A 57,671-nucleotide genomic window follows, 5' to 3' on the forward strand; every position below is an offset into this window, starting at 1 on the left:
GGTGCTAAATTCCAAACGATGCTTCGCGCAATGGGGATTAATACAGAGCAGTTTAAAGATATTTAATTGAACGAATCAACTAAAAACATATAAAAGGAGTGATTCGATGGCTATTCCAGCTATCTCTTCATACGAAATGCCAAAAGAAAGTAATCTTCCGAAAAATAAAGTACTATGGGAAGCGGATTCGAACAGATCTGTTCTATTAATTCATGACATGCAGCAATACTTTATTGATTACTACAAGCAAGATGAATCATTAATCCCTCAATTAGTCGCCAACATACAGGCAATCCGAAAAAAATGTGATGAGCTTGGCATCCCTGTTGTATATACAGCGCAATCGGGTAATCAAAAAGCTGAGGACCGGGCGTTGCTGACTGATTTCTGGGGACCAGGACTTAAAGATGATCCGAACATTACAAAAGTAATTGATGAATTGGCACCAGGATCAGACGATATCGTGTTGAAAAAGTGGCGCTACAGTGCATTTAAGAAAACAAATTTATTGGAAATCATGCACGAACAAGGACGTGATCAGTTAATCATCTGTGGCGTTTATGCTCATATTGGTTGCCTCATGACAGCTGGAGAGGCTTTCATGACGGACATACAGCCATTTTTCATTGCAGATGCGGTCGCTGATTTCACAATAGAGGAGCATGAAATGGCAATTAAATACGTAGCACAACGCTGTGGCGCGGTCTTTTCTACAAAGCAGATTATTGACCAGCTAAACAGTGAACCGTCTTCCGTAGAGGAGCTAGTACAAGTAACAAGCAACCCTGCTTGGTAAGCCGAAACGAAGTGAAAAGTTTAATTTAAATAGCCAGGTAGTGAAAAACAATTTGTTTTTTGCTGCCTGGTTTTTGATTTTTATTGGCGGTATTAATCAGAGGTAAGTTTTTTAAAAGAATAAACAGGGAATTGGTTACCAACAATGTTATTTATATAAAAAGGAGTGAATAATATGTCAAATTCAGTACCAAAGGAAGAAGGACTTGACCACAGCTTAAATCTTCTGAGGGAAGGCTATTTGTATATATTGAATAGACGTCAAAGTTTCCATTCAGACGTTTTTGAAACGAGGTTACTTGGAAAAAAAGCGATCTGTATGGGCGGAAAAGAAGCCGCAGATATTTTTTATGACAACAGCAAATTCAAAAGGCAAGGTGTTGCACCAAACCGTGTTGCGGAAACATTGTTTGGCAAAAATGGTGTGCAGTCACTAGACGGAGATGCCCATAAACATCGTAAAGAAATGTTTATGTCGATTATGACACCGAAACGACTTGAAAAATTGAATGAAATTGTAGCTAAAGAGTGGGAAATGGCTTTATATAAGTGGCAGCGGATGGACGAAATCGAACTTTATGAAGAAACTCTGGAAATCATGTGCCGTACCGCCTGTGAGTGGGCCGGTGTGCCAGTAGAAGAAAAGGACATGAAAAAACTGGCGCACGATTTAAGGGCAATGTTCGAATCAGCAACAGCTATTGGACCAGCGCATTGGGCAGGGAGACATGCACGAAATCAAGTAGAAAAGTGGATGGGTAATATTATCGATGAAGTGCGTGGTGGCAAACTGAATCCAGAAGAAGGTACGGCATTGTATACATTTGCGTGGCACCATGATTTGGAAGGCAACCTTCTCGATACGAAAATCGCTTCTGTTGAAGTAATCAATATATTAAGACCAATTGTAGCGATTTCAGTCTATATTAACTTTTCTACATTAGCCGTCCACCATTACCCGGAAGAGCGCGAAAAACTTAAATCCGGCGATAGAAAGATTGCGCAGATGTTTGTTCAGGAAGTGCGACGTTTTTATCCATTCTTCCCATTTGCCGCTGCAGAAGTAAAAGAAGATTTTACTTGGAAAGATTATACGTTTGAAAAAGGTACTTTAACCTTGCTTGATCTGTATGGTACGAATCATGATATTAATATTTGGGGAAATCCTGAAGTGTTTCAACCGAGCCGTTTTGAGAACTGGGATGGCAGTCCTTTCAGCTTTATTCCACAAGGTGGCGGTGATTACTATCTAGGCCATCGCTGTGCAGGTGAGTGGGTAACGATAGAAATTATGAAAGTGAGTCTCGACTTTTTGGTCAACAAAATGACATACGATATTCCGGAGCAGGATTTAAGCTACAGCAAAGTAAGCATTCCAAGTCTCCCTAAAAGTAACTTCATTATGAAAAATGTCCAGCGACTGTAAAATGAATAGGAAAAGCCTGCAACCGGTTCTAAATGGTTACAGGCTTCTTTAATGAAAATCTAGACACTATTAAAAAATGCTCCAATTTGTTCCCACTCATACCGGGTAACTGCTTCTAAGGAATCCTCGATACATACCGTAGCACTGTACTTAGGAGCAATAACAAAAGAAACAGCAAGGGCCTTTTCGATTCTATCAGGAAGGTGGATTGTCCCATCTTGATGAATGGTTACTTCTGTCAAACAACTTTGCAGACCAAAGCCTTTGTACTTCCCGTAACTTTCCTTTGCAGTCCACAGCGAATAGAATGCTTCCTGTTCATGAAGCGGATAAAGCTGCTTTTCCTCATCACTCCATAAAGATTGAAAGAGCGAGAAATCTCTTTTTACGTGTTGTTCAATATCTATGCCGACCGGAAATTTACTAATGGCACAGGCTACATAATTCCCGGAATGGGTAATATTGAATTGAAGGTTTTGTTCTATTTGGTACTTATCGTTTGAATCTTTGGAAAAGCAAACATCCGACAATTCCTTTTTGAAAGTCGTCACCAATACCATTTTCGTCAGCAAATGGGCACAAACTGTTCTCAACTGATCTTCCACTTTCCTCATTCGCTCAACACGCTGAACCACTTCCGCTTCTAAAAAAGGTAGATAATGTTGCCATTCTGCAGGCATATCTCCGATTTTACAATAGGCAACTGTAGTCATGCTTTCTCACCTTTTAGAATGGTTTCCTGTTCTTTGGCAAATAAAGAACAGCCTAGACCTGCCAAAAGCAGTCCAACCGTAGCAATAAGTGCATATTGATAAGAAAGCATTTCTGAAAAGTAACGACCAGTCACTGTTAATGTAGTCGCGACAAGCGCAATTCCTGCAGCCGCGCCAACTCGATTGAGCATATTGTACAGTGTTGTTGCTTTACTCATTTGGCTTTTCGCTACATGATGAAAGGCAGAGATTTGAGAGCCGATTACGCTATGACCTAAACATATACCCATTGCGAACATCAAGCCGCGCAATAGCCAAGGGTTTGCAGAAGGACCAATGATGGCGATGCAGCAAAAAATAATAACAGTCCCGATCAGACCAAGACGTACTGTGAAAAGCATGCCAAAACGTTTAGCCGTTCCAGGCAGTAATTTTGATGCCACCATCAATCCGAGTGCTTCGGTAAACGTAATTAGGGAGCTTTCTAACGGTGAAGCCGAGTAAGTATATTGATACATAAGAGGGAACAGGTAAAGCATTCCCATTAAGGCACCCATAGAACACATCGCAACAAGACTTGAAGAACGAAACTGTGGCTCTTCATAAAGACGTACATCTAGAAGAGGTTCCTTTATTTGTTGTTCATATACATAAAAGCGTCTTAATAAAAATACACCGATGACCGCGCTTATTACGACAGCTAAAGAAATACCTTGAGAAGCAATGAGACTAAGTGTCAGCATTAACATTGGCAAACCGATTGCAATGAGCACATAGCCCTTCGTATCAAATGGTGCTTTAAATAGCTCGAACTCGTTGACGGCATAAAGCCCGATCAGTACGATTATGAGGCCAAACGGAATATTAATGAAAAACGCCCAGTTCCATGATAAATATTCGGAAAACAGTCCTCCCACAAGGGGGCCAATCGCCGGTGCAAAAGCGATTGGCAATACTAATGAACGGGACAGGTTTTGTCTTTCAGGTGGAGAAAATGTCCGAAATAGCAAGGTCATGCTCACAGGTGTAATAATACCCCCTGCCAGTCCTTGCAGAACCCGTGCCAGAATAAGTGCCTCCAAGCTGTCCGCCAACCCGCATAGTAGAGAAGCAAATGTAAACATACTGACAGAAAGCAGGTACATTTTTTTTACGCCGAAACGATTGCTTAAATAGCCGGCAGCAGGCAACGCAACAGCAATGCTGACAAGGTAACCGATATTAATGGCGTTTGTCGCACCTGGAGCTACACCAAATTCATTGGCAATTGTGGGAAGTAGCACGTTGACGATTGTTCCATCAATGGAAACCATGAACATCGCCACTACATAGAGAACGATAATAATTGCGCGTTGGGCTTTCATCCTAAAAGACTCCGCAGACTTTTAGGTCTCATATCCACCCATGTTTCTTCTATATATAGTTGACACGATGCTTTTATAGCTGGTCCGAAAGCAATCTCCCATCCAGCAGGGGCAGGAATCGCTGCTGGCCATAAGGAATATTGTTCTTCCGCATTTCGCAAAACATAGTATTCACGATCAGCTTGTTCAAAAGGGTTAGACATACATTTTTTTCTCCTTTACTAAGTGGTTGATTAAAGTTTGACCGATTTCATTTAATGGGATGGATTGACACATATCTTTATGGCGACAGGCAATATCAATCTGTGTTAGCTCTCCCTTGATATATGGTTTCCATGACGCTACATCAACATCAGGTATCCAATCTGGTACGAGTGTAGATTTATAAAATAAAAGGTCTCCATTATAAATTTGAGGCTTATGTTTTTTCAATAAGTTAATCGAGTTTTTATAAACTTCTTTTAAGCGTAAAATCGTCGTTTCATCCAATGTAGCAATTGCACTTCCTTCAGCTTTCAATGCGTCTATCACATATTCCTGAGTAACCTCATCTTCCATGTCAGGTTCAAAGCCGGCTAGGGCAAGCAGCGCAACAAGAGCCTCCTGTTCCTCGGTCAATTCAACTGGAGGAACGAATGTAAACGGATAAGCATCCAAAATGCAAAGAAGCGATACAGATTCTCCTTGTCGTTCCAGTTGTACAGCCATTTCCTGAACGACATTTCCGCCAAGTGACCAGCCGAGCAAACGATAAGGTCCTGTTGGTTGAATTTCCTTAATTGCCTCAATATAGCTCATTGCCATTTCAGTCAACGAGTGAGGGAATTCGCAGTCTTCCGCAATACCTTGCGCTTGAATGCCGTAAAGGGCAAATTCAGCAGGCAGATTTTTTAATAGTCCGGCATAGCACCAACTCAATCCGCCGGCAGGATGAATGGCAAAGATCGGCTGTTCCCCAGCACGCAGCGGCAGAACAACGTTTAAAGCTTGAGAATCCTTTCCATTTTGCAGAGCATGGGCCAGTCCGGATACGGTAGGTGCTTCAAATAGATGTCCGATTGCGAGCTCTTTACCGAAAGCCTCGCGAATGCGTCCAATAAGCTGAACGGCTAATAACGAGTGGCCGCCAAGTTCAAAGAAGCTGTCGTCTGTTCCAACCTGTGGAAGATTCAGTACTTCACAGAATAGTTCACAGAGCAAAGTTTCCTGTGGTGTTTTTGGTAAAACAAGCTCCTGCAATGTGATGACTGGTGCAGGAAGCTGCTTCGTATCGAGCTTTCCGTTCGCTGTTAGTGGCATCTGCTCCAAGCAAGTGTAGCTAGTCGGGACCATATAGGCTGGTAACGACAAGGAAGCGAAATCCTTTAGCATTTGTTCGGTTACAGCACTGCCTTGCTCCGGAATATAGTAGGCAGCCAAGCGTACATCTTCTTTTCGATCTTCTCTAGCGATGACAGCTACTTGTGCAATTTGCGAATGTTTCAGAAGAACTTGTTCGATTTCACCAAGTTCGATACGGAATCCACGTATTTTCACTTGATGATCGATACGTCCGATATAATCCAACTCGCCGTTTTTCGTCCATCGAGCTAAATCACCAGTACGGTACATACGACTTCCCGGAGTGCCATAAGGGTTGGCGATAAAACGTTCAGCAGTAAGGGATGCCTGATTTAAATAACCTTGTGCCAAACCTTCTCCTGTGACATACATTTCACCAACAACACCAGGCGGAACAGGCTTTAACTGCTCATCAAGAACATAAATATTCAAATCGGGAATCGCCGTACCAATCAAGCTATTCGCCTGTGACTGGCTAAGCTCTTCGTTTAAACTCAAGTAGCTGACATGTACGGTTGTCTCCGTGATGCCATACATATTCACAAGGGTAGGGGCATCTTCCGGATGTCGGTCATACCATTCCTGTAAACGAGTGAGATTAAGTGTCTCACCACCAAAAACAATGTAACGAAGCGCCAGTTTTTCGGATAATTCGGGCTGTTCTTTATCCACCGTCATTAGCTGATAGAAAGCGGATGGTGTTTGGTTCAGCACCGTAATTTTCTTCTCGGCAAGCAATTCCAAAAAGTCGATTGGCGAGCGGCTTACGTTGTATGGAATGACGACAAGCTCGCCACCGTATAACAGGGCGCCCCAAATTTCCCATACCGAAAAGTCAAATGCATAGGAATGGAAGAGTGACCAGCGATCTTCTTCATTGAAGTGGAACCATTCATTTGTTGCATCAAGTAAGCGGATGACATTTTGGTTAAGAATCACCACACCCTTTGGTCGGCCTGTTGATCCGGATGTATAAATAACATAGGCTGGATTCATTGGGTGAAGGATGCCTAGTCGGTCGTGATGTTTAATGTTTTCAGAAGGATATGATGCAAGAGGAAGCTCCTCCATTACGATGACTTCCAGTGCATTCATTGCTTCTGCTTCCTGCTTCAGGTCGATGGAAGTGATTAAGCAGCTAGGTGCTGAATCCTTTAATATATAGTCAATACGTTCCTGCGGATAAACAGGATCAATCGGTACATAGGCAGCTCCTGTTTTAAGCACAGCTAAAATACTGACAATCATTTCGACGGAGCGCGGCATTAAAAGTGCTACAAATGTTTCAGTTGTAACTCCCTTTTCGAGTAAAATATGCGCCAGTTGATTCGCTTTACGATTTAGGGCCAGATAAGTAAGCTCCTCATTGTCGTCACTTACGGCAATGCGTTGTGGATGCATTTCTGCAATCGCTTCGAATTGTTCGGCTATCGTTTTTTGTTCGCTTATATGACCTTTCGGGTTCCAGTCAAGCAGCACTTTTTTCTGTTCACCTTCCAACATCACATTCAGCTCAGACAGGATTGGGTTATTCATCACCTGTTCAAGTACGGAAACATAGCGTTGCATGAGAGCGGACACCGTTGCTGTTTCATATAAATCAGTTCGGTATTCTACCAATACCTCGATGCCGTTTGGTTTGTCGCCAACGAATTCCTCACGCATTTCAATGTTTAGATCGAATTTCGGTTGACCCACTGTATGCAACTGAATGTCAGCTTTTTGATTCTCTAATACGAGTGACGGCTGAGGTGTGTTTTGCAAGGCAAACATAATCTGGAATATCGGATGCTGTGAAGGGACACGTGTCGGCTTCAAGCGTTCTACAATATGGTCAAAAGGAACATACTGGTGCTCCATTGCTTCAATGCATGTTTGTTTCACTCGCTCCAGTAATGTTACAAAGTCAGGGTCTCCGGAAGTATCCGTCCGCATGGCTACTGTATTTATGAACATACCGACATTTGCCAGCAATTCTTCCTGATCACGGCCGGCCATTGGACTACCGAGAATCAGATCCTCGCCTGCACCGAGTTTCGTCATTAAAGCTAAAAATCCACTTTGAAGCACCATGTACAGAGTAGCCTGTTTATTTTTAGCGAGCTGCTGTAATCGTCTATGAAGCGCAGCATTGATTGTAAAAGTCAATGTCTCGCTGTCTGGTTTAGACTGGAATTGACGCTTTCCATCGCGGACAAGCTCAATTTCATCCGGTGCATTCTTTAATTTTTCCGTCCAGTAAGATAAGTTGTCGTTTGTGTAAACACCGTGCGTTTGTTGCCAAACCGCAAAGTCATGATATTGAATCGTTAACGGCTCGAGCTCATGAAGGTCATAGGCAAGCTGCAGATCTTCGGTAAATGTCGCAAGTGACCAGCCATCCGCACTAATATGATGAAACACGACTACCAGAGTTTTCATATTAATAAGCGTCACACGGAATCCAGGCTCATGTTTTAAATCGAAAGCATAGCGTGTGCAAGCTTTAATTTTGGACTGCACTTCGTCTAGGGCAACTTCCTCAATGAGAACTTTAGGCGCTTCATCAACTATTTGCTGATAGGGCACACCATCCACTGCTGGATAAATTGTCCGTAATATCGCATGTTTTTCTACAACTTTACCAATAACTTTAATCAGTTTTAAAACATCAATTGGCTGTTCGAATGTATAAACAAGTGGAATATTATAAGATGCACTTGATTCGTCCAGTTGCTGAATAAACCAAAGACTACGCTGTGCATGCGATAAAGGAATTCTTTCCACCTGTTGTCTGTCAATGACAGCAAGCGATTTTTTCTTCGCTTGTTCTACAACTTGAGCCAACTCTTTTACAGTAGGTTGATTGAAAATGACGGAAATGGATAAATCGATTGCGAACGTTTTCCGTAATTGCAATAGCAGCTCTGTTGCTAATAGGGAATGTCCTCCTAGCTGAAAGAAGTTTTCGTCGATTCCCACTGAATTGAGCTTTAAAATTCCTTTAAAAAAGTCGCATATCGTTTCTTCAGTACGTGTTGTTGGTTCCATTTTTTCTATATGTGAAATAATAGGCTGAGGCAGTTTCATCCGGTCAACCTTACCATTATTCGTTAGTGGGAATGTCTCCATGAAAACAAAGTGAGCAGGTACCATATAATCGGGCAATCTTGCAATCAGCTGCTGTCTGTATTGTTCCTCTGTTTCATGACCCATCACATAGGCAACAATCCGTTTATCGCCGGGTTGATCTTCACGTATCATGACAACAGCCTGTTCAATCGCTGCAATTTCTTCAAGCGCATTTTCGATTTCTCCCAATTCAATACGGAAGCCTCGGATTTTCACTTGATGGTCGGCGCGGCTAATATAATGAAGGTTGCCATCTGCCTGCCATACAACTAAATCACCAGTCCGGTACATTCGTTTCCCGTCAGCAAAAGGGTTTGCAACAAAACGCTCAGCTGTTAAAGAACGGCGATTATAATAACAACGAGCCAATCCGTCACCAGCGATATATAATTCACCAACGACTCCAATTGGAACTGGCTGTAGCATGGCATCCAGTACATAAACCTCGGTCCGGTCAATGGCAGATCCTAGTGAAGGAGCGTCTTGCCTATTAATTTCAGTACAAGTTGACCAGATCGTTGTTTCGGTAGGACCATACATATTGTGGACAGTTGCGCCGGCTTCCAATAATGACTGAGCAAGACTTCTTGAGAGTGCTTCACCACCAACAAGTACAGTGAGTCCGTTAAGCGCATCTTTGGCGTACTGCACCATCATCTGCCAAACGGTCGGCGTTGCCTGCATGATGGAAATATTTTGCTGCTCGATTAGCGTCTGCATCAGAATTGGATCTTGAACTTGTTCTTTAGTTGCCAGATGAATGGATGCCCCATACAGCAACGGTAAATAAAGCTCCAATGCCGAAATATCGAAAGAAATCGTTGTAATCGCCAGTAAATTGTCCTTTTCAGATAGTGAAAATTGGCACTGCATCGCCTGTAAGAAGTTCACTAAGCTTGGCATTTCTACAACGACGCCTTTTGGATTACCTGTTGAACCGGATGTATAAATCATATAAGCAGTCTGTCCGATGCAAGAAGTAATCGGTTCGTATATTTGCTTGGAAGGTTGCAATGGCACAATTGGTGTTCCTTTTGCAATAAAGGAAACCTCTCCGTTAACTAGAACAATTTTAGGGCAAGCATCCTCGATCATATAAAGCAGCCGTTCTGCCGGATAAGTAGGATCCATTGGAATATAGGCAGCACCCAGCTTGAAGCAGGCAAGCATCGTAGCAACCATTTCAATCGACCGTTCCATGCAAATTCCTACAAAGTCTTCGAGTCCAATGTCATGCGCTTTCAATTGATGGGCAATTCGCCCGACAAGCAGGTCGAGTTCGGCGTACGTGATATGTGTATCATTTATTTTGATAGCGGTAGCACCAGGCATGTTCTGCATCTGCTTTTTAAACAATTCATAAACTGTGATGTTATTCAGTTCACTGACAGGACCTTGTTTATCCTGGAACATTACGACCTCTTCATTTAATAGGATTGGCAATTGAAAAATTGGTGCATCTACTCTGTCCAACAGCAAATCAAGAAATTGAAGGAAACGCTCAGAATGATGTTCCAGTTCTACTTTGTCATAAATGTCCGCGTTTGCTACAAGATCGAACTGCATGCCATGAGGCGTACTGTAAAAGTTGAACGAAATATCCTCAACCGGACCTGTCACAAGTTTCCTGTTTTCGACTTTCACATTCCCAAACATATAGTTTTCATAAAACGGCATGAAATTAATTTCCGGACCGTACAACTGATCATCGGTTGTCAGCAGCAAATCACGGCGCATCTGCTCTTGACGGTAATATTGATGCGGTTTCATCTCATCCATTAAGCCCTTGACGATTTGACAAAGCTCTTCAAATGTTTGCTCCGTATTGAAAGAAGCACGTAAAGGTAAAATATTAACTCGCGTACAGGGCACAGACATTGCCTTATGTCCAAAACGGTTCATCATCGGGATGCCAACAATGACATCCTTCGCCTGTGTCATACGTTTCGTATAAGCAATTACTGCGGCACTAATGACTTCCTGCATGTTTACGTGCAATTGCTTACTAAATTGTTGCAAGTTCATCCACGTTGCTGAAGAAAGGGGGGCTTGATGTAAAAGTACTTGTCCCATTTTGCTGCTTTTTTTTCTGCTAAGTGAGATGACTTCTGTTTCTTGCAACTTAGAAATCCAATAGGCAGCATCCTTATTTGCCTGTTCGGAAGTTTTATATTGCAGCTCCTGCTCAACCATTTGAACATAATTGCCAAAGTGCTTTGTATAGGGCTTATTTTGAACTAAAGCTGAGTAGCGCTCGTTAATTTGCTGAAATATCAACCGGAAACTATAGGCATCACTTACAAGATGGTGGATACGTAAGTAGAGAAAGTGCTCTTCGGAAGACGCAGAGAATAGTATGGCACGTACTAAAGCGTCCTTTCCTAAGTTGCGTACTATTTCCACGTCTGCTTGCATGTGTAAAAATGCCTCTTCTGTTGAACATGTTATCTTTTCTGCCTGAAACGTAATAGTAGAAGGGATTGTCTGATAAAGTGAGCCTTCTTCTTCCGAACATTTGATATGCAGCCCAACTGCGCTTCCAATAGTGGCATCTACGGCCTGCAAAAGTAAATCGGTATCGATTGAAGCAGGAATATGTAAATACTCCGCTGTATTGTATAAAGGACTTTCCGTCAGATGGTGGGCATACCATATCCCAGTAGCAGCTTCAGTTAAAGGGAAACGTAATTCGGTCATTTCTTTCATCCTCCGTAATCAGCTGCGTATTCTTTAATTAGAGCATGCCAGGCCTTGATTGTTGGATTGTCAGCGAGCTGGATAAATGTAAGGGGAAACCCTTTTTGGCGCAGCTCCTCAACGATTGTCATCATCGTAATGGAGTCGATGCCGACATCCAGTAAATAATCCTCATCTGAAATAGTATCTATAGGCTCTGTCACATACGATGCGACAAAAGCGCGGAGCTGTTCAATTGTAAAATCAGTTTGAATTGCCATAATATCAACCTTCTTTTCTTAATATTCAGTATTTTAAGTGTGTAACTGTTGTTCAAAGGAAAGGCGCAAATCTTTTTTAGAAACTTTACCAAGATGGGTCAACGGAAAGCTCTCCACAAATAGTATTTCATCCGGAATTTTGTACGTTGCCAAACCTCGTTCCCGCAGGAAAGATTTCAATTGGCGCTTCGTCACATCAGAATTTCTTAAAATAATAAAGGCACAACTTTTTTCACCCATATAGTAATCAGGCATAGCAACGATTGCTGCGTCATGTACAGCGGGATGGGCAAGCAGCATATTTTCAACTTCCTCTGCCGCTATTTTTTCACCACCCCGGTTAATTTGATCCTTAGCACGACCCTCCACAATGAGATAACCATCTTCAGTTTGACGTACAATATCGCCAGTCCGGTAAAAACCATCTTTTGTGAAGGCTTTTTCATTATGTTCAGGGGCTTTATAGTATCCCTGAATAGTGTAGGGACCACGTGTCAACAGATGTCCTGCTTCTCCAATCGGTAATTCTTGATCATCATCGTCAACGACTTTCACTTCATCATACGGTGACATTGGTCGACCTTGTGTATGGATAACGATTTCATCCGGGTCGTCCAATCTTGTGTAGTTTACTAAGCCTTCAGCCATGCCGAACACTTGTTGTAGCTGGCAATCAAATACCGGTCGAACTCGTTTGGCAGCTTCAGCGCTGAACTTGGAGCCTCCAACAAGCATTACTTCCAAGCTAGACAGATCCTCTTTGTGGTTCGGCTTAATATCCAGCCAATGAAGGGCAAGGGAAGGGACAAGCTGAACCATTGTCACGCGGTGCATTTCAATAAGCGGGAAAGCCACATCTGGACTTGGAGAAGAACTTAATACGATCTTTCCACCTGCATACAGTACGCCCAAAATACCTGGGGAACTCATCGGATAGTTATGAGAAACTGGCAAAACGACCAAAAGCACAGTATCTTCCGTCACATGGCAATGCTCCACGCTTAATTTAACCGTGTACATATATTCATCATGTGTACGCGGAATAAGTTTGGAAATACCAGTGCTTCCTCCTGACAGCTGCAAGAAAGCTACTTCATTTCCTTTCACTGTCGGAAAATCAATTGACTGTGTAGTAAATAGCGAATCAAAAGGAGTAAATTCCTGTGCGTCACCAAGAACAATAATGTGCTCTAACGAAGAAACCTCCTGCTGTACTTGTCTTGCGAGACTACGGTAATCAAATCCACCAAAAGAATCCATGACGATATAGGCCTTTGCTTCAGTAAATTCGCAAAAATAGCGGATTTCATTATAACGGTGAGAAGGCAGTGAAAAAACAGGCAATGCGCCAATTTTAAATAAGGCAAATACGATTTCGACATAGCCGGCGACATTTGGGAGCTGTACAACGACCCGATCCTCTTTTTGAATTCCTAGTAACAGAAGCCCATTAGCTAATTGATTTACTCGTTCATTTAGCTGCGAATATGTAAGTGTGCGCTCATGATCAATGACTGCCACATTTTCAGCAAACTGACGAGCTCTATCATCAAGCATTTGACCAATCGTTAAACCTTCCCAACAGCCCGCCTGACGATAAAAGGCAGCTCTGTCATCCGGCCATGGTGTAAAGCCATCCAACATTTAAGAAACCTCCTTGATACAATTGATGTTAGTGAATAAATAACAATGATATTGATAATCATTATCAATATCATTGTAAGAGATATGCTACGCTTTTAAATATTTATAGTCAATAAACGATGGACAATTTGATTCAATAAGACCAAGTGATCTGGTCCTTTAGACTTTTCTTATTATTATATAAATTAAAAATACTGTATCTTAAAGTGGAGTTTAATTTGCATGTGGCTAATCATATTAGCCTTAGTTGACGCTTCGGCTTTTAAAGAAAAATCGGTTCTATGATATAATGGTTCCAATTTAAGGTGGTTATGGAAATAATGCTTTACCGATATCACCTTCAAAGATCAACTAAAAAAGAGAGAAGGAAACAGGATGAGAAAAACGACATTAAGCATTTTAGCTGCTTGTCTCCTTTTAGTAGGCTGCAGTAATGAAACAGAAGAGCCGTTAAAAGACCGTGTAATAGAAGCAATGGAAAATAAAGAGTATGAAAAAGCGTTAACTTTAATAGAGGAAAATCCAGATGGTAGTCCAGACGATGAAGATACAAAGACTCTGTATGCACAGCTTCAGGAATTTAAAGAAGTAAAGGATGCGAGAGACAATGCAGATTGGGATGGTGTTTTGGAAAAGGCGCATCCAATGCTTGAAAATCCCTCATTGGAAAGCAGTTTGAAAGCGGAGTTAGAAAAAATGATTGTAGAAGCCGAAGTGGAAATTAATAATAGTATTAAAGAGAACAATGAACAAAATTCCGCTAACTCAAAGGAAAAGTATTTAGCTAAAATAGCAGAAGTAGAAAATGGGATAAAAGAATTGGACCCAGTATTTGAAAATGGTACTCAAATTGAATTAACAGAAGCCCAGGTAGAAGTATTCGAGCGATGGGATAACCTAATGAATGAAATCTATAAAGAACTAGAAACACAACAACTTTCACCGAACGACATGAACAAACTAAGAGAAGAACAGAAAAACTGGTTAACGCATCGTGATGAGAAAGCAGCAGAAGCAGCATCAAAGTTTGAAGGCGGTTCAATGAAAAATTTAGAATATGCTAGCGTACAAGCACAGTTAACTAAAGAAAGAAGTTATGAATTAGTTGAAAAGTATATGAAATAAAGGAAATGAGACTGTATGGTTATGATACCGTACAGTCTTTTTCCGTATGTAGCAAGAATTTCTAATATAGTGACTGGATCTTCTAATAAGCCCTGAAAATGTTCAAATAACCTACCCGAATGTTCTAATATCACATCGGAATCTTCTAATATCCCCCATAACTGTTCTAATAAAATCATCCTCATAACAAGCTAAATAATTTAAGTAAATCGCTACTTTTATAGAAATCCCAAGAATAAATTAGAATAAACATTCAAATACCGTAACGAACACTACAAAATAATGGAGGGGATTTATGGAATGGCAAGAAAAGTGGGATGTTGTAGTTGTAGGGAGTGGAGCAGGAGGGTTGGTCGCAGCAATAACGGCTGCCTATAATGGTCAGAAAGTATTGCTAGTAGAGAAATCGGATGTATTCGGAGGTTCATCTGCCTTATCAGGAGGGGGACTGTGGATTCCGAACAACCATGTATCAAAAAAGGCTGGCTTACAGGATAGTGAGGAAGAGGCTTTAACGTATATGGAAGACGTGATTGAGGATAAGGGACCCGCCTCAACACACGAACGGAAAGTTGCCTACATCAAAAACGGCTCCAAAATGGTCAGTTTCTTGGAGAAATTAGGAATGCAGTGGATTGCTGCACCACTCTACCCAGACTATTATCCAGAACGTCCTGGCGGTAAAATAGGTCGCTCAATTGAAGGGGATGTTTTCGACTTAAGAGAATTAGGGGAATATGAATCACTACTAAGAAAAGGATTAATGGAAATGCCCTTCCCACTATACTCAGGCCGTGTTTATTCAGTGCCGCGGACTTTTACGAGTATGAAGGATTTCACAAATGTATCAGGGATGCTATTTAGCGGCATAAAATATAAATTACAAGGTAAACACGCAACATCAATCGGACAAGGGCTCGTATCACGTCTCATTAAAATGGCATTGCTGCAAGGTGTAACGATTCGACTGTCAGCTCCATTAAAGGATTTAATTATCGAAAATGACGAAATTATAGGAGTCGAAATAGAACAAGATGATGTACCACATTTCATTGAAACAAAGGCAGTCATATTAGCAGGTGGCGGCTTTGAGCGTAATGAAGAATTACGGCGTAAATATCATAATATCGGCTCCGAATGGTCTTCGGCAAGTATTGGAAATCAAGGCGACATGCTCCTCATTGCGCAAAAGCACAATTTAGATACAGCACTTTTAGACGAGGCATGGTGGGGACCGACTGCCATCAATGATGACGGTTCACCGAGCTTTTTAGTATATGAACGTTCGTTGCCACATACGATTATCGTCGATCAGGAGGGCAATCGATATTTCAACGAGGCGGAATCGTATGTCGATGCAGGACGTGCGATGCTCGATCAGCAGGAAAAGGCAAAGAAGGCGATTCCTTCATGGATGATTATGGAAAGCCGCCATCGAAACCGTTATTTATTCGGTTCGATGATGCCGCGCATGGTACCGAAAAAATTATTGAATTCAGGATGGCTAAAGCGTGCGGATTCCATTGAGGATTTGGCAAAAATTTGTGGTATTGATGTGGAAGGGCTACGAAAAACGATCGACCGTTTCAACACATTTGTCGACAATGGTAAGGATGAGGACTATAAGCGTGGCGATTCAGCGTACGATAATTATTACGGGGACCCTGCATATACCAATCCGAACCTCGGACATATTAATAAGCCACCTTTCTATGCAGTGAAAGTATACCCGGGTGATCTTGGGACAAAAGGTGGCATCGTGGCAGACGAGCATGGTCAGGCTTTACGTGACGGGAAACCGATTACGGGATTGTACGCGACAGGCAACTGCTCGGCATCCGTTATGGGCAAAGTGTATCCAGGTCCAGGCTCAACACTCGGACCAACAACGGTATTTGGCTATATTTCAGCGAACCATATTAAAAGCACGATGTTTGAAGAGGCAGAAGTAGAAACTATATAAAATAAAAGCGAATTAACAAATGGAACAGAGCAAAAGTTCCGAAAGTTAATTCGCTTTTTTCATAATAAGCTGCAAAATTTCATTTGCACAAATGGCATCGGCGTCTGCAGTATGATGCTTCAGGAGTGGAATATTGTATGTGTCGGCTATTACATTTAAGTTATTTTTAGGACTGTTTAAATATTTGCGTGCCAGCAACACTGTGCATGCAGCTTTATTTATAGGGCGTATGCCATTTCGAAATAGCTCAAGCGCCAAAAAGCTATACCAATCAAAACCAATATGATGGCTAACAATCGGCAAATCGCCTAAAAAATTCTTAAAGCTGTGAATAACAGGAGTGATTGTTTGTTCATTTTTCACACGTTCATTTGTTATTCCGTGAATATGCGAATTTTTGATCGGCTTTTCAGGATTCACAAAGCGGTGAAAAAGGTCAATTGTTTCCCCGTTACGTACTTTTAATGCAGCAATTTCTACAATTTTATCCCCCCGCGCAGCAGAGCCACCGGTTGTTTCAATATCTACTACGACATACTCAGTCGCTTGCTCCAACATATGCACCATGTCCGCTACCTTCAAGCGTGGACTGTAACTCGTCATAAAGGTTCTTAAATATTGGGCAGCAAGCTTCGTATTGTAATAATGACCATACAAAGAGCGAGCAATATAGCCGTGCTTTTCTAATTCATCAATAGCCTCTTTTGGATAGCTGGCAACTAATGCTTCCTGCTTGGCGAAGCTTACAATCGAGCAAGTAATAAAAATTCTTATGTGCACTCGTTCAATTTTCATAATCTTCCCCTCCCAAATGAAACGTTTGTTCTTTTATTGAATCATATTTTAATCGTATAATGCTAGAAATTTGGCTGGAAATTACGAAGTCAGCTGGCAAAAAACAATAATCAAAAAACGCAAAAGCTTATAAATGCTTTTGCGTTTTTGATTATACTATTAAATTTTAAATTGGTTTACTTGCTCTTGTATTTCTAGAGCGCCTTCACTTACTGATTTCGCTACATCGTTAATTTCCTGCATGGTAGCAGTCTGTTCTTCCACCGAAGCGGTAACAACACTTATTTCATCTGCAGCATTGTTAGAGGCATGGGCCATTTCGGCAACAGATGCGGCAACTTCCTCGGTACTTGCAGAAATTTCCTCGGAGGTAGCAGATACTTCCTGGATTTGGGCAGTCATTTCTGTGATAGCACCGACAATATTATTGAACGATACTTGCGCATTTTTTAAATAGCTTACACCTTGATCGACATTTTGTGCCGTTGTGCTTACGCTTTCTTCTACTTCTTTTGTATCTTTTTGAATCGCAGTTGTTAAGCCGGCAATTTGTGCAGCAGAGTTTTTCGATTGCTCTGCTAATTTACGTACTTCATCAGCAACAACCGCAAATCCTTTACCGTGTTCACCTGCACGCGCAGCTTCAATGGCAGCATTTAAAGCGAGCAAATTCGTCTGGTCTGTAATATCGGTAATAACTTTTGTAATGTTTTCGATTTCGGCAGACTGTTTACTAAGCTGTTTAATTTTTTCTTTTGTATCATGGGACGACTGCTGAATAACAGACATTTGCTGTTCTGCTGTTTGCAATGTTTGCCCGCCTTCTCCTGCAATAGTTTGCATATCTATCGCCTGAGAATTTAGTAATTGAGCGGCCTCGGCGATTCGACTTACTCCTTGTGCCGTTTCATCCATTGCAACAGCACAGTCATTTCCAATAGCTGCAGCTTGTGCACTGCCTAAAGCGACTGCTTCCACACGTTTTGCAATATCATTTGAAGCGGTTGTCACCTCATCGGTACTGCTTGCAAGTTGTTCTGTGGCCGCGGTTGCACTTGATACATTTAGTGAAACGTTGCTGATTAAGTTAGACAGGTTGGCTTTCATCGTATTAAAGGCAGCAGCAAGTTGGTTTATTTCATCCTTTGTGTTGACTTTAATATCTTGCTCGCGTAAATCTCCGCTTGCAATTACATTTGCAGCGTCTGTCAACTTGCGTAATGGACGTGTAATACTTAGTGTAATAAAAATTGCTAAAGTAATGGCAATCAAATTACCGATAACTGACAGAGTGATTACTACAGTTTTACTCATCTTTGCAGTTTCAGTTGTTTTAGTATTTGTAGTATCCATTAGTGCCTTTTGACTAGCAACAAATTCATCGATCGTTTCCTGAATTTCAACGTTTGTTGGTACGGCGAACTCAAATAACATGTTATAAGCTTTATCCAGGTCGTTGTTGTCCACATAACGAATTACTTCATATACATATTCATCATATAAAGCTTGTTGCTCTTTTAATTTAGCTAATTTTTCTTGTACATCAGCCGTGTTAGACAGAGCTTCAAGGTCACTGATTTTTTCGTTTATTATTTCTATTTGGGAATTCAGATTTTCTAAAACGGATGCATCCTTGCGTAAAATATAAGCATTTATATATAGTCCCTGCAAAGATGTAGCATTTTGAATTGTCGATAACTCCATTACTCTGTAAACTCGATCTTCTATTACAAAAGAATAGTCTTCATCTATTTCTGTCATTTTACCGATAGAAAAAGTGGAGAGTACTACTAGTATCAAAATAATGATACTAAAGATTGTAAATAATTTTTTTCCGATTGTCATATTTTTATTGTCCCCCATATTTTTATAGTAATAAATACATATATATCTTCGGTTGAAGTGTTAGGAGTTTAATACTATTTATTAGATTTTTTAATAGATAGTTTATTTAGATAACTATAAAAACGAGACCCTTCGTATTTCGAAGCGAGAGGTAAGCCGTTATAAGCACATCATGAAACATATTGATGAAAATGAGAAAAAAGAAAAAAATAAACAGAACTGCACAACGCCGCGTACTATTCACTTTAAATTTGGTGATTAATGCGCGGTTTTATCAGTGAGTTTGTTGGCAAACTAATTAAGTATACAGCCCAAAAATAACAAAATAGGTACTTTTTACCTGTTTAGTTTTTGAAATGTAGGGAAAAGGAAATATTTAATTGGGAACTAAAGCATGATACATAATTAAAAAAACGTTGTATACTATTATTATCAGACATTTCAGTAAAAAGGAGTTGACTTAGAGGAAGATGGAATTTACTTATCAAACGAAACGCAATACATTATTGCTTTGGGTTATTACAGGGGTGCCTATCATGGGCGCTTTATATTTTTACTTTCCTAGTCAACCAATTGACCTGGAAATTTTTGTGTATTTACTGATATTTGGCATTATTACTACAGCGATTCCATTTCAAGTAGGCGATACGACAATTGTCCTATCGCAATGGGTGACGTTAACTGCCTTTCTTCTATATGGTATCGGTGCAGAAATGATTATTGTTCAATTTAGTCTTATACCGATTATTTATCAAATGAGAAATCGTCCAGATATGGTTACTCGTGTTTTGTTCATTTCTTGGATGTTTGTAATATCATCGTTTTTAGCTGCCGGAGTTGTCCATTTACTGGGCTTTGAAATAGGAAACTCAAATTTAGGGCATTTGCTACTGTATGGGTCACTATTTGCACTTATCCATTTGTTTGCAAATCACTTAATCTTATTTTTACGTGATCGATTAATAGGAATTAAGGAAAAGTTATTTAGTGAGCATACAATGTGGGATTACAGCAGTATTCTTATTACATTACCGTTTTCCATAACATTAGTAATTATGATTAATGAATTAGGCATACCTGCAATTTTCCTGTTAGGGGTTCCTTTCTTTGTCATTACATTTGTCGTTAAGATGTACAATATTTCAGAACGGGTGAATTATTCCCTTAGTAAAGCGAGTGCATTTGGTCATGAGCTTGCTGACCGATTAAGTGCCCAGCAAATTGTGGATTTATTTATTCATAGGGTGAGCCAGCTTTTCCCGCATGATGCAATCTATATTGTCGATCATATTAATGGGAAATATGTAATTCTCCGTGCAAGAATTGATAGACAAGATAGGGAAGTCCATACAGATTCGGATTCGATACAGAACTCATTTATTAGTGAGTACTTTCAATCCGAAGAAAAAGGTGTATATGGCAATACAAAAGAGTGGATGAACAAGGCACCTGATTTTTTAACATATGATATGAACAGTATTATGATTGTTCCAATTCATCGAAATCAGCGTACTGAAGGGGTAGTCCTTTTAACAGCACGTAAGAAAAACGCATTTGAAAAGTATCAAATGGATATCGTTCATTTGTTATCGACGTATTTTGCTGTCTCGCTGGAAAAGGCAAAGTATATAAGTGCAGCTGTAGAGCGTAGTGAGACATGTGCATTGACGGGTCTTTATAATTATCGCTATGTTGATAGGATGTTGGCTGTAGAGCAGGATCGTATTTTAGCTAATCCGCATTTGCAGTTTTCCTTATTAATGATGGATATTGACCATTTCAAAAGAATCAATGATACGTACGGCCATCATGCAGGAAATATTGTCCTAAAGGAATTTGCGAAAATATTGGAAAGCTTTGTTCCTGAAGGGGCAATCTTAGCGCGGTATGGTGGTGAAGAGTTTGTAATGCTCATTCCTCATATGAATAAATCCGAAGCAGCCGAGTTGGGTGAAAAAATACGCCAAAAAATCGAAATTAAACCGTTTTTAATTGAATCTGATTTGACTGAAACACATCAGGAAGAGAAAATCCATATTACAGTAAGTATTGGCGTATCAAATGTTCCGGAAGATACGGACGAAATGATAGGGCTATTGAGAAATGCTGATCGTGCCCTTTATATAGGAGCAAAACAGGCAGGACGAAATAAAGTTGCGGAATATGTGAAATAATAGAAATACGATTAGAAGCAGTTCAAATTTTACGATAAGTAAAGTTGAACTGCTTTATTTTAATGCCTGCATCCAAGACTTTTTGAATGATTTTGAATCCGAGTGATAATTCATACTTTTTTTATCTGAATAATGTATGATATTAATAGAATCGTCAAAAAAATAGATTTAAAAATCGGAGGAATGAAAGATGGCAAAGATTTATGTTATCCATGAAAATGATGATTGGACACGTCATTTAGTTACGCGACTGGAAGAATTAAATTTACCATATGAAACGTGGCATTTAGATGAGGGGATTGTTAACCTATCAGAGGCACCTCCAGAAGGTGTGTTTTACAATCGAATGAGCGCGTCATCTCATACACGTGATCACCGTTATGCACCAGAACTGACAGGTGCAGTATTAGATTGGCTGGAGTTCCATGGAAGAACGGTTTTAAACGGCAGTAATGCGCTTCGATTGGAGTTAAGTAAAGTAAAGCAATATACAGCACTAGAAAAGCATGGGGTAAAAACCCCTAAAACGATTGCGGCAGTTGGAAAAGAGCAAATTATTGAAGCAGCGAAAGCGCTAAATATCGTCCCCTTTATTACGAAGCATAACCGTGCAGGAAAAGGGTTGGGGGTACAGCTATTTTACTCAATCGCAGCATTGGAAGAGCATTTAGCAAAGCCGGATTATGAGGAGCCAGTTGATGGAATTGTTCTGATTCAGGAATACATCGAATCACCGGAGTCCTATATTACACGTGTTGAATTTATTGGAGGACAATACTTCTATTCTGTACAGGTTGATACGTCTGAAGGGTTTGAGCTTTGTCCAGCTGATGCTTGTCAAATCGGCGACCTTTTTTGCCCGGTAGGCGAGGAGCCTAAAGAGCAACGTGCGAAGTTTGAAATTGTTGAAAATAATGAAACTAAGCTACTTGAAAATTATGCAGCATTCCTTAAAAATAGTGGAATTGACGTAGCTGGTATTGAATTTATCCGTAATGCAAATGGAGAAATCTTCACATATGATGTAAATACGAATACAAACTATAATTCAGATGCTGAAGCAAAAGAGGGTAAATATGCAATGCTGCAGCTTGCAAAGTACCTTGGGCAAGAGCTAAATAAAGTGAAGTCACAAACTACAATTACGAAGTAAACAAAAATAAAAACGGCCGATAAAGATGGAAACTCCATCTAATATCGGTCGTTTTTGGGCTACTATTTATGCTTTTTATGTTGCTTCATGCGCTTTACTAAAAAGCCACCTTTAAATGATTTTGGCTCATAGGAAATAATAAATGCCGATGGTTCATGATGCTGTACGAGCATAAACAGTTCTTTTTCGCGATTTCGTTTCGTTAAAATTTCATATTTATAACGTTGGCTGTCGCGACCCTCACCGACATAGGTCGTCAACGCAAACCCTTCGTCACGAATTAGTTTAATAAGATCTTCGTTACGATTTTGCGTATTAATCGTTACGTATATATAGCCAATCGCAAGCTTTTGCTCAATGCGCGTTCCGATAATAATCCCAAGACCAAATCCGACCGCATAAACGAGCATTGCAAGGAAGCCCTGATCACCACTGAAGACAAGTGAAAGACCGAATACGTAAATAAGCATTTCAACAATACCGATAAGTGATGCGAGCATTGTAATATTTTTCACCAGAAAAATTGTGCGCAGTGTAAATAAAGGAACATAGAGCAGTTGCAGTAACAGTATAAGTAAAATTTCTTTCATTAAAATCGTATCCTTTTCTTTAAATAGTATGCCCATCATAATATGTGCCTTGCTCATAATGCAATAGATATGTACGAAACAGCAAGGTGAATTCATTGAAATGAAGTATTAATTAAGTTAGTGTGGTAAGAAGAGATTGCTATTAACTTCCTATTATAAAAGTATGCTAAATAAGCGTGTAAATTTTTCTTTAATTGTATACTTCGGTATAATTATAGAGTGTAAAGGAAGTATAAACAGAGAGAAGGTGTTGGAATGACTATTCTTATTGTAGATGATAATCGAGTAAATCAGTTCGTTATTGAAAAGATTCTGAAAAGCGATGGTTATGAAAAATATGTCTCAGTACATTCTGCAAAAGAAATGTTTGACTACTTAGATCCATCCAATGCACCTAAATGTAACGAAATCAACGTCATTTTATTGGATGTCATGATGCCGGAAATGGATGGCATTGAAGCATGTCGTATTTTAAAACAAAATCCGCAATGGAAAGATATACAGGTTATTTTTATAACCGCGCTTGAGGATAAAGTAAAATTATCTGAAGCATTAGATGTTGGTGGTATTGATTACATAACAAAACCAATTAATCGAGTAGAACTATTAGCTCGTATTCGTGTTGGCAAACGTTTGAAGTCAGAACTTGATTGGCATACAAATCAGGAAAAAGTAATTCAGATGGAGCTTAATTTAGCAGCACGTGTCCAACAAAGTTTGTTGAGTCCGCCAGTCCAAAAGTCGAACATTGCAATTACGGCTTCCTATTTACCGTCTTCGAATTTGGCGGGGGACTTATATTATTGGGATAAGCTCGATGAAAACCGATATGCAGTGATGCTATTGGATATGATGGGGCACGGTGTTTCTGCATCCCTAGTTTGCATGTACATTTCCTCTGTATTGCGGGAAGCGATTAAAAAACTTACCGAACCAGAGCTTGTTATCGCCGAGCTTAATCGCTATATGACCCTGTTGCAAAATGAAAAAGAAAACTTGCTTTACTATTTTACAGGTGTGTATTTTATTATCGATACGAAAGAAAAAACGATGGAATATGTCAATGCTGGCCATCCAACTGGCTATGCACTCATAGATGGGGAAAAAACTGAGCCAATCACCCATACAAGTTATGCTGTAGGCTTTGTAGAAGATATTAAAATTGAGAAAAAAGTTATACACTTTAATTCATCTATTCAAGTTGTACTGTATACAGATGGTGTTTTAGAGGCAATGGGTGATTGTGAAATTGCTTCTGATCAAGAACTGCGTAAAATTGCAAGTAGTCCATGGTCAACAGAAGTACCGCCAATTGATTACTTATTGGAAAGAGAATTACAGCAAGACCAGCCGGATGATATGTGTGTATTACTGTTGCAGGCAAACGGTAATGAGATTTCTAGTAGTTCTAAGTCAACTGTTGGTGTAGTAACAAATTAGCTTATATAACCCAAAGTTAAACAAAAAAATCAATTTTCTCTCAGTGAGAAAATTGATTTTTTTTCGTTTTTATAATTTTTTTTGGTAAATCCGTTCTGATGCACTAATTGTACGATATTTAGGTGCCAGTGGTGTGAATTGCAATGTTTCCTTATCACCTAACCCTAAAAAGCCATTGTGTGCTAAGCTGTCATAAAATAAGCGGTGCACATCATGCTGAAGCTCTGGTGAGAAATAAATAAGCACATTACGGCAAATAATAACATCAAATTCCTGGAATGATTGATCTGTTACTAGATTATGCTGGGCAAACATTATATTTTCCCGTAAATACGGGTGGAACGAAGCATAGCTATTATCGGTTTTATAATATTGGGAAAAACCTTCTGTTCCACCAGATAAAATATAATTTTTCGTGTAAGCCTGCATTTTTTGAAGGGGGAAGGCCCCTTGCTGTGCTTTTTTCAGAACACTTTCATTCATATCAGTCGCATACATTACTGTACGATCAAGCAGCCCCTCTTCCTGGAGTAAAATAGCCATTGAATACACTTCTTCACCCGTTGCACAACCAGCATGCCAAATACGTATTTTTTCAAGCTTTTGTAATTGAGGAATGATATTTTCTCGAAGTGCTCTAAAGAAAGAAGGATCTCTGAACATCTCGGTAACATTAATTGAAAAATCATTCAGCAACATATTTAAAAGCTCTTCATTATAAATGATTGACTCTGTTAAACGGGATATGGTTGGAATATTATTTATTCGCATCCGATGTTCGATTCGTCGTAATATGGATTGCTGATTATATTGTCGGAAATCGAAACCCGATAATGAGTACAGTGCCTCTAATAACAAACTAACTTCTAACTTTTTCTTATCCATTTTTTAAACGTTCCCTACTTGTTAACCATACTGTTAATACAGAAAATAGTTGATCTAAATTTAAAGGTTTGCTTATATAATCTGATGCTCCGACTTCAAATGCACGGTCACGGTCCTGTTTCATCGCTTTTGCTGTTAATGCAATAATCGGCAGCTCTGTTAACTGCAAATCATAACGAATACGTTGCATCGTTTCGTAGCCATCCATTTCAGGCATCATAATATCCATTAGCACGGCATCAACGCGAGTAGCCGTTTGTAAAATATTCAAGCACTCTAAGCCGTTTGTAGCTTCCAGTACGTGAACACCTTTTTGTTCCAAAGCCTGGCGCAAAGCATAAATATTTCGATAATCGTCATCGACTATTAAAATATGCTTTTCATCAAATATAGTTTTTGGAGGCGTTACTGGGACTGGAAGGGCAGGAGACGCATCTGTAAATGCAACTTCCTGTTCGGAAATAAGTGTTGAAATATTTCCGTCCGGCAGGCTTGGTAAACAAACTGTAAATGTACTGCCTTCCCCTTCTGTACTTCGTAATGTAATCCATCCGCCTAAAAGCTTAACGACTTCACGGCAAATTGATAATCCTAGCCCTGTACCGCCATATTTACGAACGGTCGCTCCATCGGCTTGCTGGAATGACTCAAAGACAAGTTGCTGCTTGTCTTTAGGGATACCAATACCAGTATCCGTCACGCTTATGGATAGCCATGTATCACTTATTTGTTTCATTGTAGGTGTTACCTGTGCGAGTTCAACTTTTACATTAACTGAACCTTGCTCCGTAAACTTCAATGCATTTGATAATAAATTGTTCAAAATTTGGTGGAAGCGTTTTACATCAGTATGGAAAATTTCTACCATGTTTTGAGCGACATCCACATTTAAATCAAGGTCTTTTTGTTTGGCAATTGGTGAGAATAAATTATGGACATGCTGCGGAATTTCATATACATCCATTTCTCTAAACCATAAATCCATTTTGCCTGCTTCCACTTTAGATAAATCTAAAATGTCGTTAATCAGGTTTAATAAATCTTCACCGGAATCATGAATGACTTTGGCATACTCTAAATCATCGTCGGATAAACGGTTATCATGATTTTCCGCCAGCATCTCGGATAATATTAAAATACTATTGAGTGGAGTACGCAGCTCATGTGACATATTCGCTAAAAACTCGGATTTATAATTTGAGCTTTGGCGCAACTGCTCAGCACTTTCTTTCAGCTCGATCTGCGCTTTTTCTAATGCGTGTGTTTTTGTCTCTGCATCACGCGTACGTTCTTCAAGTCGTTCATTGATTGTCGTAAGTTCTTCAGTTTGCATTTTTAACTCTTCTGATTGCGTTTGAAGCTCTTCTGATTGAACTTGTAATTCTTCCGTCATTGCCTGTGACTCATTTAAAAGGCGAATCACTTCCATACGTCCGATTATGCTGTTAATCGTCACGCCTAGATGCACGACAACTTCTTTAATTAAAGCGCGGTGATGCTCATTATATTTCTTTAAAGAGGCTAGTTCCAATACTGCGATAACGTCATTCCCGAAAAATACAGGAACAATAATTCCATTTGAAATCGGTATATTTCCTAACGCTGTTTCAAGGTAATGGAAGCTATTTTCTTTATTTTCATAGCTTAGTACACGTTTTTCCTTTACACTTTGACCGACGAAGCCTTGTCCGACCATAAAGCTTTGACGTCCAACATCATCACCTGTCTCGGCAAAAGCCGCAATTTTGTTGAACTGGTTAGTATTGCGGACATCCTGAATATAAAAAGCACCATAAACTGACTGTGTTCGGGTAGTTAAAGAATTGAGCAATACTTCCCCCAGCTCATCAAGCGAATGTACGCCTTGATAGGCAGTCACAATTTCAGCTAAATTTCTTTGGAACCATTGACGGTTTTCCATTGTAGCCAGGAGCATATTCGTCGCATCGACCAGATCCCGCACTTCGTCATTTGTTTTCGCCACAATACGCTTACGATTTTTGCCGTCTGTTTTGTTCATATCTTCAATGGCTTCAGTTACTTCATCGATTGATCCCGCAATATTTCGGGAAATCATTGTAAAGATGACAATCGTGATTATCGCAATTAAAGACAGAATCGCAAAAAGGCCATATGTTAAATCGGCATTTCGGTCATTTAGTAGGGATACATGTTGCTGAATATTTTCAGTCTCGGTAGTACGGAATGCAGTAAAATTCTGCTGAACTTCACTTATTGCAACACTGCTTAGTTCGCCGTTGAACAACGTATTTATCTGATCACTGTCTTCACGTATGATTGCATTTAATAAAGGCTGTCCAATATTGTTTACCCAATTGTTTATACTATTATAAATAGGAGCAAGCTGGTTTTCGCCTGTAGAGTAATTATTTACAAGATTATTCAGTTCCTCATAATTTGCTTCCCAAGTAGCGACTTCATCATTATACTTATCTAAATACTTTTCATTATTTGTAATTAAATAACGATGTAACGAAGACTCCAGGTTAACAATTTTACGTTCTAAATTATTCGACATTACACGCATTGAGGAATCATACTTAATAATAGCATTGCGCTCTTGCTGTAAACTGGTTATTTGATTATTTAACACAACTGCAGAAACAACTAAACATAAAATTAAAATAATATAACCACTAGTAATTTTAAAGCCAATCCCAATTTTCCGTTTTTTATTCATTTTAATCCTACCTTTAATTAAGATTTCTTTTAGTAAGTATACTATAACTTAGTAGTGTGAACGAAAATAGAGGATTATAGCAATATTTTGTTTTTTATATACTATTTACCTATTTAGTTTGAGTCCAGTTTCCCATATTGGCCTCCGCCACCCCCAACTATCTTCATTTCCCCACTTTTCGCAATCATAAACCTTTTTGCGAGATTTTCTGGAATTATTTTTTTTATTTCTTCAAATGTCGTGTTATGCAGTATATTCATCTCTGTTCCGAATGCATTTAAAAGCTTTTCGATCGTTTTAGGACCAATGCCTGGAATGAAGTCGAGTGGAATTTGGTGAATGTAAGGCGGTCGCTGTATTTCTTCATACTCAGCATCAGATAATTCCCGGATTCTTTTTGCGACGCCTTTAATAAGCTGGTCCTTACCGCATTGAGGACAGCGCAAAAAGTCGTCATTGAAAATTTGTTCCCCACAATTGACGCAGACGGTTTCGTAATATTTACCAAGGAGAGGGTTTAAACCGTAATTTGCCAGAATCATACGGTCATCTTGTTGGTGGAGCACCTTTTTTAGTTCTTCAAAGTTAGCATCAATGACTTTCATTTTCTGATATTCACGTGCTAGTTTCCCGAGAGAATGCGCATCTGAATTTGTCACAAAGCTATAGCGCGCTAATTCATTAATTCCCCTTACCATTGTCGTATCCGAGCTTAATCCTAATTCAATCGCATCTATTAAGTCAGGATCGAACACTTCAGCCAAGCTTTTCTTCACACCTTTACCAAATAGACTTTTAAATGGAGTAAAGACGTGGGCAGGGATAAATAAACCGCCAAGTTCATGTACTTTTTGCTGTAGTATACGCCCGTCGCAATACATCCGCTGAGAGCTTAAATGAATATTCTTTTGAAGAGGGTGCATCCAGTCTGAAAACTGTTTCATCTTTTTAATAGAAGGCATATAGCAAAGCACATGGATTGGTCCATGACAATTTGCATCATAAATTTCGATTTCTGACCCTAGAATGAGTGTCGTCTTTTTAAAGCGTACACCGCCTTCTGGTAGCTCAATAGCCTTTTGCTCATGAACGAGCTGTCCGATTTCGTCAAGAACTTCAGGTGAATGGCAATCAATAATACCAATTAAATCCAAACCCTTTCTTGATGTAGCGGTTTCTAATATATTGGTAAGAGTTAAATTATTGCTTCCCGTTATTTTTACGGCACGTCCGTTTTGTGTCCGTCCAATATGTATATGCAAATCCGCATAAATTTCTTTCCACATCTTGTCCACTCCCTTTGTTCGTGTTTAGTTAAAGAATACCCGTATTGGGAAGATTTATAGTAGGGAAGGAAAAAATAGTCGGCTTTGATTTCGGGAAAAGTACTTTAAAGGATTTTTTTCATTTCATTCCATTTTTCCATTGCAGCGTTCTCATCAAACGTACTTAATACACGATAGTTTTCGTCATCCAAAATTCGATAATGAGAGCTTAAATAATTTTGCTGTAGACGGTGGTTTTTATATTCTTCAATATTTTTCCACCAAATGTAGCCACCCATCGTTTTTTCTTTCGGAGTAATAATGACATCATGTGCCGTAAGCTCGATTACCTCCATCGGGTCGCCGCCGATTTTATTTTGTAGTGTAGGGCTGTGGCGAAACAGGGCACAAATGGCAATCGTAGTTGTCCAATTTGCTAGTGTACGATCTTTTTCAATTTGTACGAGCGTTTTCTTGGAAATTCCTAAAATTTCCGCCATCTTATCTTGTGTAAAATTATTTTCTGTTCGGATAAGCTTCAAACTTTCCGAAGTAATTTGCATAATAAATTGTCTGTCCATTTTATCACCTCATGTAAGAAAAGCAGCCTTAACAAATGTTAAGGCTACCTCAATTAATTTTATCCTTCTTTATCTTTCCCTAACAGTTTATTTGAAATAAAGAGCCCAATTGCTCCGATTGCAATGAATGAAATGGAGCGGATCAAGATATCGAGTTCGGATAAATCAAAGAAAATCATTTTAATAATCCCGAAAAACAGCAAGCCGATCCCAACAAGCTTTAAGTTTCGGTAGCTTCGTTTTGCTGCTAAAAAGAGCGACAAACTAGCGATAACGAAAATTGAGACCGTATTTAAAATAACAGCTGTGCTCCAATTGATGAGATCATGATAGTTCATGAAATGCGTCATGTTAAACAGCCATATAATTGAAATGATCATACCGGCAATCGTCAATTGTTCTGTATAGCGGGCTATAAAAGCTTCATAGTTTTTATAAATGATACCTTGCTTCCATAAATCTGCTACGATTGCCCATAAAACAGCAATATACAAAATACGGACAAGTATCGCGACTACAATCGCCCGTTCATCAACCCATGTATTCACTAGTAATATGAGCCACACAAATCCGTAAATTCCGCCTGCAAGGAATGGAAGTAACCGGCCGATAAGTGATTGCTTCAATATAACAATTCCTGCAAAGCTAATCGCAATTACGCTAAACAATAAAAAATTAGTCAAGTGCATCGGCATATACGCCCAGTCTAATTTCCAAATGTATAGTAGCCCAGCAGCATAGAGTAGGGGTGGGAATAGATCTCGCAACCCTATAATCCATTCTTTATTTTCTACTGGTTCACGGTTAGATTGAAGCAGCATTGCATATAAACCTGCTAGCATAGCGATGACGAGTACCATTGTTACATGCTCCATCGAGAAAAACGGTTGAACAGAATAAAAAGTAAAAACATAAATAGCGAGTATAGAAAACGTAATACCCTTTACCCATTTCATAAAGATGATGTCATGCTTCACAGCGAGTATTAACCCTGCAAATGAAACAACTACGAGTAAAAGGAACATAACTTCCTGAGAAATATTCAGTTGGGCAATAATGTTTAACAGCGTGAGGACAGATAGTGTAGCGAACATATCAATTAGCAATTTATCCGCACGTTTAAACGCAATGTATAATGCACCGGCTAAAGCTCCCAGCATCAAACCTAGTACAATTAAAAGCTCCATATCTTTATTAATCAGCAATCCATTAATCAGTGATAGGACAATAATGGTAAAGGTAAAGAGCATACTTGCATTGCGTTTGCTTTTGCTCGTATACAAACGTAAATAGCTTACTAAAAAGACACAGTATAACGTGAGGATCGCAAGTGCAAAGAACAAAATCTGCTCATTATGAAACGTCGATACAATGGCCAATGCCAAGATTGAAAAAGCCATACCAATGTAAAGGGCTTTACGCTGTTTATGTTTCCAAATAACAATCTGTACAGTAGCAAACAGCAATACTATGAAAATACCAATGATCATCGGATTGAATTCCATATATTCAAGTAAATAAGGAAGCAGCAGCGATGTAAATACAACGAGCGCTGTTAATGCTTCATTGCCTTTTAAATAGCTAATGAATACGCCGTAAATAATGTAAATAAGTGCAAGGACGAGTGCAACGTAAAGACTCAGTACATCATATATGATTGCTCCTGCAGCCGTAACTAAAATCCCGACGATGAATGCACCACCGTAAAGAGATAAGGCTACAACCCGTGATCCTTTTTGCTTTTTCTCCATCCAATATGCGCATACAGCAAGACCGACAGATAGCATAAAGCCAGCAATTATTTTTACACTGTCTGATAAAAAACCATAATCACTAACAAGCTTTAAGCCCCAAAGCACCCCGAGCACTAAAATAACCATGAAAATTCTAGGTAATGCACGGGTAAATGTTTCTTCGAGAGAGCGTTGTTCCTTCTTAGGCGTTGTTTCCTGTGGTATAGGCTGCTTAATGACAAGTTGTTCTTTTGGTTGAGTTTTTACAGCAGGAACGGATGTTGAAGTCGAAGTCACCTTATTTTGTGCAGGTACGACTTTCTCAAACTTCGTATGCTCTTTTAAATGTTGCACCTCTGCTCTTAATGTACGTAATTCCTGTTCAAGTACGTCAATTCGTTCTAACATTTCCGAATCTTTTTCCAAACATCTCACCTCTCTTAATAAATAATAAATGCTCAATTAGTGTAATATTACACTTCATTTGGACGTATGTAAATCTATTTTTGGAAGAATCAACCTTTTGGGTGATTTAGAAGTGTAGTCCATTTTCTATAGAAACTTTCATGATGCTAATTCGTAGTAAAGTATATGAACAAATTGATTGGAGGAATATACGGTGTTTGGAGAAAAGCCTAAATGTACTATATGCGGTAAAGAAATTAAAGGTGATGAGGTTGTTTATATTAAAATGCGCTATCCAAAGCGAAAAGGGATGACAGAAATAAAAGCTTATTTAAACAACGAAGGAAGTTTCATGTGTGAAGACTGCTTTCAGCAGAAATCGAATTGATATTAGGGACTAGGACAAACCAAAAAATTGATTTCCATTACGGGACGCTTTCCGCGGGCACGGCCTGAGCCTGTAGTCTCAGGCATCGTGCTGTTCCCGCTGGAAGCTTTGCTTGTAGCGAAAGGCGTTAGCCGTCAGCTACACTCGCCCTCCATTCCAATCAATTTTTATATTATTCGTTTTATAAAATTTCTACTTCTGTCCAACCCCATTTTTTAAGATAAGGTTACTTATTTTTAATCTCCACTATGTTTTCGTGAATCTTAAATAATACAATCATTAACTCACAGTAAATTCGAATGATAACTGGCCCCAACACAGTAAATACAAGGCACATTAAAAACGTAATAATATCTCCACTGAAAAGAGCAAATAACGCAGATAGTAAACCGCCGATAATTGTTAATCCGGCCAAAGCCCAAAAAACATACTTAATAATATCTCCTGCAATCATACGGTTGAAATTTAAAAAATCGTTCAATTTTCCAGTCCTTTCTAAAATAGTTTGCACTACATACTGTCGGAATGGTGAATGAAAATTTATGTATGTATGATAGTTTCTTATTTAAAAAAGCGATGCAGATCCAATTGTCGGTATTATCCAATACTCACCAGTCCTTAAAACCAAGACTACAGCCCAATCCAATCTTTCGACACCATTCACTAGCCATTAACAAAAATTCAGGAAATTGATGCTAATTGTATATACTATGCAAAGGGATTACGCACATATTATCGATTTTTGAAAGAAAATGGGTTGCAACTGTCAATGCCAATGGAACACCTAGTGACAAAAAAATATATATTAGTAGCGAACTGTATATTAGGGGCTGTAAAAAGGAAATATTAGTTAGTGTACTGTTCAAAACAATATAGAACATATAATTATTAATCAAAAAAGTTATTTGGTAGTATTAAAATGAGTATAGATTTCATAGGGGGTTTTATGAGTAATTTAATTATTTTTTCATGTATATTTCTTGTTCTCTTAACAATTTTTATAAAGACGTTTCGTTCATTTACATCACAGCTGTACTTACGTAGAAAAATAAAAAAAGGACTCCTTCAAAATAAGATGGAAATCAGACTGGCAAAAGGTGATAAGCAGCAGTTGTCCGAAGTTTATAAACGCGTTTATAACATTGTTACCCATAGGCCGAGTCGTTTGTTTACTCCAAAAAATAGAAGGAAGTTCGAGCAAAGGGCAACGAGTGAACTGAATCGAATGGTAAAAAATCCTCTCACAAAGCTATTCGCGAGTATATTGACGTTTTCTAAAGGTATGCTCACATTTATTTTCCTGATAGCAACAACTTTTTTTGGCGTAATGGTAGTAGATGAGGTAAAAGCATCTTCGTTAACATTGCCGACTATTAATAAAGACGTTCAATTAAAATTGAATGTCGATTTGGAAGACAAAATTGATTCAATCGTTTCTAGTTTATTTAATGCTGAAAATAAACTGCAGAGCTTCAACTTTCAGCAATTGGCAAATGATGAGGTCATTCCTGTATATGATGTAAAGGATTATCCGCAGGCCATCACGAATGTGGAGGAGTTAGGACAAGCGATTGCACATCATATGTCCAAATTTGAAAATCAGTTTACTCTACATTATGAGGGGGATGCATCGGATTTTGAAAACACTGTTGATGAAGTGTATAAGTGGCTACAAGTAAACGAGCCTTATTTATGGGCAGTCATGGGAGATTTCTCAACACGTGCCAGGTCCTTTGGCAATCAAATTGAATGGCAGGCTACTATAAATTATGATTTAACCGCTGAAGAAAATGCGATTGTATTAGGTATGATCGAGCAAATTGTTCAAACTATTCCTGAGGATGCATCAGAAGCGGAAAAAGTGAAGTTTGTAAATGACTACTTAGTCGTGCATACAAAATATAATCTAAACAGTAAAGCCAATGCGCACACCCCGTACTCCGTTTTAGTCAATGGAGAGGGCGTATGTGAAGGATACGCACTAGCAGCATTATTAATGTTTGAAGAGCTTGGTATTGAAGCGAAGTACGTTATCGGTGATGCGGGCGGTCCTCATGCCTGGAATTTAGTAAAAGTCGATGGACAGTGGTACCACTTGGATATTACATGGAATGACCCGGTGCCTGATCAAGGTGATAAAGTTCATTATAACTATTTCTTAATTACTGATGAAAAAATCAAAAAAGATCACCAATGGATTGAAGCAGACTACCCTAAAACGGCAGTAGAAAATTATCTTTAATTCCAAAAAAAACAAAATAATGTTGACAAAGGAAATGTATTAACCGCATAATACACATTAAGGAGTGTATGAAGTGCTTAATACATTTTTTTGTGCATACTGTATTAAAGGGTTAGTACAGATGAAAACGCATTTTTTTAGACATGGTGTACTAGGTCGTTAATACACGAAGGGAGCTGACAACAATGGATGTAAAATTTAATAATCGTGATCCTGTCTATGTGCAAGTCATTCGCCATTTTAAGGAACAAATTGCAAAAGGTTTCTTTGCGCCTGGACATGTGATTCCATCACGGCGAGAGCTAGCCAATCAGCTCAAGATTAATCCAAATACGGTGCAACGTGCCTATAAGGAAATGGAGGAGCAAAAATTGATTTATACAGAGGGAAATATGCCAAGTTGTATTACGAAGGATGAAGCAGTATTAAAAAGCGTTCGTGAAGAGCTGATTACTGAAGCGGTGCAGGTGTTCATAAGTTCTATTAAATCAATCAATGCACCACTTCCGGAAATTATGGAGCTCGTGCAAAAAAAGTATGAGGAGGCTGAGCAGCGTGATTGAAGTAAAAAATGTCTATAAAAAATACAAGAAAAAGCAAGTATTAAAAGATATGAGCTTCACAGCTGAAAAAGGGCAAATTACGTGTTTAATCGGTATAAATGGTGCCGGAAAAACAACAATCATGAAGTCTATTATGGCGCTTACACCATTTGATCGCGGTGAAATATTAATCGATGGAAAAAAGATTAATAAAGATGCCTACGAAAAAATCACGTACATTCCGGACCGCCTTACAATGCTACCAAACTATACGATTGCTGAGAGTTTTGAATTTATGGCGGACTTTTATAAAGCATGGAATGAACAGCGCGCAACCGAACTACTTTCATTTTTCAAATTGAACCAGCAAGATAAACTTTCAAGCTTATCAAAAGGGAATGCGGCAAAGGTCAATCTACTGCTTGGTTTAGCATTGGATGTAGACTACATATTAATGGATGAACCCTTTTCTGGTATTGATATATTCTCGCGTGAGCAAATCGCCAATGTGTTTACTAGTCACTTAATTGAAAATCGCGGTGTTATCATTACGACACATGAAATCAATGATATTGAGCACTTAATAGATAAAGCTGTGCTTATCGGCGATGGTAAAGTACTAAGAGAAATGAATGTAGAAGAGATTCGTGAAATGGAAGGTAAATCCGTAGTAGATGTAATGCGGGAGGTGTATGTAGGATGAACGAATATTTTAAACTCGTCAATTTTGAAGTAAGACGATTTAGTAAACTCTTTTTAACACTCATAGTAGCGGTAACTGTTGTACAAATCATAGGTGCATTTATGACATCATTCAATTTTATGGAACGAGTAGAAACAACGATGGCGCAGAAGCAACTAGGAGAAAGTGAATACGTTCTTGAGTACGGTGCTTATAACTTTCAAAATTTCATATTTTCTGAGTATTTTATACTTTCCATTGTTTTCGCAGCAACAATATTAGTTATTTACGTATTTTTCATTTGGTATCGTGATTGGCTTGGAAAGTCGTCATTTATTTACCGGTTATTAATGCTGCCTACTGCAAGAAGAAATATTTATTTTGCCAAGCTGACTGCGATTTTGCTGTTCGTGCTTTGTTTAGTAGGAGTACAAATCGCTTTAATAGAAGTGGTGCAACAGATTATTCATGGCATTATACCGGATCAGCTGCGTGTTGATCAAAGTAAAGCTTATATTTATTCATTCGATGTATTGTCGTTTTTATACCCGAAAACTCCTTTACTTTTTATCCTTCTTTATGGACTTGGAGCAACAGTAGTAGCGGTCGTATTTACTGCGATTTTATTCGAACGAAGCTATCATTTAAAAGGTATTCTTTTGGGAGCAATATATATAATCATCTCAATCCTTGTTATAGCAATACCGGTGATTATTCAGGATATAACAGGTTATCTATACTTGAACGAGATTATTGGGCTAACTGCTGTTACAAGTATTTTAACACTTGGGGTAGCTCTTTATTTAGCAGACTATTTATTAAAACGAAAGATTAATGTGTAGAGGAGGGGAAGCAGATGAAAAAATACTGGCAGCTTCTTTTAATAGTCGGAGTTATTATAGTCATGGTAAGTATCCATTATATCCAAGTCGCTAATGCGAAAAGTTATCATTTTACATTTGATAAAATTTCCGGGGACGACAAATATGTGGATTCATTATTAATAGAAGGAAATCTAGAAGAGGGAATGGAATATAGCTCGGTTATTATTGGAAAAGATAAAACAACATTAGTAGACAATTTTAAATATCAAGATGTACCACTTTTATTCCGCGATTTAATCGATCAAAATAAAAACTTTATGCGTGGAAAGTCATTCTCAGCTAGTAATTATTTTGAGGACAACACGAAGCTTGTTTATGTAGAAGAACCGAATGAAACTTGGAAATTAAATAAAGGTGACTCATACAGCTACCGATTCGATTTATTGGATAAAGTAAAAAACGATCGGATTACATTTGACATACAATCCAAATTAAATAAGAAAGTTAACTGGCTTACGGTTCATAATATAACTGTTGTAAATAATGAGGTGAAGTTGTTAGTCAGACATTACCTTGACAATGGTGATGAAGAATTTTACATTGTTATCATTGATTTAAATAAACAACAGATAGTAAGCGAGAGGTCCATTGAGACTGTTACAAATGATGAACCGTTGTATACTAATCTTGAAATTTATAATCAGTATCATAATCTAGGTTATGAAAAATATCTTATCTATTCAACGACATTGTATAATGCTGAGGAAGAAGTACGTAATATCATTTCACGTCAGTTTAAAGTAGTAAATATGGAAACAAATGAAGTGACGCCACTCGAACTTCCGGACGGCTTAGAAATCGATATGCAAAGTGGTACGGTAGATAATAACTATTTCGTTGCTGCCCGTATGACGGATACCGACACATGGATTTACAGGTATAATATCGGGCAACAAAGATGGCTTGAACCGATAACAGTTCCACACCCTGAAAAATTCGTGAATAAGGAACTGAATAATACGTATGGCTACAACGGTAAATTCTACGTATTAAACGAAATGGAAAAAGATTTCGTTCTCCAAATATTCGATATTGAAAAGGGTACTATTTTATATGAAGGTATTCTTTCAAAGAAAGATGCCAAGCAAAAATATTTTATATGGGCTAATCGATTCTTGGAACAAACGGAATAACTTACAAACGAATATAAGCAATGCAACTCTTAATATTTGGCTACCAACCTATAAATATTGAGCTAGCATGGAATACCCACTATTTTTCTGTAGAGAGAATAGTGGGTTTTTCTCTTTATTTAAGTTTTGTAAAGTTTCGTAAATTTATTACTTGAATAGTGGGATGTTTGCTACGATTATGATATTCAAAGGGTAAAGAAAGGAGATAAAATGGAGCCACTGAACCAGAATAAAAACGGGTTATTTAAAACATTATTAGAGATTTTTTTCGTATCAACTAAATTGGGCTTTACTTCATTTGGAGGACCGATTGCACATTTAGGCTATTTTCATGAAGAATATGTCCGTAGAAGGAAATGGATGGACGAAAAAAGTTATGCTGACTTAGTGGCATTGTGCCAGTTTTTGCCTGGACCTGCGAGTAGTCAGGTAGGGATAGGAATTGGTGTGATACGTGCTGGAGCAGTAGGAGGCATTGTATCATTTTTAGGTTTTACAATGCCATCTGTAATTGCACTTATTATATTTGCATTAGTCGTTCAAGGTTTGGATGTGAGTCAGGCAGGTTGGATTCATGGATTGAAAATCGTGGCAGTCGCAGTGGTAGCGCACGCAATATTAGGAATGGCACAAAATTTAACACCGGATAGACAAAGAAAAACTATTGCCCTCTTTGCTGTAATAGTAACATTAATATGGCAAACCGCCTATTCTCAAGTAGGAGTAATACTTTTAGGTGCGTTCATTGGGTTTCTACTATATAAAAAAGAGAATACCGATGTGGAAGCAATGTCATCTTTTCCACTCAGCCGGCGCTTTGCAATAGGTTGTCTAGTGTTATTTTTTGGCTTACTTTTTCTGTTGCCCATTTTACGGGAACTGACTTCCATTCAATGGATAGCTCTATTTGACAGCTTTTATCGCTCGGGTGCACTCGTGTTTGGTGGCGGGCATGTCGTTTTACCGTTACTTGAAAAGGAATTTGTACCGACTGCCTGGTTGAGTGAAGAAGAATTTTTGGCAGGATATGGGGCTACACAGGCTGTACCGGGCCCATTATTTACATTTGCAGCATACATAGGTGCCGTGATGAATGGCTGGATAGGTGGCTTACTAGCAACTGTAGCAATATTTTTACCAGCTTTTTTATTAGTATTTGGGACATTGCCTTTTTGGGATCGTCTACGCCGCAATTCAAAAGTGAAAGGGGCACTTATGGGCGTGAATGCAGCAGTTGTAGGTATTTTAATATCTGCCTTTTATACACCTATATGGACGAGCTCTATTTTTACCCCATTGGACTTTGCTTTTGCTGCTATATTATTTAGCATGCTTGTATTTTGGAAGTTATCACCCTTCGCCGTTGTCGTAACGGGAATTATAGGTGGCATGCTTATGACAATGGTATAAATAATCTTTTCTAAATGAAATATGTTACAGTAGACATACTAACCGCGAATATAGCGGATTTGGAGGGTTATTTTTAAATGACAAATACAGTAGATGAACTATTGGAGTCGCTAATCGCTGCGACCGTAAATAATGAAGTGAAGTGGAGTAATGGTACTGCGAAACTGGAATCAGTTTTAGAAGAAGTATATGGCAACACGGAAAAGCTCTATTTCTTTTTTGATGAAGAAGAGGGTTCGAATATAGTCATCGCTACGTACAAGTATTACGAAGGTGAAGTAGAAGCAGACGAATTTTTAAAAGATGGCATAAGCCTTTTTGTTATTGATGCCGATGATTCTGAAATTTTAAATGAAGTAACAGATGAAGATGCGGATGATGCAAAGCTATTTACAACCTTGATCGAAGCCATTCAGGAAGCGAAATAAAGGCAACGGGGCACTCATATTGAAGTATGAGTGCCCCTCTACATTTGCCTAGTTAAACTCAGACAAGTTCAAACTGTATACCTTCTGGATAAAGACCAACATACGTCCCTTCACCATTTTGATAGGCGATTTCAGCTCCGTCCATTACATTGTGTTTAGTTAATTCCTTCACAATAGTATCCATTGCAATTTGTAAATTTACAGCAAGAACAAATGTTGTCCCGGCACCATCACCGACCTCTGAGCCATAGAGCTGCCCATTTCCAGTGGAGTGTAAAACTTCGTCCAGTAAATCTTCCACCATTAAAGTTTTTTCCTCTGCCGCTTCAAATTGTGACTCATCGTTATAACGGTATTGAATAGCTATTTTAGTTAAAGAATCTTCCTCAACATATTCATACCCTTGATTAACTTGTTCTTTTGCTAATTTTTTCATTAAACCATTAGAGCTTTCAAAAAATCCTGGCGTCATAAGTTCCTTGCTGCCTTGAACCCCTAATTTGCCGGATAGTATATGTAGCTGTTTTTCCTCTTTCCATACTTGCCAATAAAATGTGTCGCTGCTAGTCTTTTTAATTAGTCGAATCATACTAAACCCCCTAATAATAGTTAAGTATTGCAGAATCACGATATTTTATTTCTATTCGTCTCTGCCTTAATCATGCACAATAACTGCAAAAAACTCCTAATATATTTTTTTACATCATATTGTACCGAGATATCATGGGGACTTTACCCACTTCCAAGAAAAAATAACCCTTATTTTGGGTAATTTGTATATTTTAAATCTGAGGAGTTATGACGCTAATCTAGCTCTGTGCAAAATATATTCAAAAGGTAAGAGTCGAGTAAGACATTTTTCTTTTACTGGAAATCATTTATGTTTCCTCTTACAATTCTCTTATAAGTATAGAAAACTGAAAGAATAGGAATAGTCTATGAAAAAAACTGTAAATCCCTCGATAGAGCGTTATGTTCATTCAGAGGAAGAGCAACAAAAGCTTTATAAAAGAACGTTATGGGTCGTTATTTTATCACAAACGTTTGGCGGGGCAGGACTGGCCGCCGGAATTACGGTCGGGGCGTTAATCGCTCGGCAAATGCTTGGTTCCGAGAGCTTTACAGGTTTGCCGACTGCTTTATTCACACTTGGCTCTGCATTATCCGCATTTTTAGTTGGCCGTTTTTCCCAGCGCTTTGGACGAAGATATGGCCTGTCATTCGGCTTCATTACAGGGGGAGTCGGTGCGGTGGGAGTTATAGCTGCAACGGCGATGGAAAATATCGCCCTATTGTTTTTAGCACTGTTCATTTATGGAGCAGGTACTTCGACTAACTTACAGGCGCGCTATGCAGGAACCGACTTGGCTAAGCCAAAACAGCGTGCAACAGCTATTAGTATGGCAATGGTCGCAACGACAATCGGAGCTGTTGCAGGTCCAAATTTAGTCACACCAACTGGTCATCTTGCTGAAGCAATTGGTTTACCGACTTTGACTGGCCCATTTTTACTCGCTGCTTTGGCATATTTACTGGCGGGCTTTACGTTTTTCTTCTTATTAAAGCCGGACCCTTTACTTGTGGCAGTTGCTATTGCAGAAAAACAAAACGAAGAACAAGTTTCTACTGGTGGGATAAATCAGCAATCGACAGTCGATCGTTTAGGCGTTGGAGTCGGTGCGATTGTCCTTGTGATGTCGCATGTTGTGATGGTTGCTATTATGACGATGACACCGATTCATATGGAGCATGCAGGAAGTGGACTGTCACTTATCGGACTCGTGATTAGTATGCATGTGGCCGCAATGTATTTACCGTCCCTTGTAACGGGGATTTTGGTCGATAAAGTGGGTCGGTCATGGATGGTTGTTGCCTCAGGTGTCACACTGTCATTTGCCGGCTTTATAGCAGCATATTCGCCAGGGGATAGGATGTGGTCGGTAGCTCTTGCACTCATTTTACTTGGTCTTGGCTGGAACTTCGGACTCATTAGTGGAACAGCTATGATTATTGACGCTACAACGATTCAAAACCGTGCGAAAATCCAAGGCTCAGTAGATGTTTCAGTTGCACTTGCCGGCTCTGCAGGTGGCCTACTTTCAGGCATTATCGTGGCCAACTCAAGCTATGCATTCCTCAGCTTTATCGGTGCGTACATGGCAATATTATTTATTCCGCTTATGATTTGGGTACGTTATAGGAAGAAATAGAGGAGTAAAAGAATTTTTAATCCGCTTTCTGATTGTCTAAGATTGAAATTCTAATATGTTCGCTCGAATTTCTAATAAAATAAAAAATGTTCTAATAAAAGTAATGTTTTCTAATATTTAGTTAAAATCTTCTAAAAAGAGTTTACGATCTTCTAAAATCATAGTGCAAAGTTCAAATATCAGTACCAGAATTTCTAATAAATCAAAAAAAGTTCTAATAAAGTGACCGCACTTGTACCGAGTGCGGTCAAAATTCGCGGAGCTCGGTGCTTACTATAGAAAGTTAGAGGTGACTTATGAAAAAAATATTGTTAGCTCTATTGTTTGTGATGCTCATTGTTGGATGCTCTCAAAAAGAGCTGAAGCTGAACGATGAATTGCTATTTGAATTACATGATGTAAATGAAGAGGAGTTCCAGCTGTTAAAAGAACGAACGACTAATTTTACAGAAGAAGAATTAAAACAAAATTATGCAACGATTGTATTTGATTATCACGTACGGAATGGCAAAAAATTTGACAATCTTACTGTTCAGTATAAAAATAGTTTCGGCAATTTAATGGAACAAGTTAAATATGAGGACGGACTCAAATTTATGAATGGTGATGGGAGAACATCCACTTATAGAAATGGCAGCTTTGAACGTAATTCAGACCGCTTAGTTTTTTATGTAAAGGATTTTACAGAGGTGCAATTACAGGATATTTTTAAAGAATTTATGTTAGAGGTTGGCTGGGAAAACGATGATGGAAAATGGGAAACTGAAACAATACCAGTCGGTGAGGCATTTTTGGATAAGAGAGGAAGTAAATGATGACACAATATACGGCGTTTGTTTCGGATAAGGAACTACACGAGGTGGATTTCACAGGATTTCGCTTAACAACCATACGTGAAATGAAAAAGCTGTATCCATTAAGCGAAGGGTTCCCGGAACAACCATGGCATTCATTCGATGATGATGTGGAAATTTTAAATACACCGGATGAAAAGGCATTTGAGAAGTTACGTATTTCTAAATGGATGAACCCGCCGTACGATTTAGAAGATTATAGTAATAAAGCATTTGTTTATTCTATTGAAGGAAGATGGAATGATTTATTTATAACTGCACTGCAAAAGTATATAAAGGAGCATATCACGCCCGATCAAAACGTCGATTTAATACGCTTTTGGGCAGGACATGCAGAAGATTACCAACTATTGAATGAGTCTACGCTAGTGATTGATGAGATAGAGCCATCAGATTTGGCACTAATCGGTAAGCAACTATATACTCGTGTGAAGTTTGTGTAATTTATTGGGATTTACAATTAAATGGAAGTTTAAAACCTCTTATAAAACTAGTACAATATTAATAGACGAAATAAACTGAAAACGAGGGGTCGAGATGGAGTTTAGGCAATTAGAATATTTTATGATGCTTTGTAAAGAACTTCATTTTACAAGAGCTGCAGAGAAGCTTCATATTTCACAACCAACGTTAAGTCATCAAATAAAGGTTCTAGAAAATGAAGTAGGGGCTTTATTATTTGACCGGATCGGAAAGAAAATATCTCTTACGGAGGCAGGAGAAATTTTATTTAACCAGAGCGCATCAATCTTCAATTCAATTGATAATGCAAAGCTTCAGATTAATGAACTGGAATTGCTGGAGCGAGGGACATTAAAGATTGGAGCGTTGCCTGGAGAGCTAACGAATATTGTTTCGGAAAGCTTAATTCAATACTCATTTGAATATCCTCAAATAAAATTATCGGTACTTAGTTCGGACGATTTATATTCACTGTTAAGGGATAATCAAATTGACTTCGCTTTTTCATTTACTCAAAACTATCTCCCATCAGCGGAAGACCAATTTATCGAAATTCCATTGTACGTGGAAGAATTTTTGTTCGTTGCAGAGCGGGAACATCCTTTAATGGCCGAGGAGGAGCTTAGCCTCTCACAACTAATCGATGTACCTTTAATATTATTCTCAAGTTTGCATCTTTGCCGAAAAATTTTGGATGGTACTCTAAAACAAGAGCATATTTCTTTAAATCCTGTGTTCGAAACGTCCAGCATTAATACAATTTTTAATTTTGTAAATAAGGGAATGGGTGGTACGATCATTGCAAAGTCACTCTATCAAATGCAAGACAACGAGCGGTTAACTGCCCGACCGATTACTAATGAAGGATTGAAACGGGAAACAGCCATTATTTACCGGAAAGATAAATTTATGAATAAGGCGGTACGTTACTATATTCCAATCTTAATCGATTACCTGGAACAACTGCACATTCTATTATCAGAGCAAACGAAAGACCAACTTTATACAGTATCTGCGGGGAAGTGAAACGATTTTGCATATATGAGCAAAATCGTTTTTATTATTTATATATACTTATTAAGTAAGAAATAGACTTTAAGTATTAATTTTTGTTGACAATGATTATCATTTACATGTATTATTTTCCTTACCGATAATGATAATTGTTATCAATTGAAAATTAAGGGGCGTTATGAAAATGAATACAAAAAAGTTTAATTCTTTTTTGACAATGCTACTTGTAGCTATAGGGTTACTAGTAGTTGCAGGTTGTGCAGATAAAGAAACGAGCACAGAAGAAAATAAATCAGAAGAAACAAATTCTCAAGCTTCAAATTCAGAAAATTCCGCAACTGAGTATCCAATTGTGATTAAACATGCACTAGGCGAAACAGTAATTGAAGAGAAGCCGGAGCGTGTAGCAACGGTTGCATGGGCAAACCATGATGTGGCACTTGCTCTAGGTGTAGTACCAGTAGGTTTCTCAGCAGCTAACTACGGTGTTCAAGATGAAAGCGGTATGCTTCCATGGACAGCAGAAAAGTTAAAAGAGCTTGGTGAAGAGAACCCGAACATTTACCAAGATACAGATGGCCTGGATTTTGAAGCAATTTCTGATTCAAATCCGGATGTGATTTTAGCGGCATACTCAGGACTTACACAAGAAGAGTACGATACGTTAAGCGAGATTGCACCAGTCGTTGCATACCCGGCAACTCCTTGGGTTATTACATGGCGTGACCAAATCCTATACAACGCAAAAGGTATGGGTATGGAAGAAGAAGGAAAGCAATTAATCGCGGACACAGAAAAATTAATTCAAGATAAAGCAAACGAGTTCCCTGAAATTAAAGGGAAAAAAGCGGCATTCGGTATGTTTAACGCGACAGATTTATCTAAGTTCTATATTTATACACCAGCTGATCCACGCGGAGAATTACTGGAAGATTTAGGTATGTCATATCCTGAAAGCATTAAAGCGCAAGTTCAGGATGAAAACAGCTTCTACATTGAGTTAAGTGCAGAAAATGCGGATGCTTTAAATGATGCTGAAATTCTAATTGCATATGGTGATGACAACACATTAAAAGCACTTCAGGCAGATCCGATTTTAGGGAAAGTTCCTGCAATTAAAAATGGTACGGTGTTAATTATTCCTGACAACACACCACTTGCTGCAGCAGGTAACCCGAATCCATTATCAATTCAGTACACAATTGATGAATATGTATCACTAATATCGGAAGTTGCAAAAAAGTTGAAGTAATATGAAAAGTTCATCCGTTATAGAAAAGAAACAATTTATGATGCCGCGTAATTTTATAAAAGTATTATTGCTTTTAATTATTTTACTCGGCCTATGTATACTCGCATCATTAGTATTTGGTTCTCGGATGATTAGTTGGACAGATCTTCTGAATGGGTTATTCCATTCAGAAGTTCAGTCGCATGAAGCCAATGTAGTAAGACAGCGTATTGTCAGAACCATTTTTTGTTTATTATGTGGTGCTGCATTAGGTGTTTCTGGTGCACTTATGCAATCAGTTACACGAAATCCTATTGCAGATCCGAGTATATTAGGGGTAAACACAGGGGCATCTCTTTTTGTCGTTTGTGGCATCGCCTTTTTAAACATTAGTTCAGCAAATCAATATATTTGGCTTGCGATAGCGGGAGCATTTATTACCGCTATTTTTGTATTTGGAATCGGTTCAATGGGCAGAGGTGGCGCAACACCATTAAAGCTCGTATTGGCAGGAGCAGCAACGAGCGCTATTTTGTCCTCGTTAGTTGTTGCAGTTATGATTCCACGTACGAATGTTATGGATCAGTTCAGATTTTGGCAAGTCGGAAGTGTCGGTTCCGGCAGCTGGGATACAATCACATTATTTATTCCATTTATTGTAGTAGGAATATTTATTGCATTGTTTACAGCGCCTGCATTAAATGCATTGGCATTAGGTGATGACGTGGCGACAGGGTTAGGTGTACGAACAGTTACAGTAAGAATAGTAGCGGCATTAGGTGGCGTATTATTATGTGGGGCTGCTACGGCTTTGGCAGGACCAATCGGCTTTATTGGCTTATTAGCTACACATATCGTACGTCTCGTAATCGGTCCTGATTTGCGTTATATTATTCCGATGTCTGCATTGTCAGGGGCAATTATTTTAACGATATCCGATGTGGTCGGAAGGCTTCTAGGCAGTCCGAGTGAGCTCGAAGTTGGAATAGTGACTGCCTTTATAGGGGCACCGATTTTAATATTAATTACGATGAAAGCGAAAATGCGTGCAATATGATAAATGAAACGATGAATATGATTAAGACGTCAAGATTAAAAAGAAAACGTCGCTTTATGATGATGACTTCCATACTGGCTATTATATCGTTAGTACTTTGCGGTTTAATGCTCATGCTAGGCAATACCATTTATCCAGTCCAGGATGTCGTAAAGGTATTACTAGGTGAACAAGTGAAAGGAGCATCTTTTGCGGTAAATACGATTCGTTTCCCGCGAATGGTGGCAGGCTTATTTGCAGGCTTTGCATTTGGTGTAGGGGGCTATATTTTCCAAACGATGCTGCGTAACCCGCTGGCAAACCCAAATGTAATTGGGATTACAACAGGTTCAAGTGCCGCAGCTGTATTTTGTATCATTGTACTGAGTACAAGCAACACGGTTGTATCCATTGCAGCTGTAATAGGAGGGCTTGCAACAGCTATCTTTATCTATCTGTTGGCAAAAGGTACGTCCTTTTCGATTGGTCGACTTATTCTGATCGGTATCGGCATTCAGGCGATGCTTACGGCCTTTATCAATTATTTAATGTTAATCGGAAATACACATGATATTCCGGCAGCTATGAGATGGCTGAGCGGGAGTTTAAATGGTGCCAAATTGATTAATTTATATCCATTAATTTTAATAGTGTGTATTTGTACACCGATTTTAATGTATTTTGCAAAACGTCTGGAAATGCTAGAGCTTGGTGAACAGGCAGCGACGTCTCTAGGGGTCAATACGAACCAAACGAGACTCATCCTTATTATTACATCTGTTCTCATGATTGCATTAGCGACTGCTGCTACTGGTCCGATTGCATTTGTTTCCTTTTTAGCAGGTCCGATTGCAAAGAAAATTGTAGGTGTTGGGTTTTCAGCACTCATTCCGGCTGGTTTAATTGGTGTCATATTAGTATTGGCAGCAGATCTTATTGGTCAGTTTGCTTTTGAAACGCGCTATCCGGTTGGAGTCATAACTGGGATTCTCGGTGCACCGTACTTAATCTATTTATTAATCCGTATTAATCGAAAGGGAGATTTATGATGAAAACAATGCATTCATTCCAAACGCATAATCTTGTTGCCGGCTATGACAACAAAACGATTTTACACGGTATTAGTCTAGCTATTCCAAGCAACAAAATCAGCATAATTATCGGTGCGAATGGTTGTGGGAAATCTACACTTTTAAAAACGATGGCGCGATTAATAAAGCCGATTTCCGGTCAAGTTATGCTGGATGAGCAATCGATAAACAAAATCCCTCCGAAGCAGCTTGCACGTGTTTTAGGGCTGTTGCCGCAATCACCGATCGTACCTGAAGGAATTACGGTAGCTGATCTAGTAGGGAGGGGGCGATTCCCGCATCATAGTTTCTTAAAGGGCTGGTCAACTGCAGACTATGAAGCAGTAGCGGAAGCGATGGAAATAATGAACATTACCGAATTTGCCGATAGTCATATCGATGAGCTTTCTGGTGGGCAAAGGCAGCGTGTATGGATCGCCATGGCACTTGCACAGCAAACTGATATTTTGTTTTTAGATGAACCGACAACGTATTTAGATATTACGTATCAAGTAGAAATTTTGGATTTGCTGACAGATTTGAATCGTAAGCGTGGCACCACGATTGTCATGGTCCTGCATGATATTAACTTATCAGCACGTTACGCAGACCATATTTTTGCATTGCATGAAGGTAAGCTCATTTCAGAAGGAACCCCTTCTCAAGTTATTACAAGTGAATTAATAAAACGTATTTTCGACTTGAATTGTATCGTGACACAAGATCCAGTTTCGGATTCCCCATCCGTTGTACCAATCGGGAGACATCATACGAAATCCGAAATGCTCGTTTAACTTTTTACAGAATCCGGAAGCAAATAAGCCAAGGCGAAATGATTAGTAATTTAAGCTAACTTTTTAGAAACGAAAAGAATGGAGTGTTTCGAATGAACGATATTTATGATGTAACGATTATCGGTGGAGGTCCAAGTGGGTTATATAGTGCGTTCTATGCAGGGTTAAGGGAATTAAAAACGAAGATTATCGAATTTCAACCGACATTAGGTGGAAAGCTACATGTATATCCGGAAAAGATTATATGGGACATTGGGGGCTTACCTGCGACACCTGCTCAAAAAGTAATTGAAAATTTAATCGAACAAGGACTAACGTTTAAGCCGACTGTATGCCTTAATACGAAAGTCGAATTAGTAACAAAAAAGGACAATCTATTTGTTATTGAAACGAATACAGGAGAAAAGCATTATACGAAGAAAGTGATTGTAGCAGTAGGCGGCGGTATCATCAGTCCGATTAAATTGCATATTGAAGGCGCCGAAAAATATGAGGTGTCGAATTTACATTATACGATTCGAGGCATTCAAAGTTTTAAAGATAAGTCACTCCTAATTTCCGGCGGCGGTAATTCGGCAATAGATTGGGCAAAGGATTTAATCGGTATTGCAAAACAGATGATGGTCATTTACCGAGGGGATAAGTTGTCTGCTCATGAAGCGCAAATTCGTTACTTGCAGGAAAATGGGGTCCCGATCATTACAAATACGCAAATTAAAACACTCGTAGCAAATGACGGCAAGACAAAAATCGACGAAGTGGTTTTAGAAAATGTTAAGACAAACGAACTCTCCAGAATTGTAGTTGATGATGTACTCGTAAACCACGGTTATGATCGGGATGATTCATTTACATTCGATACAGGCCTTGCTCCGAAAAAAGAGACAGACTATGATTATTATTATCTTACAGACGGAAAAGGGCTGACATCTGTTGACGGTATTTATGCGGTCGGAGATATTTCTAAATATGAGAATAAAGTGTATTTAATAACAGGTGCTTTCCAGGATGCTGTCAATGCGATTAATTCGATAAAAGTCAGTTTAGAACCGACTGCAGATCAATATGCAAAGGTTTCCTCCCATAATGAAGTTTTCGAAAAACGTAATCGCGAAGTAATGAAGGGAATTTTGGTGAAGGGCTAATTTGGACAAAATAAAATATAGAAATTCTAACGTAAAAGTTACTAATAGCTTTTGCGTTTTTTTATTGCTGGAAAAATGTACCGAATAATCTATAATGAAGACAAGGTCAATTTAGTAATATTAGGAAATTTTAAAAGGGGTGTTGTACTAATGGTTTTACAAAGAATATATGATTTCAAGTGGCTTCTCATGGCCCTTGTTATTTTATCAGGAAATTTAATCGTATATCAGCTTTCGTTCATTTATACCCTTCCACCTGAACAAATAAATGGGATGGTATTAGGTTCCCTTATAGATTGTGCAATAATCGCACCAGCCCTATTATTATTGCAAAAGGGGAAATGGTCCGTAAAAAATTTTATCGCCTTTGTTGCAATGGGAATTATATTTGCAAGACTCGTAATTCCAACAGCATTTATCGAGCCATTCCGTTATGTCATGTGGTCAGCGATTGCAGTGGAAGCAGCATTAATTATTGTTGAGCTTACAATTATATTCATTTTTATAAAATATTTTCCCAGCATAATACGAGCTGTCAAATTAGAGCAAGAGCAGCTTATTTTTTCATTTCCTCGAATTACAGCAGAGAAAATGAAAAATAATTTTCTAATAAAAATACTTTGCTCGGAAATCCTTGTGTTCTATTATGCGTTTTGCAGTTGGAGGAAAAAACAATCGAATGGATTTACTGTTTACAAGAATACGATGTACGTCCCTTTTTTAGTCATGATTTTTCATGCGGCGTTATTTGAAGCGGTTGCTTTTCATTGGTATTTCCATGACCGCATGCCAATTCTAGCTTGGGGACATACAATTTTATCGATTTATGGACTCCTATTTTTACTGGCTGATTTCCGTGCATTATCACTAAATCCAGTCAAAATTGTAGACGGGAAAATATATATTTCCAATGGGTTAATGAAACGGACAAAAATTGACTTAACAAATATTGTGCACATTCATACAACTGTTCAAGATGAAACGATTTATCATCTTAAAGTAATGGGAAATACAGATGAACTGCCGGCCTTTGTCATCGAGACAAATCAACAGCAAATAATTCATACAATCGGTGGGCTGCAAAAGACGGCGAAATATATTGGCGTTTATGCCGATGACCCGTCAAACCTACGTCGAGAGATTGAATTAGCGATGAAGTAGTGTAAAAAATGTACGTCGGGGGTATATACAAGGGAAAGTAAGATTATGAGGTGAAAATATGAGTATACGAATTTTAGGTTATAAAGATGCTACACAATACAAGGACTTACGATTACAGGCAATAAATGATTCTCCGACGTCATTTTGCTCCTCGTATGAACAGGAAGAAATCTATACCTTGCAGGAAACCGAACATAATATTCGCCCGCAGACCGATCAATTTACACTGGGGGCATTTGACGGTAAACAACTAATTGGTATGGTTACCTTCAAACGCGAAACAAATGCAAAACTAAACCATAAAGGCCGTGTAATGGAGATGTATGTGTCCCCTGATATGAGAAATAAGGGAATTGGTCGGGCGATGCTGGAAGAGTTACTACGATTGTTAAAGGAAAGTGAAGGGCTTGAGCAACTGTACTTGTCAGTCGAATCAACAAACATACAGGTACTCGAGCTTTGTAAATCTCTTGAGTTCAATCAGTATGCTACAGAAAAGCGTGCAATAAAAATTGATGGGAACTACTATGATGAATTATGGATGGTAAAAAATCTGTAAACGTAAAAAACGTAAAAGCAATCAAATTTGCTTTTACGTTTTTTTCTATTATATCGCACTTCCTGCAGAGCCTTTGGATAACCGTTCTGAAATAATTAATACAATGAGGATTAAAATAATCTGCAACACGCCATATGCACAAGCTGTTCCGAACTTAAAGGCATACAGCTTTTGGAAAATTGCAACCGATAATGGAATAGTAGATGTATTATAAATTAAAATCGATGCAACAAATTCCCCGATACTTTGTACAAATGCCAACAATGTACCTGCAAGTACCCCTGATAATGTAAGCGGAATGACAATTCTTCTGAAAGTATAGAGCCACGATGCACCTAAACTTCGTGAGGCCTCCTCCACAGATTGATCCAACTGCATAAGGGAAGCAGAAGTGGATCTAAATACAAGTGGTAAATGGCGGATAAAGTAGGCAAGCGGTAAAATCCAGAATGATCCGATTAACACTTGGTTAAATGTAAACACACTTTCAGTAGAGAATGCTGCGATTAAGTTAACGGCTACTACGGTACCAGGTAATGCCCATGGAATTGTGATTAAAATATCGAGCATTGTTTTCCCTTTGAAATTTAGTCTGACCATTGCGTAGGCTGCCGCAACCCCGAATATAATATTACCGATTGTCGCGATAAAGCCCATTTGCAGCGAGTTCCAGATTGGCCGCCATGTACGCTCATCCGTAAATAGCGCTTTATAATGATCAAGCGTATATTCGGTCGGTAAAATTTGAATCGTCCAGGCACCGTCTTTCGAAAAGGAAATTAAGATAAGGACTAAAATAGGTAAAATTAAAATAAGTGTACCTATGAAGGATAGAACAACAGCTATAAATTTCAAAGGTTTTGAACTAACTTCAGATCGGTGCACACTTACGCCTTTACTTAAATTTTGATAATTACGGCGATTTTGATACCAGCGCATAATAAGTAAAAATGTAATGGAAACGAATGATAAAATCGTTGACTGTGTCGCAGCCATGTCTAAGTTCCCGTTCGTTCGTGATAAATAGATTTGCATTGTCATTGTCCGTTCCACCCCGAACATAAGCGGGGCAGTATAGGAGGCCATCGACACCATAAATACGAGAAGTGACGATGCGATTAAAGAAGGTGTAAGCATCGGTAAAATAACTTTTCTCCATACTCGGATACGACTGGCGCCTAAACTTGTAGCTGCCTCCTCTAATGAAGGATCAAGTCCTTTAATTGCTGCAGAAGCGGTTAAGTAAAAGTACGTATACATTGTAAAGGTATGGACCACAATCACACCCCAAATTCCTTTCAGTGCAAAAGGAACATCCTCCAATTGAAAAAGCTGCTGAAATAAGCGCGGAAAGATGCCGCTTTCTCCATATAAAAATGTGAAAGATAAAACACCTACTAATGGTGGTAATGCCATTGGGACAAGTACTAAAATCGATAGTAATCTACGGCCAGGGAAATCATAGCGTTCCAGTAAAAATGCCATCATAACACCGACAACTGCACAACAAATCACACTAATTATCGATATATAAAAGCTATTCCAAAGTGCTTCTAAATTCGCTGTACTTTCCAAACTGAAAAACTTCTTATAATTTACAAGAGTATTCTCGCCTGCAAAACTTTGCACGAATGTTGTATAAAATGGATAAATAACATAGGCAAATAAAATTAAAAAGAGGGGAGAAATGAGAATATAAACAAAATAGCGTGATTGTGTTAGACGAGACCACCAATTTGCTTCATAAGTATCAACGGATTTTTTGCTCATAGTGTGCCTCCTCCCCTATTCTCCAAGAAAATAAATATTCTGTTTTGGAATATGCAGCTCAATCGTATCACCAGCTTGCATAATGGCTCTCTCTCTACTAATAATCATTGCTTTTAAAGTCGTGTCATTCCATCTTAAAAAGTAGTTAACACTAACACCGGTAAATTCAATAAGTTCAATTATACTTGTAATCGTATTATCACCAGGTCCACTCTCAAAAGCTTCAGGACGAATAGACACATAAATTTCATCACCAGTGTTTATTTGTAAACCTGCTGCCAAGTTTTCAGTCAAGCCTTGTAAAGTTAGTCCAGCATCATTTTCAACAGTAATAGTATCTCCTTCGATTGATTTGACTTTCATTGTAAGTAAATTTGTTTCCCCGATAAAAGTAGCAACAAAGCGATTGTTTGGTCGATGGTAAATTTCCTGTGGGGTACCGATTTGCTTGACGATGCCATTTTCCATTACCATAATTCGATCCGACATCGCCATTGCTTCAGTTTGATCATGGGTTACATAAATTGTCGTCACGCCAAGCTCTGATTGGATCCGTTTAATTTCGATGCGTGTTTCTTCTCGTAACTTTGCATCCAAGTTAGATAACGGCTCATCGAGTAAAAGTATATCCGGTTCAATGACAAGAGCTCTGGCCAGTGCAACACGTTGCTGCTGTCCACCGGAAAGTTCGTTAATTTTGCGGGAACCTAATGGACCTAAATGTACAAGCCCTCGAATACGGTCCACCTTTTCCTTGATTGTCTTTTTATCATATTTTCGAATTTCCAGACCAAATGCGATATTTTCATCGACCGTCATATGTGGGAAGAGTGCATAGTTTTGAAATACCATACCGATATTGCGCTTATTTGGTTGCAAAGTTGTGACGTCTTGATTGTCAAAGTAGATTTTTCCTTTGGATGGATAATAGAATCCGGCAATCATCCTCAATGTAGTCGTCTTACCACAACCACTCGGACCTAAAAAAGTAAAAAACTCACCTGACTTTATATCCAACTCTAAATCATGGACACTTAATACATCACCGAATTTTTTTGATACATCATTAATACGAACAGCTTTCATCACATCGAACTCCCTTCACACAGTAGTGGCTAGAAAAGAAAGACCTCTTGTGCAGAGGTCTTTCAAGTAAAAATTATTCGCCTTTACCTTTAATATTTGAATCCCAATGTTCCATCCATTCCGCTTCTTTATCTGCCATCACTTGCCAGTCGATATCCATTGATTTTAAATCTAAATCTTTGTACCAGTCCGGCATTGCATCAGGATCGATATCCGTACGAGTCGGAATTTGATAATATTCTTCAGAAAGCTCAATCATTGTATTTTGGTCAAATAGGAATTCCATAAATAGTTTTGCATTTTCTTCATTCTTTGCATTGTTCACAATACCAACCGCATCGACTAAAATTGGTGCACCGCTCTTAGGATAAATAAAGTCAAATGTGTAATCAGTCGTATGTTTCTTAAGTAAAATATCCTGTAAGTTCCACAAAGAGATGGAACCTTCCTGACGAGCTAACTTTAAATATAATGCGTTTGGATCCTGTGTATATTCCTTCGTGTTGGCATCTAATTTTTTCAACCAGTCATAGCCTTTTGAAGGATCATCTGCACCTTGTCGATAAATCATAGATGAATAAATTGTACGCATTGTACCAGATGCAAGGACGCCTCGAATTAAAATTTCGTCTTTCCATTTCGGATCAAGTAATTCATCCCAATCCTGTGGACCTTCCTCAGGTGATATGACATCACTATTAATCATAATAACTTCAGGTAACAGCATTTCACCTACCCACCGGTTTTGTTCATCTTTATGAAGTGGATCGATATTATCGATAAATGAAGGGTCCCACTCTAAAAGTAAATCCTCACCTGCGGCAACCATCATAGCTGCTTGTGTTCCGCCCCACCAGAAGTCACCTTGTGGGTTTGCTTTTTCACCTCGAACACGCTCCAAAATTTGCTGTGCACCCATTGTCATGTATTCCACGTCAATGTTCGGGTATCGCTCATTGAATTTTTCAATAATACCTTGTACCATGTTTTCATCACGCCCGGTATAAATAACGAGCTTCCCTGAAGCATTTTCTTCTGCTGTACCATCTGTCGTGCCACTGTCGCTTTCTGTTGAGCCATTTGTCGACTCATCAGCATCATTGCACGCAGTTAAAACTAATAAAAGAGTTGCGAGAATAAGAGTTAGCCAAGTAAATCTTTTCACTTATATTCCTCCTTAAAAATAGTTTTATTTCTTTAAATCAGAATAAAATAACTATTCTGTCTTTATTCTAACTTCTATATATTTAACATTCAATTAAATATATCCATATATATTAAATATTTACAGTTTACTATTAGAAAAAAAGTGAATAAGAAAGACATAACTTGTCGTTCTAACAGAAGAAAATGGAAGTGTAATTAGGAAGTTTGTAGAGTCAATTTTATATTTAGGAGGTGAAGAGGGGGAGTATTTTTCATAATAATACAGGCAAAATCAATTCAACTTAGGAACTGTTTTGGTATGCGAAAGATGCAAAACTTAATATTTCGTGTCGTATATTAAAACAATTCTTTTACTATATGTGTTGTTTAATTAGCTGATGCTTGAACGGCAGGTTTTTAATACCTTTCACAACATTTTCTCATCATCGGCTAGCCATGTTTTAATGATTGGGTTTAATGATTAATGTATCAACATTAGAAGGGAGAATCATTTTATGAAGAAAACTTTCATGACAGCAGCAGCCGTTCTTTCATTATCAGTAAGTTCATTATTTGCTCCAGGGGTAGAAGCAGAAGCAGCATCGAAGCCAAATTATATTTCCACAACAAAGGCGAAACAATTAGCATTAAAAGAGGTATATGGTAAGATTGTCGATCTGGATTTCGAGCGCCACAAGCTAAATCCGCATTATGAAATAGAAATCCGAACAGCAAAAGAAGAAGTAGAGTTAAAAGTCGACGCGATTTCTGGAGATGTAACAATTACTGATCGAGATCCCCTTAAGAAAAATTTGAATAAAGGTAAAAAGCATAAATTAAATAAAAAAGATCGTTCAATGGAATTTGCAAAGGCAAAACATAATCATAAAGGCGATATGAAATATAAAGGTTTAAATCGTGATCACAAAAAGCGTTAATATAAGATGAGATAAATAATAAGCTTATCAGGTGTAAATAATAATTGAAATGGTGTGCGCTTCGCATACCATTTTTTTGTGGAAAGAAAACTTTGGGGAGCGTATAAAGTTACAATTTTGTTTTATTTGCATGTATTAAGGGAATTATAAAAGTATTAGCACGACAGCGTTTAAAAATCAGCAAAAGCTTAAGTGCGTTAGTATGTGCAACTTATCCCACAAATGATGGAATTATATTACTGAAGGAGTGAAACTATGAAAAGCAACAAAGACATCGCATTACAGATTTTAAATGAGAATAGTATCGGCGTCATGGCAACGAATAATAACGGTGTGCCAAATTCACGCTACATGACATTTCACTATGTTGAATCAAAACTATATACGGTTGCTGAAAAAGATTCCACAGTAGCGCGTGAAATTACAGAATACGGAGGCACACATATTTTATTGGGGTATGAAAGTGAAGGTATTCTCGAAACCTTTTTAGAAATAGAAGGGAGTGCTGTTACAACATTGAATGATATTGTAAAGCAGCAATTGCTTGAAAAATACCCTTCACATGCAGAAGGAGACTATGTGCTAATTCAAATTACGCCTACACGAATGAGAATTATGAATAAAAATGGTAAAAATCAAGAAGAAGTTCATTTAATTTAAGGGGGGCCAAGTAATGGAAACATTAAAAGAAAAAATTCTTTCTATTATTAATGACAACAATATCGGTACAATGGCTACATTAAACGGACGTCAACCTTATGTTCGTTATATGACATTTACGAATGAAGACTTCGTACTATATGCAACAACAACAGAGGATTCACAAAAAGTAATGGATTTAAATGAAAATCCATATACACATATTTTATTGGGCTATACGAAAGAAGATATGGATGCGCCATATGTAGAAATCACAGCTAAACTGAGTGAAATTAAAGATGATACACTCAAACTGAAAATTACAAACTTCTTTAAAGAAATCTTCACATCAGATGAAGGTGAGATGGTTACGATTCAGTTGGATCCTATTTCAATCAAATTAATGAATGACGGAGAACCACAAGAACTGAACTTTTAATGAAAGTACCTTGTACTAATTAAATATGCAATGAAGAAGCAATGACATTAATTTGTTGTTGCTTTTTTGCATGTTTCGATTAGTTCGCTTAACAAATAGAAGCTACTAATTTATACATAGTGTATAGAACGAGAAAAACAACGAAAATTTGTAAATATTTCGGGGAATTATTTTGGATTAGGTATGATAAGATTTGATTGAATTAAATATATTATATGGGGGATTTATTATGAAACTAGGTACTAAATTAAATTTAGCCTTTTACTCAATTCTTGCAATAATGCTTATTACCGCAGTTATTGTATTCATCAACTTAAACATGATTGATGAAAAACAAACAGAAGCATTAGATAATCGGGTGGAGCAAATTCGATTAGTTGATGACATTCGGGCAAATCTTGC

At 38.4% G+C, this 57,671-nt stretch carries 49 protein-coding genes and 1 pseudogene (2 of these 50 cut by a window edge); 31 read left to right on the forward strand and 19 right to left on the reverse strand.

Translation table 11 applies throughout. The annotated features are described in order from the left end of the window. From dhbC to H9632_RS08850, 3 genes and pseudogenes are all read left to right on the forward strand, one after another. On the forward strand, nt 1-66 hold the 3' portion of the coding sequence (gene dhbC / locus H9632_RS08840; RefSeq protein WP_191703749.1) for an isochorismate synthase DhbC. Its footprint begins 1,137 nt before the window's first position; only the last 66 of its 1,203 coding nucleotides appear in the window; the start codon falls outside the window, past its left edge; it ends in the stop codon at nt 64-66. Between the two features lie 40 nt (nt 67-106). Next, a pseudogene (locus H9632_RS08845) lies at nt 107-775 on the forward strand (isochorismatase family protein); the annotation flags it as partial. A 195-nt stretch (nt 776-970) separates the two neighbouring features. Next, nucleotides 971-2,221 carry a cytochrome P450 gene (locus tag H9632_RS08850; RefSeq protein ID WP_191703751.1) on the forward strand — a complete coding sequence of 417 codons (1,251 nt, stop codon included), beginning with the start codon at nt 971-973 and terminating at the stop codon, nt 2,219-2,221. 59 nt (nt 2,222-2,280) lie between these two features. On the opposite strand, the gene H9632_RS08855 is transcribed toward H9632_RS08850, so the two are convergent. From H9632_RS08855 to H9632_RS08880, 6 genes are read right to left on the reverse strand one after another with little or no spacing between them, the layout of a single operon-like run. Beyond that, on the reverse strand, nt 2,281-2,934 hold the full coding sequence (locus H9632_RS08855; protein WP_191703752.1) for a 4'-phosphopantetheinyl transferase family protein: 654 nt from the start codon (nt 2,932-2,934) through the stop codon (nt 2,281-2,283). Continuing rightward, a complete protein-coding gene (locus H9632_RS08860; RefSeq protein ID WP_191703753.1) occupies nt 2,931-4,298 on the reverse strand; it encodes a DHA2 family efflux MFS transporter permease subunit in 1,368 nt (455 codons plus the stop codon). Before H9632_RS08860 ends, H9632_RS08855 begins: the two co-directional genes overlap by 4 nt. Next, the gene (locus tag H9632_RS08865; RefSeq protein ID WP_191703754.1) at nt 4,295-4,501 is read right to left on the reverse strand and encodes an MbtH family protein; all 207 of its coding nucleotides are present in this window, start codon (nt 4,499-4,501) and stop codon (nt 4,295-4,297) included. The genes H9632_RS08860 and H9632_RS08865 overlap by 4 nt, the downstream gene beginning before the upstream one ends. Beyond that, nucleotides 4,494-11,447, reverse strand: coding sequence for an amino acid adenylation domain-containing protein (locus H9632_RS08870; protein ID WP_191703755.1), 6,954 nt, complete (start codon nt 11,445-11,447; stop codon nt 4,494-4,496). The genes H9632_RS08865 and H9632_RS08870 overlap by 8 nt, the downstream gene beginning before the upstream one ends. A gap of 5 nt (nt 11,448-11,452) precedes the next feature. Then, nucleotides 11,453-11,707 carry a phosphopantetheine-binding protein gene (locus H9632_RS08875; protein WP_191703756.1) on the reverse strand — a complete coding sequence of 85 codons (255 nt, stop codon included), beginning with the start codon at nt 11,705-11,707 and terminating at the stop codon, nt 11,453-11,455. A 33-nt stretch (nt 11,708-11,740) separates the two neighbouring features. Further along, on the reverse strand, nt 11,741-13,351 hold the full coding sequence (locus H9632_RS08880; protein ID WP_191703757.1) for a (2,3-dihydroxybenzoyl)adenylate synthase: 1,611 nt from the start codon (nt 13,349-13,351) through the stop codon (nt 11,741-11,743). Nucleotides 13,352-13,726: 375 nt separating this feature from the next. Between H9632_RS08880 and H9632_RS08885 the strand changes: the two genes are divergently transcribed. Further along, entirely contained in the window at nt 13,727-14,476 is a 750-nt protein-coding gene (locus H9632_RS08885; protein ID WP_191703758.1) for a lysozyme inhibitor LprI family protein, read from the forward strand. Between the two features lie 295 nt (nt 14,477-14,771). Further along, complete coding sequence (locus tag H9632_RS08890) at nt 14,772-16,439, forward strand: FAD-dependent oxidoreductase (protein WP_191703759.1); 1,668 nt, start codon at nt 14,772-14,774, stop codon at nt 16,437-16,439. A 45-nt stretch (nt 16,440-16,484) separates the two neighbouring features. Here H9632_RS08890 and H9632_RS08895 read toward each other — a convergent pair whose 3' ends face one another. Beyond that, nucleotides 16,485-17,234 (reverse strand): 3'-5' exonuclease, encoded by a 750-nt coding sequence (locus H9632_RS08895; RefSeq protein ID WP_191703760.1) that lies wholly within the window; start codon nt 17,232-17,234, stop codon nt 16,485-16,487. Between the two features lie 159 nt (nt 17,235-17,393). Next, a complete protein-coding gene (locus H9632_RS08900; RefSeq protein WP_191703761.1) occupies nt 17,394-19,079 on the reverse strand; it encodes a methyl-accepting chemotaxis protein in 1,686 nt (561 codons plus the stop codon). 470 nt (nt 19,080-19,549) lie between these two features. Between H9632_RS08900 and H9632_RS08905 the strand changes: the two genes are divergently transcribed. Next, nucleotides 19,550-21,253 (forward strand): sensor domain-containing diguanylate cyclase, encoded by a 1,704-nt coding sequence (locus H9632_RS08905; RefSeq protein WP_191703762.1) that lies wholly within the window; start codon nt 19,550-19,552, stop codon nt 21,251-21,253. Between the two features lie 190 nt (nt 21,254-21,443). After that, nucleotides 21,444-22,406, forward strand: coding sequence for an ATP-grasp domain-containing protein (locus H9632_RS08910; RefSeq protein ID WP_191703763.1), 963 nt, complete (start codon nt 21,444-21,446; stop codon nt 22,404-22,406). A gap of 62 nt (nt 22,407-22,468) precedes the next feature. Here H9632_RS08910 and H9632_RS08915 read toward each other — a convergent pair whose 3' ends face one another. After that, entirely contained in the window at nt 22,469-22,996 is a 528-nt protein-coding gene (locus tag H9632_RS08915; RefSeq protein ID WP_191703764.1) for a DUF2179 domain-containing protein, read from the reverse strand. Between the two features lie 255 nt (nt 22,997-23,251). On the opposite strand from H9632_RS08915, the gene H9632_RS08920 reads away from it, so the two are divergent. Beyond that, on the forward strand, nt 23,252-24,436 hold the full coding sequence (locus H9632_RS08920; RefSeq protein WP_191703765.1) for a SpoIIE family protein phosphatase: 1,185 nt from the start codon (nt 23,252-23,254) through the stop codon (nt 24,434-24,436). A gap of 69 nt (nt 24,437-24,505) precedes the next feature. On the opposite strand, the gene H9632_RS08925 is transcribed toward H9632_RS08920, so the two are convergent. The 5 genes from H9632_RS08925 to H9632_RS08945 form a co-directional block, all read right to left on the reverse strand. Further along, on the reverse strand, nt 24,506-25,321 hold the full coding sequence (locus H9632_RS08925; RefSeq protein WP_191703766.1) for a CheR family methyltransferase: 816 nt from the start codon (nt 25,319-25,321) through the stop codon (nt 24,506-24,508). Next, nucleotides 25,314-28,022 (reverse strand): ATP-binding protein, encoded by a 2,709-nt coding sequence (locus H9632_RS08930; RefSeq protein ID WP_191703767.1) that lies wholly within the window; start codon nt 28,020-28,022, stop codon nt 25,314-25,316. The genes H9632_RS08925 and H9632_RS08930 overlap by 8 nt, the downstream gene beginning before the upstream one ends. A 113-nt stretch (nt 28,023-28,135) precedes the next feature. Next, nucleotides 28,136-29,308: an endonuclease Q family protein gene (locus H9632_RS08935; protein ID WP_191703768.1), complete on the reverse strand. Its 1,173-nt coding sequence runs from the start codon at nt 29,306-29,308 to the stop codon at nt 28,136-28,138. Nucleotides 29,309-29,412: 104 nt separating this feature from the next. Further along, nucleotides 29,413-29,868: a helix-turn-helix transcriptional regulator gene (locus tag H9632_RS08940; protein ID WP_191703769.1), complete on the reverse strand. Its 456-nt coding sequence runs from the start codon at nt 29,866-29,868 to the stop codon at nt 29,413-29,415. A 59-nt stretch (nt 29,869-29,927) separates the two neighbouring features. Continuing rightward, entirely contained in the window at nt 29,928-32,027 is a 2,100-nt protein-coding gene (locus H9632_RS08945; protein WP_191703770.1) for a DUF2339 domain-containing protein, read from the reverse strand. 193 nt (nt 32,028-32,220) lie between these two features. On the opposite strand from H9632_RS08945, the gene H9632_RS08950 reads away from it, so the two are divergent. Beyond that, the gene (locus H9632_RS08950; RefSeq protein WP_191703771.1) at nt 32,221-32,394 is read left to right on the forward strand and encodes a Fe3+ hydroxamate ABC transporter substrate-binding protein; all 174 of its coding nucleotides are present in this window, start codon (nt 32,221-32,223) and stop codon (nt 32,392-32,394) included. Nucleotides 32,395-32,620: 226 nt separating this feature from the next. On the opposite strand, the gene H9632_RS08955 is transcribed toward H9632_RS08950, so the two are convergent. Next, nucleotides 32,621-32,875 (reverse strand): DUF4282 domain-containing protein, encoded by a 255-nt coding sequence (locus H9632_RS08955; RefSeq protein ID WP_191703772.1) that lies wholly within the window; start codon nt 32,873-32,875, stop codon nt 32,621-32,623. Nucleotides 32,876-33,340: 465 nt separating this feature from the next. Here H9632_RS08955 and H9632_RS08960 point away from each other — a divergent pair, with 465 nt between their 5' ends. The 7 genes from H9632_RS08960 (at nt 33,341) to H9632_RS08990 (ending at nt 39,715) form a co-directional block, all read left to right on the forward strand. Further along, nucleotides 33,341-34,636 (forward strand): transglutaminase domain-containing protein, encoded by a 1,296-nt coding sequence (locus H9632_RS08960; protein WP_191703773.1) that lies wholly within the window; start codon nt 33,341-33,343, stop codon nt 34,634-34,636. Between the two features lie 185 nt (nt 34,637-34,821). Then, nucleotides 34,822-35,199 carry a GntR family transcriptional regulator gene (locus tag H9632_RS08965; RefSeq protein WP_191699774.1) on the forward strand — a complete coding sequence of 126 codons (378 nt, stop codon included), beginning with the start codon at nt 34,822-34,824 and terminating at the stop codon, nt 35,197-35,199. Next, entirely contained in the window at nt 35,192-35,881 is a 690-nt protein-coding gene (locus H9632_RS08970) for an ATP-binding cassette domain-containing protein (RefSeq protein WP_191703774.1), read from the forward strand. The genes H9632_RS08965 and H9632_RS08970 overlap by 8 nt, the downstream gene beginning before the upstream one ends. Next, the gene (locus H9632_RS08975) at nt 35,878-36,702 is read left to right on the forward strand and encodes a hypothetical protein (protein WP_191703775.1); all 825 of its coding nucleotides are present in this window, start codon (nt 35,878-35,880) and stop codon (nt 36,700-36,702) included. Before H9632_RS08970 ends, H9632_RS08975 begins: the two co-directional genes overlap by 4 nt. A gap of 14 nt (nt 36,703-36,716) precedes the next feature. After that, nucleotides 36,717-37,877, forward strand: coding sequence for a hypothetical protein (locus tag H9632_RS08980; RefSeq protein ID WP_191703776.1), 1,161 nt, complete (start codon nt 36,717-36,719; stop codon nt 37,875-37,877). Nucleotides 37,878-38,087: 210 nt separating this feature from the next. Continuing rightward, a complete protein-coding gene (locus H9632_RS08985) occupies nt 38,088-39,287 on the forward strand; it encodes a chromate transporter (RefSeq protein WP_191703777.1) in 1,200 nt (399 codons plus the stop codon). Between the two features lie 77 nt (nt 39,288-39,364). Further along, nucleotides 39,365-39,715, forward strand: coding sequence for a hypothetical protein (locus H9632_RS08990; RefSeq protein WP_191703778.1), 351 nt, complete (start codon nt 39,365-39,367; stop codon nt 39,713-39,715). A 58-nt stretch (nt 39,716-39,773) separates the two neighbouring features. Here the strand turns inward: H9632_RS08990 and H9632_RS08995 are convergent, their stop codons facing one another. Beyond that, on the reverse strand, nt 39,774-40,304 hold the full coding sequence (locus tag H9632_RS08995) for a hypothetical protein (protein WP_191703779.1): 531 nt from the start codon (nt 40,302-40,304) through the stop codon (nt 39,774-39,776). A 349-nt stretch (nt 40,305-40,653) separates the two neighbouring features. On the opposite strand from H9632_RS08995, the gene H9632_RS09000 reads away from it, so the two are divergent. The 11 genes from H9632_RS09000 to H9632_RS09050 all read left to right on the forward strand — a co-directional run bounded on the left by H9632_RS09000 (nt 40,654) and on the right by H9632_RS09050 (nt 51,251). Then, on the forward strand, nt 40,654-41,925 hold the full coding sequence (locus H9632_RS09000) for an MFS transporter (protein ID WP_191703780.1): 1,272 nt from the start codon (nt 40,654-40,656) through the stop codon (nt 41,923-41,925). 296 nt (nt 41,926-42,221) lie between these two features. Further along, on the forward strand, nt 42,222-42,740 hold the full coding sequence (locus H9632_RS09005) for a hypothetical protein (RefSeq protein WP_191703781.1): 519 nt from the start codon (nt 42,222-42,224) through the stop codon (nt 42,738-42,740). Further along, the gene (locus tag H9632_RS09010) at nt 42,737-43,222 is read left to right on the forward strand and encodes a hypothetical protein (protein WP_191703782.1); all 486 of its coding nucleotides are present in this window, start codon (nt 42,737-42,739) and stop codon (nt 43,220-43,222) included. The genes H9632_RS09005 and H9632_RS09010 overlap by 4 nt, the downstream gene beginning before the upstream one ends. A 94-nt stretch (nt 43,223-43,316) precedes the next feature. After that, nucleotides 43,317-44,267: a LysR family transcriptional regulator gene (locus tag H9632_RS09015; protein WP_191703783.1), complete on the forward strand. Its 951-nt coding sequence runs from the start codon at nt 43,317-43,319 to the stop codon at nt 44,265-44,267. Between the two features lie 172 nt (nt 44,268-44,439). Beyond that, the gene (locus H9632_RS09020; protein WP_191703784.1) at nt 44,440-45,507 is read left to right on the forward strand and encodes an iron-siderophore ABC transporter substrate-binding protein; all 1,068 of its coding nucleotides are present in this window, start codon (nt 44,440-44,442) and stop codon (nt 45,505-45,507) included. Nucleotide 45,508: 1 nt separating this feature from the next. Beyond that, entirely contained in the window at nt 45,509-46,543 is a 1,035-nt protein-coding gene (locus tag H9632_RS09025) for a FecCD family ABC transporter permease (protein ID WP_191703785.1), read from the forward strand. Continuing rightward, nucleotides 46,540-47,571 carry a FecCD family ABC transporter permease gene (locus H9632_RS09030; protein WP_191703786.1) on the forward strand — a complete coding sequence of 344 codons (1,032 nt, stop codon included), beginning with the start codon at nt 46,540-46,542 and terminating at the stop codon, nt 47,569-47,571. Before H9632_RS09025 ends, H9632_RS09030 begins: the two co-directional genes overlap by 4 nt. Continuing rightward, entirely contained in the window at nt 47,571-48,386 is an 816-nt protein-coding gene (locus tag H9632_RS09035; protein ID WP_191703787.1) for an ABC transporter ATP-binding protein, read from the forward strand. Before H9632_RS09030 ends, H9632_RS09035 begins: the two co-directional genes overlap by 1 nt. A 92-nt stretch (nt 48,387-48,478) precedes the next feature. Then, nucleotides 48,479-49,531, forward strand: coding sequence for an NAD(P)/FAD-dependent oxidoreductase (locus H9632_RS09040; RefSeq protein ID WP_191703788.1), 1,053 nt, complete (start codon nt 48,479-48,481; stop codon nt 49,529-49,531). Nucleotides 49,532-49,681: 150 nt separating this feature from the next. After that, nucleotides 49,682-50,692 (forward strand): hypothetical protein, encoded by a 1,011-nt coding sequence (locus H9632_RS09045; protein WP_191703789.1) that lies wholly within the window; start codon nt 49,682-49,684, stop codon nt 50,690-50,692. Nucleotides 50,693-50,750: 58 nt separating this feature from the next. Then, nucleotides 50,751-51,251, forward strand: a complete 501-nt coding sequence (locus H9632_RS09050) for a GNAT family N-acetyltransferase (protein WP_191703790.1) — start codon at nt 50,751-50,753, stop codon at nt 51,249-51,251. A 48-nt stretch (nt 51,252-51,299) separates the two neighbouring features. Here H9632_RS09050 and H9632_RS09055 read toward each other — a convergent pair whose 3' ends face one another. The 3 genes from H9632_RS09055 to H9632_RS09065 all read right to left on the reverse strand — a co-directional run bounded on the left by H9632_RS09055 (nt 51,300) and on the right by H9632_RS09065 (nt 55,272). Continuing rightward, nucleotides 51,300-53,021: an ABC transporter permease gene (locus H9632_RS09055; RefSeq protein WP_191703791.1), complete on the reverse strand. Its 1,722-nt coding sequence runs from the start codon at nt 53,019-53,021 to the stop codon at nt 51,300-51,302. A gap of 15 nt (nt 53,022-53,036) precedes the next feature. After that, nucleotides 53,037-54,107, reverse strand: coding sequence for an ABC transporter ATP-binding protein (locus H9632_RS09060; protein WP_191703792.1), 1,071 nt, complete (start codon nt 54,105-54,107; stop codon nt 53,037-53,039). A 73-nt stretch (nt 54,108-54,180) separates the two neighbouring features. Further along, nucleotides 54,181-55,272: an extracellular solute-binding protein gene (locus H9632_RS09065; RefSeq protein ID WP_191703793.1), complete on the reverse strand. Its 1,092-nt coding sequence runs from the start codon at nt 55,270-55,272 to the stop codon at nt 54,181-54,183. Between the two features lie 496 nt (nt 55,273-55,768). Here H9632_RS09065 and H9632_RS09070 point away from each other — a divergent pair, with 496 nt between their 5' ends. From H9632_RS09070 to H9632_RS09085, 4 genes are all read left to right on the forward strand, one after another. Further along, nucleotides 55,769-56,191 (forward strand): PepSY domain-containing protein, encoded by a 423-nt coding sequence (locus tag H9632_RS09070; RefSeq protein WP_191703794.1) that lies wholly within the window; start codon nt 55,769-55,771, stop codon nt 56,189-56,191. A 255-nt stretch (nt 56,192-56,446) separates the two neighbouring features. Next, nucleotides 56,447-56,851, forward strand: a complete 405-nt coding sequence (locus H9632_RS09075) for a pyridoxamine 5'-phosphate oxidase family protein (RefSeq protein WP_191703795.1) — start codon at nt 56,447-56,449, stop codon at nt 56,849-56,851. Between the two features lie 13 nt (nt 56,852-56,864). Further along, entirely contained in the window at nt 56,865-57,269 is a 405-nt protein-coding gene (locus tag H9632_RS09080) for a pyridoxamine 5'-phosphate oxidase family protein (protein ID WP_191703796.1), read from the forward strand. Between the two features lie 229 nt (nt 57,270-57,498). Further along, on the forward strand, nt 57,499-57,671 hold the beginning of the coding sequence (locus H9632_RS09085) for a methyl-accepting chemotaxis protein (protein WP_191703797.1). Its footprint extends 1,513 nt past the window's final position; the window shows 173 of its 1,686 coding nt (coding positions 1-173); the start codon lies at nt 57,499-57,501; the stop codon falls past the right edge of the window.

The organism is Solibacillus merdavium (assembly GCF_014836935.1).
GTDB lineage: Bacteria > Bacillota > Bacilli > Bacillales_A > Planococcaceae > Solibacillus > Solibacillus ferritrahens.

Coding starts and splice junctions, on each gene's coding strand:
- H9632_RS08905 (WP_191703762.1), top strand. CDS start 19,550: ATGGAATTTACTTATCAAACGAAACGCAATACATTATTGCTTTGGGTT.
- H9632_RS08850 (WP_191703751.1), top strand. CDS start 971: ATGTCAAATTCAGTACCAAAGGAAGAAGGACTTGACCACAGCTTAAAT.
- H9632_RS08895 (WP_191703760.1), bottom strand. CDS start 17,234: ATGAAAATTGAACGAGTGCACATAAGAATTTTTATTACTTGCTCGATT.
- H9632_RS09005 (WP_191703781.1), top strand. CDS start 42,222: ATGAAAAAAATATTGTTAGCTCTATTGTTTGTGATGCTCATTGTTGGA.
- H9632_RS09045 (WP_191703789.1), top strand. CDS start 49,682: ATGGTTTTACAAAGAATATATGATTTCAAGTGGCTTCTCATGGCCCTT.
- H9632_RS08965 (WP_191699774.1), top strand. CDS start 34,822: ATGGATGTAAAATTTAATAATCGTGATCCTGTCTATGTGCAAGTCATT.
- H9632_RS08940 (WP_191703769.1), bottom strand. CDS start 29,868: ATGGACAGACAATTTATTATGCAAATTACTTCGGAAAGTTTGAAGCTT.
- H9632_RS08855 (WP_191703752.1), bottom strand. CDS start 2,934: ATGACTACAGTTGCCTATTGTAAAATCGGAGATATGCCTGCAGAATGG.
- H9632_RS08875 (WP_191703756.1), bottom strand. CDS start 11,707: ATGGCAATTCAAACTGATTTTACAATTGAACAGCTCCGCGCTTTTGTC.
- H9632_RS08915 (WP_191703764.1), bottom strand. CDS start 22,996: ATGAAAGAAATTTTACTTATACTGTTACTGCAACTGCTCTATGTTCCT.
- H9632_RS08925 (WP_191703766.1), bottom strand. CDS start 25,321: ATGGATAAGAAAAAGTTAGAAGTTAGTTTGTTATTAGAGGCACTGTAC.
- H9632_RS08920 (WP_191703765.1), top strand. CDS start 23,252: ATGACTATTCTTATTGTAGATGATAATCGAGTAAATCAGTTCGTTATT.
- H9632_RS08975 (WP_191703775.1), top strand. CDS start 35,878: ATGAACGAATATTTTAAACTCGTCAATTTTGAAGTAAGACGATTTAGT.
- H9632_RS09030 (WP_191703786.1), top strand. CDS start 46,540: ATGATAAATGAAACGATGAATATGATTAAGACGTCAAGATTAAAAAGA.
- H9632_RS09080 (WP_191703796.1), top strand. CDS start 56,865: ATGGAAACATTAAAAGAAAAAATTCTTTCTATTATTAATGACAACAAT.
- H9632_RS08900 (WP_191703761.1), bottom strand. CDS start 19,079: ATGACAATCGGAAAAAAATTATTTACAATCTTTAGTATCATTATTTTG.
- H9632_RS08960 (WP_191703773.1), top strand. CDS start 33,341: ATGAGTAATTTAATTATTTTTTCATGTATATTTCTTGTTCTCTTAACA.
- H9632_RS09020 (WP_191703784.1), top strand. CDS start 44,440: ATGAATACAAAAAAGTTTAATTCTTTTTTGACAATGCTACTTGTAGCT.
- H9632_RS08860 (WP_191703753.1), bottom strand. CDS start 4,298: ATGAAAGCCCAACGCGCAATTATTATCGTTCTCTATGTAGTGGCGATG.
- H9632_RS08880 (WP_191703757.1), bottom strand. CDS start 13,351: ATGTTGGATGGCTTTACACCATGGCCGGATGACAGAGCTGCCTTTTAT.
- H9632_RS09070 (WP_191703794.1), top strand. CDS start 55,769: ATGAAGAAAACTTTCATGACAGCAGCAGCCGTTCTTTCATTATCAGTA.
- H9632_RS09000 (WP_191703780.1), top strand. CDS start 40,654: ATGAAAAAAACTGTAAATCCCTCGATAGAGCGTTATGTTCATTCAGAG.
- H9632_RS08930 (WP_191703767.1), bottom strand. CDS start 28,022: ATGAATAAAAAACGGAAAATTGGGATTGGCTTTAAAATTACTAGTGGT.
- H9632_RS08990 (WP_191703778.1), top strand. CDS start 39,365: ATGACAAATACAGTAGATGAACTATTGGAGTCGCTAATCGCTGCGACC.
- H9632_RS08870 (WP_191703755.1), bottom strand. CDS start 11,447: ATGACCGAATTACGTTTCCCTTTAACTGAAGCTGCTACTGGGATATGG.
- H9632_RS08980 (WP_191703776.1), top strand. CDS start 36,717: ATGAAAAAATACTGGCAGCTTCTTTTAATAGTCGGAGTTATTATAGTC.
- H9632_RS09040 (WP_191703788.1), top strand. CDS start 48,479: ATGAACGATATTTATGATGTAACGATTATCGGTGGAGGTCCAAGTGGG.
- H9632_RS09010 (WP_191703782.1), top strand. CDS start 42,737: ATGATGACACAATATACGGCGTTTGTTTCGGATAAGGAACTACACGAG.
- H9632_RS09035 (WP_191703787.1), top strand. CDS start 47,571: ATGAAAACAATGCATTCATTCCAAACGCATAATCTTGTTGCCGGCTAT.
- H9632_RS08885 (WP_191703758.1), top strand. CDS start 13,727: ATGAGAAAAACGACATTAAGCATTTTAGCTGCTTGTCTCCTTTTAGTA.
- H9632_RS08910 (WP_191703763.1), top strand. CDS start 21,444: ATGGCAAAGATTTATGTTATCCATGAAAATGATGATTGGACACGTCAT.
- H9632_RS09015 (WP_191703783.1), top strand. CDS start 43,317: ATGGAGTTTAGGCAATTAGAATATTTTATGATGCTTTGTAAAGAACTT.
- H9632_RS08865 (WP_191703754.1), bottom strand. CDS start 4,501: ATGTCTAACCCTTTTGAACAAGCTGATCGTGAATACTATGTTTTGCGA.
- H9632_RS08935 (WP_191703768.1), bottom strand. CDS start 29,308: ATGTGGAAAGAAATTTATGCGGATTTGCATATACATATTGGACGGACA.
- H9632_RS08985 (WP_191703777.1), top strand. CDS start 38,088: ATGGAGCCACTGAACCAGAATAAAAACGGGTTATTTAAAACATTATTA.
- H9632_RS08890 (WP_191703759.1), top strand. CDS start 14,772: ATGGAATGGCAAGAAAAGTGGGATGTTGTAGTTGTAGGGAGTGGAGCA.
- H9632_RS08995 (WP_191703779.1), bottom strand. CDS start 40,304: ATGATTCGACTAATTAAAAAGACTAGCAGCGACACATTTTATTGGCAA.
- H9632_RS09060 (WP_191703792.1), bottom strand. CDS start 54,107: ATGAAAGCTGTTCGTATTAATGATGTATCAAAAAAATTCGGTGATGTA.
- H9632_RS09055 (WP_191703791.1), bottom strand. CDS start 53,021: ATGAGCAAAAAATCCGTTGATACTTATGAAGCAAATTGGTGGTCTCGT.
- H9632_RS09075 (WP_191703795.1), top strand. CDS start 56,447: ATGAAAAGCAACAAAGACATCGCATTACAGATTTTAAATGAGAATAGT.
- H9632_RS09025 (WP_191703785.1), top strand. CDS start 45,509: ATGAAAAGTTCATCCGTTATAGAAAAGAAACAATTTATGATGCCGCGT.
- H9632_RS09050 (WP_191703790.1), top strand. CDS start 50,751: ATGAGTATACGAATTTTAGGTTATAAAGATGCTACACAATACAAGGAC.